This is a genomic window from Zestomonas carbonaria (assembly GCF_904061905.1).
Classification (GTDB): Bacteria; Pseudomonadota; Gammaproteobacteria; order Pseudomonadales; family Pseudomonadaceae; genus Aquipseudomonas; species Aquipseudomonas carbonaria.
Window position 1 is genome coordinate 1 of record NZ_CAJFCI010000072.1, and the last position, 44398, is coordinate 44398.

A 44398-nucleotide genomic window follows, 5' to 3' on the forward strand; every position below is an offset into this window, starting at 1 on the left:
GATGCTGCCCTTCTGGGCCGTGCTCTTCCCCTACAACCTTTTCGCCGCCCTGTGCTGGTGGGCCACTTGCCGGCTGTTCAACGTGCGCCCCGCCGAAGCACCGCCGAAGCACCGCCGGAAGCGCTGGAAGGGGAAGCCGTGCCCCTGGTCACGGCGGAGATGGCCATACGTGGGATAAGGCCATAGCCTTCGCGAGTGTCCAGCTTCCTTACCCTGACACGATGAGGCCCCGGAGCGCTGGTTCCAGAAACCCGTCGCTCCGAGGCCCGTGGCTTTTTCGCTGTGCCGGCAGCCGCCGGGCAGCGCGGCGGCAACCGTTTTTCCTTACTGTTGTTGCAGCCCGATCTTCCTGGAGGTCTTCAGGCTCCGGTAGGACTGGCGCAGGTCGACGGCCCAGCCATCCAGCACGGCCTTCACGTCGTCGATCGTCAACTGCTGTGCGCGGTTCTCCAGGGTTTCGCCGCTGCCCTTGCGCACGACCTGGGCGAGTTCGATTTGTCTGTCGGAGTCGATGAAGGCGGCTTCCGTGGCGATCTCCGTGTCTTCGTCGCGGATGCCCGAGGCGGTGCTGACGGCGGCGGCAACCAGCGCGATGGGGATGACTTCGTACGGGCGCAAGCCTTGAATGTGGCTGGAGACCGCCGTGATGGCCGGGCGGATGATGATCGTATCCGGTCCCGGGCGGTCGGCCACGGGCAGTTCCTTGCCCAGTTCACGCCGAAGCGCCGCATCGTAGTAGCGGGTGATGTCCACCAGGGTTTCCCCGGATACCTTCTCGCTTGGCTCCGGGCGTGGGTGGAACTGGCTGGGTTCGATGTAGAACTGGCGATACCTGTTTATGTCCAGGGCCGGGTCGACCCAACGCAGGACCGGCGCTCCGGAAGGCGATTGCTCCGCCTTCAGCCTGGAATAGTCGCCGAGGAACCCCGAGTACTCTTCCGGCTTCACCTGACCGGTCGAACACCCCAACAGGCCAGCCGTCACAACTCCCACCATCAACAACTGTAGTGCTCTCATCCAGCGCTCCCTACTGACGCTCAACCATGGTGATGGTGATTCTTCTCGAACCCATCCCCCAGGTTCCTTTCATTTCATGACAACCACCAGGCATTTCACGACAACCGCTCGAATGGCGCCCGTCAAAATTGACGACACGATGCGTCAAATGTAAATTGAAGACGCATATCTTCAGATATGAAAAATTCGAAAGTAAATGCAGTTCCTTATTACCAAAAAGCAATCGGTGTTTTCGGCCCCATGGTCACGGGGCACGGCCCCTTGTTGTCCGAATGAAAGGCAAAGCTTGATAAGTGGTGAATCGTCATGAGCAGCATAAGAATAATGTTGGTCGAACCTCGCCCCTTCCAGTTGATAGAAGCTCACATAACCATCAACCGGCTTGGTTTCTATGACGTCTATCCGGCCATCGACAGGGAAGAGGCCATTGCGATGATGACCACCACGAACAGGAAATACGACCTCCTGATCTGCAGCAGCAACCTGGGCAAGTTCGAGTTGCTCAAGCTGATCGACCAGTCGGGAAACATGCGGCTCGCCGAGAACATCATGATAATCGGTCACACGGATGAATCATGGCTGACCCATACCATTATTCCGATCAAGGAAATCAGTTCCTTCTGCATCATGAAAAGGCCTTTGGACCTGATACTTCTGAAGAAAAGAATCTCGACCCTGGCCTGTTGATAGTCAATCCGGAAATCATCCAGCAATAAAATGAATATCGCACTACTGGGCAGGAACATCCGCCAATCTGGCCATCCGCTCTTGGAGACCTTCGGGCTCGATGACGGGAAAAGGTGCAATTTTCACACCTTCGGCAATGGCTCGGAGCTACTCATGGCGATCAGGCACAAGGAGTTCGACCTGATCATCCTGGACTGGAACACCCACGAAAAGGAGGGGGAGCTCATTACATCGTGGATAATGAAGAACATCACGCCGCAACCCTTCATCGTGGCGGCGTTCAATCGTGGCTCGGAGAACGAGGCGATAAAGTTCCTGGCAACGGACGCCATTACCCAGAGAACCATCCCTTTCGAATTCCTCAAGTTGCTGGTAAAGGCCGCCACGGCCGATAAGGCAAGCGAAGACGATCCGGGAAGCATCAATGTCTTCGAGGGGATTCATTTCGACCCGATAGTGAAGGTGGTCTATCTCGAAGGATCACCTGTCACTCTGACCCAACGCGAATATGACCTGGCCTATCTGCTATTCTGCAACAGGGGGCAGTCGCTTTCCAGAAGCCATATATACGAGAAACTCTGGCGGAGAAGTGAAGATCATATTTCGAGAACGCTGGACACCCATATATGCCGACTTCGGAACAAGTTGAAACTTACCCCGGATCACGGATGGAAACTAACGACCATTTACGGATACGGCTATCGCCTGGACAGACTTAGCAAAAGCCAATACTCCAACCCGCAGAAGCTCCACCGCGGACATTGAAAAGGGGCCAATGGCCCCTTCTTTTTCACTCTCTTGCGTCAAGAGTCCTGAATTCGAGTTCGACGCGTCTATTCAGATCCCGTCCCTCCGAGGTGGCGTTATCGGCAACGGGATGGGATTCTCCGTAGCCGATGGCGGTCACTCTCTCCTTTTCGATCCCGTATCGCTTGACCAATACGTCGCTCACGGCCGCCGCCCGGCGTTCGGAGAGTTTTCTGTTGTAGGCCTCGGCTCCTCGATCGTCGGTATATCCCTTGAGGATCACTGCGACATCCGGCCGAGCCTTAAGCCGGGATGCCAGGCGCTCTATCTCCGGATAGTCCTCGGAGCGGACCGACGTGCTGTCGTTCGCGAAGTGGACTTCGAGGCGATTCCGCCCCACACCCTTGGCCGCCAGGCCCGGTTCGGGACAGCCGAAGGTATCGACGACAAGGTTGGCCGGCGTGAGCGGACAGCGATCCGCTGTATCGCAAACCCCATCATTATCGCCGTCCACACAGATCCTGGGAGGCTCGCCGGAAGGTTTGTCTCCCTGGCCGGCGCAGCCCGACAGGGCCAGAAGCAGAATCGACAGGCTGCCGATGCACGAATGGCGGGATATCTTCATTGGGAAGCTCCTCCCCTGCTTTTCGAGCCAATGGGCTGGTCCAGAAGCGAAATGCGTCCCTGGTTGATCAATCGAGGCACGCCGGCATCCTCTCCTGGCGAGTAGATGTAGACCCACGGAGGAAGGCTGCGCGAGTAGCCCACCAGTTCGTCCAGGCTCTCCGCTTCCTTGTTCGCCCCCGCTCCCCAGAGCAGGGGGTAGCCGTCCTCCACGGCTATCGACTCCAGCGCGGAGCGCATATCCGCATAGCGCGTGCCCAGCACGATGGTCTCGGCCGGCTCCTGCTGGGCGAGCCGAGGACCGTCCATTGCCGTGTCGAGCAGACGAACCGCGTCCTCCTGCCCCGAGGCGACCGACGCGGGTATCCAGGCGAATACCTGCAGGCGCGCCTGGGGCGAGGCGTCGAGGAACGCGATCAGCCCATCGAGGCTGGCGAACGAATAGGTTGTCGGCATCGACTTGCCAACCCCGGGGGGGCTGCTATCCGGTCCCCCGCCGCCGTCGCTGGACCAGGCACCGATGGACATCAGTCCGGCCATGCCCAGTACCGCGGCTCGCAAGCCATTACGCAGATGGGTCGAAGTTGATCTGGAGCGTTTCATCGGCTTTCTCCCTCTAGCCAATAACAATCTGTTGATGAGCCAGCAGGGTTGCCAGGTCGGTCTGGACGCCGGACAGAGTGGCCAGGGTGACATCCGTAAAGGTGCCTCCGGAGCCATCGCGGTCCAGATGGATTTCCGTGTCGTTCCCCACGACCACGGTCTTCAGGAAGTCATTGATGCTCGGCTCGGTGATCGTGGCCACGCCATTGACCCACTTGGCCGGCTCGCTGCTGCCGGTGTAGAAGCCCGACAGCAGTTCGCTGACATCGATCCGGTCGGCATTCGGCGTGGCCAGGTAGCTGCCCACGGTGAAGCCGCTGATGGTGTCGCTGCCATTGCCGCCATCGCTGGTGTTGCTCAGCAGCTTGTAGAGCAGCGTGTCGTTGCCGCCACGGGTGAGGTTGATGATGTCGTTGCCGCCACGTCCTTCGATCACGTCGCTGTTGCGCGAGTCGGTGATGGTGTCGGCCTGGTTGGTGCCGGCCACTCCTTCGATGTTGATGAAGGTGGCGGTGTTGAAGCCGGTCGCCTGCGGGCCGCTCAGGCTCAGGTCCACCGTGATTCCGACGCTGGACAGCTTGAAGTCGACGATGTCGTGCCCGCCGGTGGCGCTCCACTTGCCATCGTTCGCGCCACCGACTGTCCAGCCGCCGGAGCCGTTGTAGACATCGGTACCGGCCGTGGCGAACAGGGTGTCGTTGTAGCCCGTACCGACGATGGTGGCGTCGTTGCTGTCGAGCGGTCTTTCCGCCGTCAGGACATAGGCATGGTTGTTGGCGCCGGTCTTCAGGGCGGTCCAGGTGGCGTTGACCTCATCTCCGGGAACCAGGCCCGCATCACCGGTGATCGAGCCATAGCCGCCGTTGATGGTGCCGACGCCGACCTTGAGCAGCTTGACGGTGTAGGTCTCGCCGGGGTCGAGGTTGTAGAAGTCGACGATGCCGGTGCTGTCGTTGGTGCCGAAGCCGTAGTTGGGGTTGAGGACCCGGGTCGCCACCAGTTGCCCATTGCTGTCGAAAAGCTGGACCGTCTGCGAAACGAAGGTGTTCAGGCCCGCCTGGTTGAGTATCTTCAGGTGCAGGCTGGTGCCCTCCTCCAGCGCGTTGGTGTTGCGCATGAACACATCGGCGCCGTTCGTGCTGATAATCAGGTCGCGCCTGCCGTCCCAGTCGAAATCCGCCGCGACCGCCGATATGTTGGAGGTGGCCGTGGAGATGCTCGCGAGGCTGATGCTGCTGCCGGCGAAGGTCGGTGCGGCCCCCGTCGAAGCAGTGGTGTTTTCCCAGTACTGGAACGAGTTCTTGAGGCGCAGGGTGTCCGAGTTCCCGTTGCCACCGGTAGGCGCGGTGTTGTCGTTGAACTCGAACACGTCGATCTTGCCGTCCATGTTCCAGTCCACCGGCAGGGACGCGCCGCCGAACAAGGTGTCGCTCAGTACGGTGGAAGCGCTGAACTGACCCGAGCCGTCGTTGACGAACAGGCGGCTGTTGCCGGCCGCCGCGCCCGAAGCCAGGTTGGTCTGGCCCAGGAACAGGTCCAGCGTGCCGTCGCCGTTGTAGTCGGCCACCGCCAGGGACTGCACGCCGCTGGTGAAGGCGTTCAGCCCACCGCCACTGACATGACGCATGGCATTGGCGATCGTCTGGTCGGGTGCCCCGGCGAGGGCGGAGGCTCCATCCGGCTTGGTGAGACGGATGACCAGGCTGTGCAACGGACTCGGGCTACCCAGCAAGAGATCGACCCGACCATCGCCGTTGAGGTCGAAGGCGCCGACTTCCGCAGCGAAGTTGTAGTTGACGCTCCCCGAGGCAGGGTCCGAGCCGGCATTCGCATCGTAGGCCTGGAAACCAGTGGGAGTATTCAGCCAATACTGCCCGGTGTCCCGGTCCTGGTCGCCATAGACGATATCGAGACGACCATCGTTGTTCAGGTCCAGGATGGCCATGCCGCCATGCCAGTTCCCGGTATCGACCACAGGGGGGTTGACCTGGGTGAACGCCAGCAGTCCATCCACGGTGTCGTTACGGAAGTAGCTGTCGCCGTCGGAATACCCGCTCTCGTTCAGCATCACGTTCTGACGACCGTCGCCATTGAAGTCGACGAATGCCGCGGAATCCGCCCGGTTCACGCCAGAGGCCGCATTCGATGGCGTATACAGCACCAGGCCGTTGAAGGTGGTGAAGTTGCGCTCCGAGGTCGCCGCCTGGGTGTAGACCGCATTGCCGCCGTAGTAGTCGAGCAGGCCGTCACCATTGAGGTCGCCCACCGTCATGCCGGCGGAGATGATGTTGGCACTCTCGCCCTGCACCGTGCGTAGGGAAGCGGCCTCGGCCTCGATCACCAGTTCCCGCTGGCTGTAGTCCTGCAGCACGTAGTTGCCGTTCACCTTGGCCATGGCGGCAACCTCGTAGGTGCCCGGCGGCAGTGCGCCCGCCTCCGGGATGCGCAGGGCCCAGGTCTTGTTCGGCAGGTCCAGTTGCACCTCGCCGCTGGCCGAGCTGTAGAGCTTGCCGTTGACCGAAATGACGATTTCCGAGCCGGTCGGCAGCACATACGGCAAGGTACCGTGCAGGATCGGCGTCGAATCCTGGGTGATCTGGCTCTCGATCGTGACGCCCAGCCTGGAGTTGAGCCAGAGCTGGTCGTTGGCCAGCAGGGTCGGCAGGTCGGTCTGCACGCCGTTCAGGGTCAGCAGCGTCGTCCATTCGCCCTGGCCGCTCGGATCGACCTGGATCTGCGTATCGCCACCCGCCACGATCACGCGCAGGAATTGCTCCAGCCCCCTGGACGACACATCCAGCTTGTAGCGGCCGTCGGTGCTGTCGTAGTGGACCGTGGCCGGCCCGGTGTACAGGGCCAGCAGGTCGCTCAGGTCGAGAATGTCGGCGCTGGCCACGCTGCCTATCTTGCCGACCACGAAATCGGTCACGGTGTCGCGACCGTTGCCACCGGTGCCGTCGGCGCCCCGCTCCCCGGGCTCGCCCTGCTGACGGAACACCAGGATGTCGTTGCCGCCACCCAGCGTATAGGTGTCGTTCCCGCCCCTGCCTTCGAACAGGTTGTCGTCCGTATTGCCGATGAAAGTGTCGGCCGCGCTGCCGCCCCGCGCGCCCTCGATGTTGGCCAGGGTGTCGCTGGCCCAGCCGCTGACGGTACCGGCGGCCAGGTTGACGGTGACGGTCGTGGAGGCGGCACGGTAGTCGATGATGTCCATCCCGCCCGTGGCGCTCCAGGCCGAAGCGCCGCCAGGGGTGACAACCATGCTCCAGCCGCCGCTGCCGTCGTAGGCATGCGCCCCTTCCGTGGCGATGAAGGTGTCGCTGTAGCCGGTGCCGACGATGGTCGTGGCCGCGGCCGCGGCAGCAGCGGAGGGTGCGCTCAGCACATAGGCGCCGTTGCCCTGTGCCTCCACCGTCCAGGAAACATGGCTCGCGCTGCCGTTCACGTTGCGCAGCAGCGTGACGGTGTACTGCTCTCCCGCGCTCAGCCCGTAGAAATGGACCAACGCGCTGCTGTCGTTGAAGCCGACGCCGGACTGTGGGTTGATCACTTGCGTGGCGACCAGCACACCTGCGGAATTGCGCAACTGCACGGTATTGCCATAGAAGACGTTGCCGCCCTTGTCGTCCAGGATGCGCAGGTGCAACGCGCTCCCCTCCTTGACCGCGTTGGTGTTGCGGATCGTGGTGATCGCGCCTGCCGCGTTCATGAAGGCGACGTCGACCGCACCGTCCCAGTCATAGTCCAGGGCCATCGCGCCAGTGATGGTGGACGCCCCCGTTCCCTGCCACAGGGTGCTGGTGGTCCAGGTCACGCCATTACCGCTCGTGTTGGCATAGAGCTTGACGTAGTTGTTGGCGGCATTGTTGCCGTTACGCGGGAACTCGATCACGTCCATACGGCCGTCGTGATCCCAGTCGATGGCGATCGACGCGCTGCCTGTCAGGGAGGTGCCCGGATTGTTGATGTCCTCCAGGTAGGTCGGTAGCGTCTCCAGCCTGCCATTGTTGTTGAAATGGATGCGGCTGACACCGGTCTCGCCGCTGCCCGAGGCGTTCCGGCCATGGTTCAGATACAGGTCCAGCAGGCCATCGCCGTTGAAATCCGCCCAGGTCATCGACTGGGTCGTGTTCGTGGCGGTGCTGGCAATCGGCACGTTCATGATGCTCTGAACAGCCGTCAGACCTCCCGAACCATTGTTGCCGAGAACGGCCAGGAAGTAGCCCTCGGTCGCCCCGGCCTGGGCACGCCCCCAGGCATGGATGACGAGATCCACATCCCCGTCGTTGTCGATATCGATGCCGGAGCCTTCACGCATCGAGTCCAGCTCGCTATAGATTCCGCCCCTGCCATTGTTGGGCGCGATGGACAGCGTCCCGGCATTGTTGTTGATGAGCGTCATGGAGTTGCCTTGGTAATCGCCAAGGTAGAAATCCAGATAGCCGTCACCATCCTTGTCGTAGGCGAGAATGGACCCATAGGTGCTGACTTCCGCTGTCGGCAGCACGGGACTGATCGGGGTATAGCCACCGCTTCCACCCATCCAGATGGCAACGGTGAGGGAGGTGTCGCGCGACCCCAGCAGATCGGCATGGCCATCGCGGTTGTAGTCCGCAAAGGTGACGTTCATCACCGTGTTGTAAGCACTGTGTACCAGCGCGGAACTGGTGAAGGTGCCCGGTGTGGCGCCTTGGTTGTAGATGCCGTTGTCGCCGTAGAAGCTCCAGAGGCCGTTACGCCCCAGCATGGCGGTAATGCCCTGCGTCGTCTGGTTGGTGCCCGTCGTCGTGGTACTTCCGATGATCAGGTCGATTCCGCTGAGCACGTTATCGGCGGGCACGATATCCACCTGGCTGGTGGCGCTCAGGCGCGAGCGGTTGCCCGCCGCATCCCACTGCATCAGTCCCAGTTGGTAGCTGCCCGCCGCCAGGGTGCCCGAACCCAGTCCTGACCAGGTGCCGTCGGCCCCCGCCGTGACGGTGCCGAGCACCTTGTCCACGCCCTCGTCGAACTGGCCGTTGCCGTTGACGTCCCAGACCAGCGCCACCGTGGCGTTGGCTTCCGCCTTCAGGCTGTCGGCGCTGCTGAAGCTCAGGCTGGTGGCCGTGGTGATTCCGTCGCCGATGACCCCGCTGTCCTGCCCCGCCGCCAGCTTGGGCGGCAGCAGCAACTGCTGGGGCGCGGTCAGGTCGACCGTGACGCGCTGGGTCATCTCGGCGCCGATATTGCCCGCCGCATCCCTGACATGCAGCCGGTAGTCCACCAGCGTGTCGTGATCGAAGGCTTCCGGGTGGATGAAGGACCAGCCCGTGCCGCCGCTGGCCGGCGTCACATCGCTCCAGGCGCTCCAGGTGAGACCGCCGTCGGTGCTGTAGCTGATCTCCAGCACGTCGGTATCGTCCAGGGCCGCCGTCAGGTTGCCGGTCAGCACCAGGCTTTCGTCGCGCGTGATGAAGTCGGCGTTACTGGTCTCGTTGACCGTGGCGACGCCCGCCGTGACCGCTGCCGCGGTGTCGGTGGTCAGCGCGAAGTCGGTGCCCTGCGTCGGCGCCGTGCGGTCGATGACCAACGGTCGTGGCGTGGACAGCGAGGAGACGTTGCCCGCCGTGTCGATGATCCGCGAGACCAGGGAGTAGGTTCCCTCGGCCCGGATGCCATCCACTCCCGCTCCGGCCACGCCGGCGCTGTCGGTATGGCTCCAGGCGGTGCCGCCGCTGCCCGGCTGGGTGCTGGCATCCACCCAGGTGCTGCCGCCGTCGAAGCTGATCTGGATGCGCTCGTCGTCCCGCAACGCCACGGTGGTGCCGCTGTAGGTCAGCGGCTGGACGGTGTCGTCCGCGCTGTTATCCGGCGTGGCGGGGTCGTTCAGGTCGACCTGGGCGTTGGTGATGAAGTCGTCCGACGACGCCCCGCTGTCGATGCTCAGCTCGGTGATCAGCGGCGCCGCCGAGGTGACCGAGGTGTCGATGCGCAGCGCCTGCGATGCGCTCGAACCGATGTTGCCGGCCGTGTCCACCACTCGCACCTCGATGGTGTAGCTGCCATCGGCCAGGCTGTGGGACTGGGCGTCGAACGTCCAGTCGGTGCCCGCGACCAAGGCATCGCTCCAGTCCAGTCCTGCCACCGGCGTGCCCGTGCCGTCGAGCAGGCGGAACTGCACGCGTTCGTCCGCTGCCAGCGCCACGGTGGTGCCGGAGAAGACCAAGCTGGTGTCGTTGCTGAGGAAGTCGCTGTCGGTGCCCGGCGTCGCCACGCTGCCGCTGGTCGCGTCCACCGAGTCCAGCGAGATTGCCGTGATGGCCGGAGCCTCGGCCACCGTCGTGTCATGGACGAAGGTGGCGATACGCTGGGCGTTGGTGGCGCCGTTGCCCGCCACGTCCGTGACCGCAGCGGTAACGGTGATGGTGCCGTCGTTCAGGCCGCTGATATCCAGGCCTGCCGCGCTCCAGTCGCCATTGACGTCGATCGTGACCTCGACGGTGACGTCCGGGGTCGCGGAATCGCCATCGCCGAGGGTGAGCGTGAGGGTGCGGCCGGCGGCGTTGGTGGAGCTGCCGCTGATGGTCAGGCCGCCCTGCTCCACGCCGTTGACCAGGTCGTCGCCGGAAATCGGCGTGGCGATGGTCACGGTCGGGCGCAGCAGGTCGACCGCCACTTCGATCGTAGTGACCGGCGAGAGGTTGCCCGACAGGTCGCTCACCTGGGCGCTGAGGCTCAGCGTGCCCTCGCCGCCCGCCACCGCGCTCAGGGCATCGCGCAGGGTGGTGCTGCCATCGCTCGCGAGCGCCGTCGCCGGCAGGTTCCAGACACCGGCGGTCACCGATGCGGTGAAGGTCAGGTCGCCGATGACGAGGGTCACCGTCCGGCCATTCTCGACGCCGCTGGTGGTGCCGCTCAGGCCTGTCAGGGTCGCCATCTCGTCGATGTTGATGACGCCATCCGCGCCGCCGATCGGCAGGTCGAAGGCGACACCCGGCAAGGCGCTGTCCTTGGTTGCCGTGACCGACGCCGGCGTTGCCGGGTTGCCCGCGGCATCGCTGACATTCGCGGTGATCATCAGCTCCCCGTCGGCCAGGCCACCCAGGTCGAGGGCGGTGGTCGACCAGGTGCCGTCGCTGCCCACCAGGGCGCTGGCGAGTACCTGGTCGATGCCATCGCTGATCAGCAGCTCGACGGTCTGGCCGGGCTCGGCGTCGCTGGTCCCGCTCAGCACCACGCCGCCCTGCTCGGTGGCGTTGATGCGCCCGTCGCCAGCGATTGGCGTGGAGATCGCGATGGTCGGAGCGGTCAGGTCCAGGTCGAAGGTGGTACCGCTCACGTCGACGCGGTTGCCGGCCGCGTCGAGCACCCAGGCGTCGATGGTGTTGGTTTCGCCTTCGAGCAGCAGCGCCTTGATCGCGTCGTTCAGCGGCAGCGACCAGCTTCCCTCGCCATCGCCGTCGGGATCGCTGACCGTGGCGGTATAGGTGGCCGCCGCCCCATTGATCCGCACGAACACCGTGCGGCCGTGCTCCACCCCGGTGGTGGTGCCGGTCAGCGGCGCCACGGACTCGTACTCGACCTCGTTGATGACCGCATCGCCCCAGGGCGAGATGGTCAGTTCCGGAGCCAGGCTGTCGACCGTCACGCCGGCGGTGGCGTTGCCGACGTTGCCAGCCAGGTCGCTGACGGACAGGCCGATGCTGGTCTGCGCCCGGGTGATCGGGGTGTTGTCCTGGCCACCGGTGAGCACGCTCTTGATTTCCGGGGTGAGGGTCAGCGACCAGGTGCCGTTGCCGTCGCCATCCATGTCATCGACGGTCGCCGTGTAGGTATTGCCGCCGATGGTGACGGCAACGTTCCGGCCATGCTCGACGCCCACGGTGGTGCCGGTCAGGGCGCTCAGCGCGGTGAACTCGTCCAGGTTGAAGACGTTGTCGGCACCCGCCAGGTTGTCGAGGGCGACCGTCGGTGCCAGGGTGTCCTTGACCGGGTTGGCCACGGCCTGCGCCGCCGGGTTGCCGGCGACGTCGCGGACGTTGGCGGTGACGCTCAGCGTGCCGTCGGGCAGGCCCGAGAGGTCCTGCGGCGAGGTGCTCCAGGTGCCGCTGGCGCCAACGATGGCGGTGGCGGTCACGCTCTGCGCGCCACTGCCGATGACCACCGTGACCACCTGCCCCGCTTCCGCGTTGCTGGTGCCGCTGATGACCACCGCCCCCTTCTCGGCATCGTTGATCAGGTCGTTGCCGGCGATGCCGGCATCGATGGCCAGGGTCGGCGCGACAGTATCCACGCCGACCAGCAGGCTGGCCGGGGCCAGCGGGCTGTTGCCCGCCACGTCGCGGACCGTCGCCGAGAGCGTATTGTCACCCTGCACGAAGGCGGCCTTGACCGCTGCCGTGGCGGCCAGGCTCCACGCGCCGCCGTTGGCGACCGTGGTGAACTCGCTGCCGTTGATGGTCACGGTGACGGTCTGGCCGTTCTCCGCGTCGGTGCTGCCCCGGATCTCGCCGAGGTCGGCCAGCTCGGCGGCATTGATCAGGTTGTTGCCGTCTCCGCTGCCATCCAGCGGCGAGGTGATGGAGATCGTCGGTGCCTGGGTATCCAGTTGGACGGGACGGACGGCCTGGGCCGCCGGGTTGCCCGCCAGGTCGCGGACATCCGCACGGATCAGGTTCTCGCCCTGGTTCAGGGCGGCCTTGAGGCCGCTGGTGCTCGCCGAGGACAGGCTCCACACGCCATTGCTGACCGCCGTGGTGAAGGTGCTGCCACCGATGGTGACCGTCACGACCTGGCCATTCTCAGCCCCGGCGGCGGTCCCGCCGATGGTCAGCACGCCGGCGTATTCAAGACCATTGATGCGATCATCGCCGGCCACAGTGTCGATGGTGATGACCGGCGGCGTGCCGTCGACCAGCACCTCCCGGGTGGCGCTGGCCAGGTTGCCGGCGGCATCGCGCACGCTGGCCTGGAGCACATGGGGCCCACCCTCGCCGAGGGCCACCAGCAGCAGCGGATTGTCCGCGGCCGCCAGCGTCCAGGTGTTGGTCGCGCTGTCGACCTGGGCGATGAACTCATAGGTGCCGATGCTGACCGTCACCTCCTGCGCCTCTGCCCCCAGGCTGCTGCCCCTGATGACTAGGCTCGGGTTGCCGTTGACGTCGTACATCTCGGCCCGGTTGAGGATGCCGTCGCCCTGGGTGAAGTCGTCGATGGCGATGCTCGGCCGCAACAGGTCCACGGTCACGCTGCCGGTGACGCTCGCCTGGTTGCCGGCCTCGTCGCGGGTGCTGGCCAGGATGCTGTGCGTGCCGTTGCCGAGCAGGCTCTTCAGGGTGGTCACGCCATCGCTGGCCAGGGCACTGGCGGCCAGGGTCCAGCCCCCGGCGCTGACGCTGGCGACGAACACATGGCCGGCGATGCTGACCTGTACCACCGGGCTGCCGCCCGCGTTGGCCACCGTCCCGCGCAGACCGCTGAAGCTCTCCAGTTCGGCGATGTTGAGGATGTTGTCGCCATTGCCGCCGTTGGCCGCATTGTCGACCGGCGTATCCAGGCTGATGACCGGCGAGACCGTGTCGACCACCACGCTGGTGCTGGCCGTGGTGCCGTTGCCGGCCGCATCGCTGACGCTGGCGGACAGCAGGTGGCTGCCCTGGCTGGCTTGCAGCGCGGCCTTCAGACCGGCGTTGGCCGGATCGCCGAGATCGATGCTCCAGGTCCCGTCGCCCGCGACCACGGCGGTGTAGCTGCCGGCACCGTCGACACTGACGGTGACCACGCGGCCGACGGCGCCGGAGGACGTGCCGGTGATCAGGGCGAGCGAGCTCATCTCACCGTTGTTGATCACGTTGTCGCCAGCGATGGCGTCGAACGACAGGGTCGGATGGAGCGTGTCCACCTGCACCGGCTTGGTCGCCGGTACGGCCGGATTGCCAGCGGCGTCGCTGACGCTGGCGGACAGGACGATCGGCCCCTGGTTCAGGCCCAGCGCGTTGCGTACCGCCGTATCGACCGCCAGGCTCCAGACGCCACTGCTGACCATGGTGGTGAAGCTCTGGCCGTTGATCTGCACGGTCACCGTGCGGCCGTTCGCGCCACTGGCGGTACCGCTGATGCTGGCCAGGGTCGCCAGTTCGGCGGCGTTGAGCACGTTGTCACCGGCGATGTCGTCGATGCTCAGGGCCGGCGCCTGGGTATCCAGGCTCAGCACGGCACTGGTGCTGGCCGGATTGCCGGCGCGGTCGCTGACGCTGGCGACCAGGTCGTTGACGCCCTGGGCGAGCAGCGCCTTCAGCTCATCGGGAGCGGCCAGGCTCCAGCTTCCATCGCCCTGGACCTGCGTCGAGAAGGTTGTGGAGCCGCCGTTGACGCTGATCGTCACGGCCTGCCCCGCCTCGGCGGTGCTATGGCCGCGCAGCGTCAGGCTGGCGAACTCGCCGGCGTTGACCACGCCATCGCCGTTGGCGTCGCCGCCATGCGGCGTGTCTATGGTGATCGACGGGGCACTGTTGTCCAGGCTGAAGCTGCCGCTGCTGCTGGCGCCGTTGCCGGCCAGGTCGGTCACACTGGCGGTCACCTGGTTGGCGCCCTGGGCGAGTGCCGCCTTCATCGTGTCGTTCAGCGTCAGGCTCCAGCTATCGCCGGTGACGTTGGCCGCGTAGCTGCTGCTGCCGATGGTCACGGTCACCGGCCGACCGGTCGCGCCGCTGGTGGTACCGCCGAGGGTCAGCACGCCGGCGTACTCGCTGCCGTTCACCACGCCGTCGCCATTGCTGTCGCCGCCGATCGGCAGGGTGATGCTGACCGTCGGTGCCGAGGTGTCCACCGTCACCGCCTGGGTGGCGGTCGCGCTGTTGCCGGCCGCGTCGCTGACGCTGGCGACGACGTTGTAGCTGCCGCCGTTGGCCAGGACGTTGGCGACGCTGATGGTGCCGGTGCTGTCCAGGGTGCCGAGGGCCAGCGTCCAGGTGTTGCCGTTGACGCTGGCGCTGAACTCATGGCCGCCGATGGTGACCTTCACCGGCAGGCCGGAGGCCTCGGTGGTGGTCCCGCCGAGTTCTACCAGGGCGGCCTTCTCCAGGCTGTTGAGCAGCCCGTCGCCGCCGGTGAAATCGTTGATGGCGATACCCGGCGCGGTGCTGTCGACGTACAGGCTGAGCTCGTTGCTGGTCGCCTGGTTGCCCGCCGCATCGGAGACCATCGCCACCACCGTGTGGCTGCCGTCGCTGAACACCTGGCCCTTGATGGTGCTGATGTCCAGCGTCCAGCTATTGCCCGTGACCACCGCGCCGGTATAGGCCACGCCGTCGATGATGACGGTCACCGGACGCCCATCGGCGCCGCTGGTGGTGCCGCTGATGCTGTTCAGGTTGAGGAACTCGGTGGCATTGATGATCGCGTCGCCGTTGGCATCGGCCGCCAGCGGCGAGGTGATGGCGATGCTCGGTGCCAGGGTGTCGATCGTCAGGGAGCGGTTGGCGGTCGCGGTATTGCCGATGCCGTCGTCCACCGTGGCCACGATGGGCTTGGCGCCCTGGGTAAGCAGGTAATTGCGGATGTCGCTGTTCACTTCCAGGGTCCAGCTATCGCCGCTGACCTGGGCGTCGTAGACCACGCCGTTGATGGTGACCTTCACCGGCTTGCCGGTCGCGCCGCTGGTGGTCCCGCTGATCTCGGTCAGGTTGCCCATTTCCACGGCGTTGACCACATCGTCCCCGCCGACGGGATTGATGGCGATCGCCGGCAAGGCGGTGTTCACCAGCACGCTGGTGCTGGCGCTGGCCGGGTTGCCCGCCGCGTCGTGCACGGTGGCGGTCAGGGTATAGCCGCCATTGGCGGAGAGCAGCGCCTTGATCTCCGGCGTCAGCGCCAGCACCCAGGTGTTGCCGCTGACCACCGCATCGAAGCTCGACACGCCGAGGGTGACGGTGACCGGACGCCCGTCGGCGCCGCTGGTGGTGCCCCGGACTTCGTTCCACAGGGCCAGTTCGCCGGCGTTGATCACGCCGTCGCCGCCGGTGAAGTCGCTGATGGTGATAATCGGTTGCTGGGTATCGATCTGCAGGCTGCTGCTGGCGCTCATGGTGTTGCCGGCAACGTCGCTGACCGTGGCGATGATGCCGTGGCTGCCCTGGGCCAGGGTTTCCTTGAGCGCCGACACGTCCAGTGTCCAGGTGTTGCCGGCCACGACGGCGTTATGGTCCACGCCGTCGATGGAAACGACGACTGGCCGGTCCGGCGCCCCCGTCGTGGTGCCACTGATCAGACTCCAGGAAGCCATCTCGACGATGTTGACCACATTGTCGCCGGCGATGGTGTCGATGGAGATGGTTGGCGCGACGCTGTCCAGTACGACGCTGCGATTGGCACTGGCCGCATTTCCGGCCGAATCGCTGACCGTGGCGGTGACGCTGTTCGGGCCCTCGACCAGGGCCACCTTCACCTCGGCGGTCACGTCCAGGCTCCAGTTGCCCCCCTCGACGGTGGCGCTGAAGGTCTGGCCATTGATCGTCACGCTGACCGGCCGACCATCGCTGCCGCTGGTAGTGCCGGTAATCCGGTTCAGTTCCGCCAGTTCGGTGCCACTGAGGTAGCCATCGCCGTTGCTGAAGTCGTCGATGGCGATGACGGGCACCTCCTGATCCACCACGAAGCCACGGCTATCCGTGGCCCGGTTGCCCGCCGAGTCGGACACGGAGGCGATGACTTCCTGCATGCCATTGCCAAGGCTGGCCTTGATCTGCGGCGTCAGCGCCAGGCTCCAGGTATTGCCCGCCACCGTCGCGGCATAGTCCTGCCCCGCGATGGTCACCGTCACCGGCAAGCCCGCCGCACCGCTGGTGGTACCGCCGATGCTGGTCAGGTTGGCCAGCTCGTTGGCGTTGAGCACGCTATCGCCGCCGCTGAAATCGTTGATGGCGATGGTCGGGGCGCTGGCGTCGACGCTGATGTCCTTGCTCGCCGACACGCCGTTGCCGGCCAGGTCGCTGACCCGTGCCACGATGCTGTGACTGCCGTCGGTCAGCGCCGCCTTCATCGCCGCGTCCAGCGCCAGGGTCCAGGTGTTGCCCTCGACCGTCGCCGCGTAGTCGATTCCGTCGATGCTCACCGTCACCGGCCGGCCCGCCGCACCCGTGGTGGTGCCGCTCAGGCTGCCCAGGGCCGACAGCTCGGCGGCGTTGACCACGTTGTCGCCGGCCACGTCGTTGATGCCGATGGTCGGTGCGCTCAGGTCCACCGTCACCTCGCGCGAGGCGCTGGCCGGGTTGCCGGCCGCGTCACTGACGCTGGCCTGGACGCTGCGCCCCCCCTCCACGCCCAGCGCCGCCTTCAACTCGCTGGTCAAAGCCAGGGTCCAGGTGTTGCCGCTGACCACGGCGCTGGCCGTGATCCCACCGATGGTCACCGTCACCGGCTGGCCGGACGCACCGGTGGTCACCCCGCTGATGCTCTCCAACGCCGCCAATTCGGCAGCGCCCAGCAGGCCATCGCTGCCACTGAAGTCGTTGATGGCGATGGTCGGCGCGACGCTGTCCAGCGTCATGGCGAGCGAAGTGCTGGCGCTGTTGCCCGCCGGGTCGCTGACCAGGGCGGAGACCAGGTTCTCGCCCTGTTGCAGGGCCGCCTTGATCTCCGGCGTCAGGATCAGGCTCCAGCTATCGCCGTTGACGCTGGCCGCGTAGCTGTTGCCACCGATGGTCACGGTCACCGGCTGGCCGCTGGCGCCCGTGGTGGTGCCGCCGAGGACGCTCAGGGTCGCCAGCTCGTTGGCGTTGACCACGTTGTCGCCGGCGATCGGGCCGAGGATGGCGATGGTCGGCAGGCCGGTGTCCAGCAGCACCGGCAGGCTGCCGGATGCGCCGTTGCCGGCGCTGTCGGTCACCGAGGCGAGGATGGTGTTGCCACCCTGCACGAAGGCGCTGCGCACTTCGTCGCTGACCGCCAGGCTCCAGGTGTCGCCGTTCACCGAGGCGGTGAAGTTCTGGCCGTTGATGGTCACGATCACCGGCCGCCCGCTGGCGCCCGTGGTGCTGCCGCCGAGGCTGGTCAGCGCGACCAGTTCCGCCGCGTTGATCACGTTGTCGCCGGCGACCGGGCCATCGATGGCGATGGTCGGCACGCTGGTGTCCACCGTCACGCTGGCCACGCTGCTCGCCGGGTTGCCCGCGCGGTCGCTGACGCTGGCCAGGATCTCGTTGACGCCCTGCGCCAGCGCCGCCTTGACCGTCGGCGTCATGGCCAGCGTCCAGGTGTCGCCCGTCACCGTGGCGGCGAAGACCTGGCCGTTGATGGTCACGCCCACCGGCCGGCCGGTCGCGCCACTGGTGGTGCCGCTCAGGCTGCCCAGCGCGGCCAGCTCCACCGCGTTGATCACGTTGTCGCCGGCGACCGGGCCATCGATGGCGATGGCCGGTGCCTGGCCGTCCACTTCCAGCATGGTCTGCGCGCTGGCGCTGTTGCCCGCCCGGTCGCTCACCGTGGCGGTGATGTCGTGGCTGCCGTTGCCCAGGGCCGCCTTCAGCGCCGCGCTGGCCGCCAGGGTCCAGATGCCGCCGGCTTCCACCTGGGTGGTGAAATTGCTGCCGCCGACGCTGACGGTGACGGTCTGCCCCGCTTCCGCCGTGGTGGTGCCGCCGATGCCGCCCAGGGAGTCCAGTTCGTCGGCGTTGAGGATGTTGTCCCCGCCGATGGCGTCGATGGTGATACCCGGCGCCTGGCTATCGAGGGTGGCCGATACCGAGGCATTGGCCGGATTGCCCGCCGCGTCGCTGACCTGCGCCATGACCGTGTTGGCGCCCTCGGCGAAGGCCGCCCGCACCGCCGGCGTCACGGCCAGGCTCCAGGTGTCGCCGGTCACCGTGGCCGCGAAGCCCTGGCCATTGACGGTCACCGTCACTGGCTGCCCGGTGGCACCCGTGGTGCTGCCGCCCAGGCTGGCCAGGGCGGCCAGCTCGTCGGCGTTGAGCACGCCGTCGCCGCCGCTGAAATCGCTGATGGCGATGGTCGGTGCGCTGGTGTCGACGCTCACCGGACGCGAGGTCACCGCGACGTTGCCCGCCACATCGGACACCTCGGCGCTGATGGACTGCACGCCTTGCGCGCCCAGCAGAGCACGGATGGCATCGGTGACCTCCAGCGTCCAGGTGCCGCCGCTGACCACCGCATCGAAGCTCTGCCCGGCGACCGTGACGCTGACCGGCCGGCCAGTGGCCCCGCTGGTGGTGCCGGTGATGGCGGTCAGGCTGGCCAGTTCGGCCGCGTTGATGACGTCGTCGCCCGCCACCACATCGATGGAGATGCCCGGCAGCACACTGTCCAGGGCGATGTCGCGATTCGCATTGGCGACATTGCCGGCGGCATCCGACACGGAGGCCCTGACGGTATTCCCGCCTTGCTGAAGCGCCGCCTTCATCTCGGCGCTCAGCAGGAGCGACCAGCTATCGCCGGTCACACTGGCGTTGTACTGCACGCCATTGATGCTGACGACGACGGGCCGGCCGGTGGCGCCGCTGGTATGCCCCGACAGGGCGGTCAGCGAAGCCAGCTCCATGGCGCTGATCAGGTCGTCGCCGGCCACCGGGTCGATCGAGATGCCCGGCAGCGTCGAGTCCAGCACCAGCAGGCTGCTGGTGCTGGCCGGGTTGCCCGCATGGTCGGAGACCGTCGCGCTGACCGTGTTATCGCCCTGCTGCAGCGCGTTCTTGATGGCCGTGGTGACCGTCAGGCTCCAGTTGTCGCCATTCACCACGGCGCTGTGGTTCTGGCCACCGATGTTGACGATGACCGGCCGGTTGTTGGCACCGACGGTCGTGCCGCTGATGGTGGTCAGCATCGACAGCTCTTCCGCGTTCAGCACGTTGTCGCCGCCGATGGTATCGATGCCGATTTCCGGCAGGCTGCCGCCCTGCCCCGCATGCACCAGGATGCTGGCGCTGCTCGATGCCAGGTTGCCGGCCGCGTCGCGCACACTGGCGACGATCATGTGGCTGCCGTCATTCAGCAGTTGCTTGGCCGCCTCGCTGAGCGTGAGGCTCCAGGTGTCGCCGGTCACCACCGCGGTGAACGTGGTGCCACCGATATTGACCAGCACCTGCCGATCCGTCGCCCCGGAGGTCGAACCCGTCAGCACGAAGAGGCCGGCCAGCTCCTGAGCGTTGACGATGTTGTCGCCGGCAATCGGCGTGTCGATGCGGATGCTGGGAGCGATGCTGTCGACCAGCACGGAACGCTCGGCGCTCGCCTCGTTGCCGGCCGGGTCCTTCACGCTCGCCGTGACCCGGTGCGCCCCATTGGTGAGCGTCGCGCGGATCTCGGGAGTCAGGGTCAGGCTCCAGCTCTGGCCCTCGACCCTGGCCTGGTATGCCGTGCCGTCGATCCGTACCGTCACCGGCTGCCCATCGGCCCCCGACACCGTGCCGACGATTGCGGCAAGGCCGGCGAGCTCTTCGGCATTGATCACATCGTCGCCGGCGATGCTGTCGATGCCGATCGACGGCGCGGCGGTATCGACATCGAACACCCGGCTGGCGACCGCCTCGCCGCCCATCGAGTTGCTGACGCGGGCAGTGACGGTGTTCGCACCCTCGCGGATGCCGGCCTTGATCTGCGACGTGAGCGCCAGCGCCCAGATGTCGCCGGTCACCACCGCGTCGTGGTCGACGCCATTGATGGACACCACGACCGGCTGGTCGGTGGCCTCGGTCGTCCAACCCGTCAGCTCGCTCAGGGCGGCCAGTTCGGCGCCATTGACGACGTCGTCGCCCGCCACCGCATCGATGACGATGGTCGGGTTCAGCTCGCTCGCCAACACGTACTGGAATGGCCGGGAGGCCTGGGCCTGGTTGCCCGCGCCATCCGCGACACGGGCCTCGATGCTGTTCGGCCCCGGCTGCAGCGCGGCCCTCACCGCGTCGTCCACCCCGAGCGTCCAGCCACGGCTGTTGATCGTGGCAGCAAAGGAGGTGCCATTGATGATCACGGTCACCGGCTGCCCCACCGCACCGCTGACCGTCCCGCTCAGCATGGCCAGGGTTTCGAGCTCATCGCCCTGGATCACATCGTCACCCGCGATGGCGTCGATGCCGATGGTCGGCATCGTGAGGTCCACCTTCAGGGTGGTCCTGGCCTCGGCGGTGTTGCCCTGGCGATCCTTTACCGTCGCGACCAGCGCCTGGTCGCCATCCGTGAGCGCCGACAGATCCGTGGCCGGCAGGTCGACCGACCAGCCACCATTCGCGACCTTGGCGGAATAGAAGTGTCCCGCCAGGGCCAGGGTGACGGTCTGGCCGTCCTCCACGTTCAGGACGCGGCCGGAGACCGTGACGCCAGCAGCGCTTTCCGCCGCGTTGAGCACGCCGTCCCCGGCAATGGGGTTCAGGATGGTGATCTGCGGCAGGCCGGTGTCGATGGTCAGGGTGATGCTCGCCGGCTCGCTGACATTGCCCAGGACGTCGGTCTGGGTGACCCGGTATTGATGCTCGCCGGTGCTCTGCACCGGCAGCGTGGCCGTCCAGCGGCCATCGGCAGTGGCCACCGCCACCGCCAGCTGGCCGCCCGAAGCGTCCCTGATCTCCACCTTGGCCCCTGGCTCCGCGGTGCCGGTGAAGGTCGGCGTGGTGTCGTCCGTGACGGCCCCATCGGCCAGGACGCCCTGGTAGGCACCGACATCATCGGTGACCTGGAAGGTCGGCTTCTCGGCAACGGCATCCACGATACCCTGCGCCGGAGAGGACTCCTTGCCGTCGGAATTGACGACCGTCGCGCTCAGCCGGGTACCGTCCGCAAGGGGGGTATCGGGCGCGACGCTCCAACGCCCGTCGCCGCCGACCACGGTCGTGTAGTCGACGCTGCCATCGCCATTGACGTCCAGCCGCAGGGTGGTGCCGGGCTGGCCCAGGCCTTCGACGATCTTGCCGTTGGACGGAAGAATCGTCGGGGGCGGCGGCGTGAGCGGTGTGGGCGGCGTAGGCGGTGCCGGCCGATCGTTGTCGTCATCGTCGTCGGCGAGCGCCACCGCCGCCGCGCCAGCGCCCAGGGCGGCAAGCGGTATCCACCAGGGGAATCCGCTGTCCGCCAGGATCAGGAAAGGGTCGATGCTGGAGATGCCCGTGTACAGCGGCTCCAGCGGCACCACGTTGTCGGCGGGCAACGCGGGTGCGGGGAGATCCATCCGGAACAACGCCCCCGTCGGATCCTCGAGCACCAGAACGTTCTCGAGGCCATCCTGGACCTTGAAGAAATTCTGATAACGGACGACGGTCCCGTCTTCGAAATACAGCAGCAGGTCGTCGCCCACGCGGTCCATCCGCTCGAGCGAGGACTTCTCCGCTTGCAGGACGACCACGGTGGGCTGCAGCAACTCTATCGTCAGGTTCTTATCGCTTACTTCTACGTTGTGCTTCTCACCGCCGACACGGGATACCAACTGAAAAGAGATGGACATAAAGACTCCTTGACGATAGAGATTCGATCCACACGAAGCAGGCAGCATCCACCGCCTCTTGAAGCCATGAAGATTTCGAATACGAACGCCCCCAACCGACTCATGGAAAGAGGGGCATCAACAGGTTTAAATTTTTGTACGAAACCGCTTGAATACTTCGTACAAACAAATTCTCGAAGCCGGCAGGCAGTCACTTTCAACTATCATCGCCAGCAAAGAACGAGGAGCCATGCAAAGAGAATCATGAACCTGCACCGGTCTTCTCCAGATGGATACCGGAAACGTCTCAATCACTCACTTTACGGCTTTCGCGCAGAGTTTCCCCTGCCCGGGAATCTACAAGCCTCCTCGCAGGAAAAACAGCACCAACAGGCGCCCCGCCAGCATATTTAACAATTGTTCAGCTTCCTGCCGATAAAAATTAACATGGATCCCTCAATACAACCTTGAACAACTTTTGAACGCATATTCTCTCAGCGCTCGCGCAACGCCTCACGCGCCTTGTTCAGCGGCTTCACCAGGTATGAGAGAACCGTTTTCTCGCCGGTATGGATATCCACGGTCGCGATCATGCCGGGAACGATGGGCATTTCCTTTCCACTCTTGTCCTTGAGCTTGTCGCTATCCGTGCGCAGATAGACCCGATAGTAATAGACGTCACGATGAACTTCGTCCTGAATCGTATCCGGAGAAATCAACGTGACCTTTCCAGGAAGTCCGCCATAGATCGAATAATCGTAAGCGGTGATCTTTATCGTGGCGGCCTGCTCCGGATGTATATAGGCAATATCCTTCGGAGATATCCTGGCCTCGATCTGCAACTGATCGTCCACCGGCACGATTTTCATGAGTTGCCCGTTGGGGGGAATCACTCCGCCTATCGTGGTGATCGGAATATCCTTGATCACCCCTTTCACGGGCGAAACGAAAGTAAGCCGATTGAGAGAATCGCTACGCCCCCGGGTAATGGATAACTGTGAATGGATCTGCTCATTGACCTTGGCGAGTTCTTCCCGGGCCTTGACGACATATTGTGTTCTGGCGTCGGTGTGCCGGATCTTCAGATCGTTCAACTGGCGCCTCAGCCGCAACACTTCCACATCGCTGGCGGCTCCCCGCTTCACCAGCGGGATGGTCATGTCCAGCTCGCGGCGGATCAGACTCATGGCCTCCTCCAGTCCCGCGAGGGTCTTGGCGAGACTTTCCCGGCGCGAGGTGTACAAGGCCGTTTCCGCCCTGATCAGTTCGACGTCGTCTGCGATCTCCTCGGGGAACTCCAGCGGCGTGTCGTTCAGTTCGGCGGTCAAGCGTGCCGCAGTCGCCTGAGCCGCCCTGGCCCTCGACGCACTCTCCTCCACGGAGGCCTCCACCCGGGTCTTGTCGAGCAGCGCCAGGACTTGTCCCTTCTGGACCATGTCGCCCTCTTTCACTTCCAGGCTGGCGAGCACCCCGCCGTCCAGAGACTGGATCACCTGCTCCCTGGACGAGGCGATGACCTTTCCCGTGCCCGTGGAGACTTCGTCCAGCACGGCGAAATTGGCCCAGACCAGAAAGCTGGCGAACAACGCGGCGACCAACCAGATCAACCTGCTCGAACTGGAAAAGTCCTGCGCGGACGACACTTGCCACTCAGAAGAGAACACGCTCATTTCACTACCCGCCATGCCGACCGGACGAGGCCGGAAGGTCAACTCTGCAACTTCCCGAGAACGGCATCCTTGCTGCCATCCATCACGACCTTTCCATCGGCCAGAACGATGATTCGCTGGACCAACCGAAGAACCGGCAAGCGATGCGTGGCGACGACCAGCGTCTTGTTTCCGATCCACCCATCCAGGGCTTCGATGACGTTGTGCTCGGTCACATCGTCCAGCCAGGCGGTGGGCTCATCCAGCAAGAGTGCGTTGGGCTGGCAGATGATCGTACGCGCCAGCAACAGGGTCTGCCGCTGGCCGCCGGACAGCCCCTGGCCGCCCTCCAGGATCATGTAATCCAGCCCCGCCGGCTGAGAACGGACGAAGGCGATCGCGCCGGAGATCTCCAGCGCCTGGATGATTTCATCGTCGGTCGCCAGGGGCCGGCCAAGGGTCAGGTTGTCCCGGACCGTACCGAAGAAAAGCCGCGAATCCTGCGCCAGGAGACCGACGTCCCTGCGCACGTCATAGGGGTCGATCATGGTGATGTTCAGGCCATCCAGGGAAACGATGCCCTGCTGGGGAGAACGCATGCCGGCCAGCAGTTGCAGAAGCGTCGACTTGCCGGAACCAATCCGTCCCAATATGGCGACACGCTCTCCTGCGTTGATTTTCAGATTCTGAATACCCAGTGCAGGCTTCCTGGCCTCTTCGTCGTACTGGAACTGGACGTTCTCCAGGGAATAGTTGCCCGCCAGGCACGGGCGATACAGCAACACACCGTGCTCGGGCTGGTCGGTCGGCTTCTTCACGATCTCGTCCAACCCCTTCCGGGCGACCTTCGCCTGCTGCCAGCGCACGAACACACCGGACAATTGCGCCAGCGGAGCCATCATCCTGGAGGCGAGGATGGAGGAACCGACCAGGGCCCCCGTGGTCATCTCGCCCTTCATGACCAGGTAGCACCCCACCATGAGCACGGAGGCATAGAGGATGCCTTGCAGCTCCTGGGTCCAGGTCAGCAGCCCGTTGGTGATCCGCCGCTGCCGCATGGCGATGTCGGCGGAAACCGAATGCAACTGGTTCCACTGGTTCTGGAAACGATGCTCGGCTCTCAGCCTCTTGATGTCCTCGACACCCTCGACCGCCTCGACCAGCATCGCGTTGCGAATGGCGGACTCCCTCATACCCTCGTTGGATAGGCGGGCCAGGGTCTTCTGCGCCAGCAGCCCGGGGATGATGAGGAACGGCAGCGCGGCCAGCGCGACATAGACCAGCGGGCCGCCGGTCATGTACAGGATGAACAGGAAAAGAATCACGAAAGGCAGGTCGGCCACGGTATTCAGCGTGGTCGAGGTGATCAGCTCGCGGACCTGCTCCAGCTCCCGGACCTGGGCGATGAAACTGCCCGTGGATTTCGGCCTGGCATCATTCCTGATCCTCAGCGCCCGGCCGAAGATGAAGTCGCTCATCTTGAGGTCGGCCCGCTTCCCCAGGAGATCCGACACCCTGGCCCGCGCGATCCGCAGGAAGAACTCGAAGAAGACCGCCAGGAGCACGCCGAAGAACAGTACCCAGAGCGTCGGCTCGGATTGCGCCGGGATGACCCGGTCATACACCTGCATGGAGAAGATCACCCCGGCCAGGGCCAGGACGTTCGCCATCAAGGAAGCCAGGACGATGTCCCCGTAGCGCATCTTGTCCTTGAGGACGATCTCCCAGAACCAGTTCCGCCGATACGGCTTTATGTATTCGTCGACGCGGGCATCCGGCACCGACGTCGCCGGCCTGACGAGCGCGACTCGCGAACAGAGATTCTTCAGTTGCTCGAGACTGAAAGCCGTGGACAGTCCATGATCCCCGCTGACCAGGACACTCGCATTGCCCTTGCCATCGGTCTTCTCGATCAACCCGACCCGGCCGTCCTTGAACTCGACGGCCAATGGCTGCCGCCAGGGGTCGACGGCCGCATCTGACACATGTTCGAAACGTACCTTCAGGCCGAGCTGGTCGGAAACCTCCCGGATACTGGTATCGACATCGCCCTTGCGGTGGGAGGCGGAAACACGGACGTTCTCTTCCGAAACGGCAAGCCGGTAGTGCTTGGCGATACCGAGCAGAACATCTACCCACGAATCGTGACTTTTCTCGATGATCATCTCTGCACTTCCACACCATGAATGGTCTTGCCGTTCAACGCATAGGCTTCCCTGCTCCTTCCCGACGCCGCGATGTAATTCACGACTCCCATCCACAGAGAGTGGCGGCTGTCCTCCTTGTCGGCAGTGGCGAGATAGACCTCCTGCTCCGCGTTCAGGAGATCCAGGACCGAGCGGCTGCCCAGGGTGTACTGCTCCTTGTACAGCTCCCGCGTCTCGAGCATGCTTTTCTGCCGCTGGACCAGGACGGCCAGGCGTTTCTTCGCGCCGCGAATCTGTTCCCTCGCCTTCGCGATCCTTTCCTCGGCATTCAGCTTGGCCTCCGCCATCAGGGATTCGGCGGCGGCCATGCCGGCATTGGCCGCCCGTATCTGCGCGGAGATGGCCCCGCCCTGGTACAGGAAAGAAGACCCCGTCAGCATGATGGTGTTGAAGCTTCCCTGGTCCTCCCCGTTATTGGGATTGACGCCACTGAGCGCCTGGTTCGAAGACGCCTCCACCGCGAACGTCGGATATCTCTGCGCCTTGGCGGACTCGAGCTCGGACTGCGCCGCTTGCCATTCCGAATTGGCAGCGATGACCTCGGGGAGCGCGTTGTAGTCGACGGGCACGTCCAGTTTCGCGACGAACTCCAGATTTTCGGGTATCGGCGCGACCCACTGCTCGGAAGGTCCGTTGGTCAGCAGCCGCAAGCGCTCCCGCCACTCGGAAAGCGAGGTCTCGATTTCGAAAAGATTGGCCCGTGCGCTATCGACCCGGGTCCTGGCCTGGACGGGGTCCGATTGCGAGGCGAGCCCCGAGCCGGCGCGCGATTCGGCCATCTCATGTACTTTCCGGACGGCCGCTATCTGCTCCTTGGCGATGACCTGGAGTACCTGGTAGCGGTGCACCATGATGGCGGCCTCGGCGGCCTGCAGAGCAACGCTGTCCACCTGGCTGAGCACCAGGGCCTTCTGCTTTCTCGCCAGCCCTTCGGCCTGTCCGACGCGCCCGCGCACCTTACCGAAGTCGTAGAGCATCTGGGACAGCGACAACGTGGCGACCTGGGACGTCCCATGCGAGCTCAGCCGACCGGAATTGAACCCCGCCGAGAGCTGGGGGTAGTAGCCGGAGCGGGCCACATCGACCAGGCCCTCCTGCCGCAGGACATTCCCGATGGACGACTCGATGGAGGGATGGCTGCCAACCGCCATCGAGACGATGTCGAACAGACCGACGCTTGAAGAGGTGTTGCCGCCCTGTCCCGCCAAGGAACGTGAAGCCGGCTCCCGGTGAACCGATGCCAAATAGTTGCCGGCATCCATGCCGGCCCCATCGAACACGTCAGCGTAATAGCTGAGCGAAGAAATACCCGCTTCATCGGCATGGACGTCCCAACCTCCTGCCAGGGCAACAGCTCCCCAGAAGACGCCACACTGCATCGCATTTCTTTTCATGTACAAGGACCACATGCGAAACATATGAACGCAACGCCTCTCGGAAACTTGACCGCCACACTTGAAACAGCACTTCGAACTCATCACGAACTCACGAGAGCGGGGAACCTTTCCAGAACCATTCCATTCAAGCGCTCCAATTCCTCATACTTATCGACAAAGCCCAATATCATCCCGCCCAACGCATTTATTGCGTTGTACAGATCCAGCACGTTGGACTCTCTTCCCGCCGAGACGAGCAGCAGGACCTTATGTATCCTTTTCAGGCCTTGCGTCCTGGAAAACAGCCTTGCGTACTCGGCACCACCAAGCTCTTCGCTGTAGACCAGAACATCGAAAGGCAAGCTCATATTGTCGATTGCAAAGATCGCCTCATCACAATCCTGCGCCGGATAGATCTCACAGAGCCCGACCGCCAGAAACCCTGCAACAATCTCAGACAAGCACCTGACATCCTGCTCTATTATTAGAATCCGAGGCATAAGAGTCCCACTGCCAATCAAGCTGATGCCCGAATGGCTATTTCGCCCGCAAGTTTATTTCAACGACCAGGAACCCATCGAGCGGACAGTTACGACCCTACAGGGCAAAAAAAGCCCACGACAGTCATAACTGCCAATCAATCATTCAAGGCTACGTTATCTATTTCTCTTGACTATGCTTGGTGCATGCTTCTCTTGGAGTGGTTGTTTTCAACCGTAACCGCGATTATCCAGATGATAAAAATACCCAGCACGCCTGACCGACGTCTGTCCGACAATCTTTCGTACAGGCCAGGGCAAATCCCTGAATCTGACTAACCTCGTCGTCAATCTATATCTGAAGACGCCCGTCGTCAACACTAGAAACAACCATCTGTCGTCCGCTCATCGCTCTGGACACGCAAGGGAAAAATCTTCGGGGGCTGCTTCAAGAGCACGCTTGGCGTATCGGATAGATGTGGTCATCCGGGGCCTTGACCCCGTCAACCACGGCCATTCTGGCCGACCACCCCTATCCACGGGAACGAAAGGGGGCCAGCAGAGAAGTTCCTAGGCTCTATCAGAACCCAATATCCGCCATAGAGGGATAGGCAAAGAGGACAAAAAACTCATAGAAGAGGACAACTTGCCACCAAGCGAGTACTAGCGCATATAAAGTCGACTAGCCTTATGCTTAAGGGGCACATCTACCCGACAAGTAGAGAGGGAGTTGGGAAGGCAGGGAAATTCGATCGTTCAGGGAACCGGCAGGAGACGGAGTTTCCTCCCGCCGGGTGGATCCAGCAGCTCGAAACTAGTTCTTACCGGCTACTTCCTCATACGCTCGAAGCGTCCCGGCGAACACGCGGGCAACACCGCTGATCATTACCGACCTCTTGGCCTTGTAGCCTGACAGGTACCAGTACTTAACACTTTCGCTGGCAGCGCCCACTATTGCCAAGCAAGATGCATTGAGCTCTTCCTCATCGAGGCGCCATCGTGGGTGCGCCATTTTCAGGACGGTCGCAAGAAGAATGGAGAAATCAAGGATGACCTTCGTATAGGCTTTGTTTATCTCTTCACTCACTCCTAGAACCTCGAGCCAGCAAACACGGGCAACCAGTGGGTCCTGTGCGTAGGAAAAGAAGGTCGATAAACCATCATGAATGTAATCCCTCAAGTCCGACCCCGGCTTTACGGAACGGAGATTCTCCATGACTCTTTTCGTCAACTCGTCTGTGCATTCCTTATAAACCCCCAGCAGCAGGTTCTCTATGCTGCCGAAAGACTCATAGAAATAGCGATCCGTAAGACCAGCCTGGCGACAAATACCCCTGACGGTTGCAGCCCTGAAACCGACACCACCGAAAATCTCCAGACCGGCACGGAGGAATTTCTTGCGCCTTGCGGCAACCCTCTCCTCCTGGCTGATACCGCCATATATACGACTAGATGCTTTCTGGATCTTCACATCACAACCTATGAGCAAGGCCAATAAAACCACTTGGGCTACTTGGAAAAATCGTCATTCCTTACGACTCGCACGATGCTCCTTGATATCGATTCCTTATCCCTGGAGCACGGCAACTGGGCAGAATAGCATGGCTCGACAGACCAACGCTCCACTCCCCTCACCCATCCATTCGGGCCAGTCCTGCGCCGCCATGAGCATCGCGCATGACCTTGCCGGCGCTCTATCGCCGGCAGACACCGCTTCCTGAGACCAACACCTGGCCCCGTATTTTTTCGCAGCCCGACCAACCCTTCTTGGGCCACGCCACAGGAGAGCCGTTCGACGAGCCTGGACAAAAAACAGAAAAGCGAGAACTCCATCACGTCACCCGCCGGCGGCATACCCAGACCGAACAGCACAAGAAGAAGGGTTCACCCGAACCTACACTGAGATAGATGCGCGCAAAAAGCCGGTCTATCCATGCAACCGGCAACTTTTCAAACAAACCTCTCAGGTTGGCGAGCAGCATGCGCAAATCAGAAACGATCACCCCGCCGCCCCGACAACCGGCCCAGCGTTTTCATCGCGGGCCACTCGGACAAATGCTGGAGCGTTTCCTGGGCATCCGGAAAAGCAAGGTCACTACCGACTACAGCCTCACCGAGCTGGAACTGTTGTGGCTGGAGGCAGCCCAAAAGGACCCGGCGATCGGATTGCACATATTCCAGCAATTCACGCCTCAAGACTGGCACGTGCTGCTCTATCTGGCCCTTTACTGCCCGGATGTCCTGGGAGCCATTCAAAACTGGGTACGCTACGCTCCGCTGGCCACGGATAGCGATACCGTGGCCATGGCCGAGGACAGGTACGGCATCGCCATGGAGATTCGCACCGAAGGCCCTCCCGCACTGTCGCGCTATCTGGCCGAACACTACGGCGTCATGGCGATGACCATGCTCCGGCGGGGAACCGGCGAGGATATCCGCCCCACGCTCACGCACTTCACCCATGCCCGTCCGTCCTACCATTCGGAGTACACGCAATGGTTCGGCGACAAGATCGAGTTCTGCTGCTCCCATACCCGCTTCTACTTCGACACCAAGACACTCGGGACTCCGATGCGGATGCGTCACACGGGCATGGTGGAACTGCTTACCCGGGAACTGGACAGGCGCATCGCGCGGCATCAGCAACTGAGCGGTTGCGCCGCCAAGGTGGCGAAGAACGTCCGCGAGATGCTCTCCAGGGGAGAACTCCCCACCCTGGAAAACCAGGCCGAGATACTCCACCAGAGCCCCCGGACCCTGCGGCGGCGCCTGGAAGATCAGGACCTGACCTTCCGCCAGTTGCTCGATCTGGTTCGCCAGGAGCTCGAGCAGCACCTCGAACTCCAGGGCAAAAGCCGCGCGGAGATCGCCAGCAAGCTCGGCTACAACAGCCTGGCCGCCTACCAATATGCACGCAAGCGATGGAAGCAAGAATGATCCGGTGCCTGTTCCCGGAAACGCTCGCCCGGATGGCCAGCCGCTCAGAAGCGCCAGATCACCCCGCCACCGAGGATGTGCAACGCGCTGTTGGAATACTCGCCGGAAACCCGCTTGCCGGATACGCGCTTCTGCTGGTCGACCTCCATGTCGCCGAGCCAGACCAGGGCGTAGCTGACGTTGAGATCCAGTCCTTCATCGAGCCGATAGTTGAAGCCGGTGGCCAGGCGCCAGGTCTCGGCCATGGGGTTGTCGACCGTACGATCCTCGTCATCGACGGCCGAGCTGTCATAGGCCAGACCCATGTTCCAGCGCAGGCGCGGGCTCAGATGGCGCTGGGCGCCCAGGGACAGGTGCCAGGTGTCCTTGTAGCGGCGGTCGGCGGTCAGCCCCTGGGGATTCTGTCCATCTATATCGATGCTCATCTTTCCGAACTCGGACCAATCCTGCCAACCAGCGCTGGCCAGCAGCGTCCACTCCGGGTTGAGCTCATGGTAGAGGCTGGCGATGACCGACTGCGGCACGCGCATGTCAATGCTCAACTGGTCGGCGGCCAGGCGACGCAGGGAGACCTCCAGGATCGGGTTGTCTATGCCGTCCAGCGAGGGCCGGTCCTCGAACTGCAGGTCGATCTTGCTGGTATACGCCAGGCCCAGGCGCGTACCGGGGCTCAGGCTGTAGAGCAGACCGGCGTTCACCCCCGCCCCCCAATCATGGGAGCGGTATTCGAGCTGCCCGTCGGGCTGATCGCCGAAGCCCAGCGGGTTGTTGTCGATCGCCATCTCGCTGCGGAACACGCCATACATCAGGCGCGGTCCGATGCCGACGGCGAGGTCGTCGGTGAAGCGATAGGCGAAGGTAGGCTGGAAGGAAATGCCCAGCAAGGCGGTGTCCTGCACGAAGTAGCGCCCCGCCCAGTCGTCGTCATAGTTCAACGCCAGACCGAAGTTGCCATACATGCCGAAACCGATGGTGGCCCTGTCGTCCAGTTGGTGACTGATAAAGAAACTGCTGCCGGGCAACGCATCCAGGGCATTGCCTCCCTCATTGCCGGACGTGGTGTTATCGCCATCACGATCGAAACGCAGGTGCCCGAGCACCAACTGACCGGCAAGGTTGATCTGGGTCCCTTCGAGATTGGCGATCCCGGCCGGGTTGCTCATCAGCACGCTGGGGTCCTGGGCGCGCGCCGCGGCCCCCGCGTTGGCGAGCCCCATGTCCTCCTGGCCGACCTCGTAGAGCGATACGCCCCCCGCTTGCACGCCAGCGGCGATCCCCAGCAGAGGCAAGGCGATGAGGGTCGAAAATGGTTTCATAGGCGTCCTCTCACAGGCAGCCGATCCCGGTATGGAGACGTTCGCCAGCCGCGCCAATGGCGTACCCCGCATCGCTCATCGCGACTCGTCTCTTCGACGATAGCCGGGAATCCGCGCCATGGATCGTCATGCGGCAACCCATGTCTTGAAGTACCTCCATCGGAGGCGGGACTGTCGCCGGCATGCGACGGAAAGCGAGCACCGAGCTGCCAGGTCCTGGGAATCGGCATCCGGCAAACGACATATTCGACACAGTATGCCGGGAACAGGCTTCCCGGAATCATGCATCTCACGACAGAGGAATGGCATCTGATGCCAAGACGCGAGCGCCTTGGCGATGTCGGCCGGCTGGCCGCCATGCGCCGCGCATCGAGCAGGCCATTTCATGTCGCACGGCAGTAACAGGACGAGGAAGACAGTCATGGACAGTGTTCGCGGTACCGCCCTCCTGCAATTCGGAGAACTGGTCGGCCAGTACGGCGCCTCGGCGCGCGACTACCTGGCGCCGCACCACATTCCCATGGATGTGATCGGTGACTACGAGAAGAAGCTCTCCTACAAGCGCATGGTGCAGATGTTCGAAGGCGTCGCTCACGCCATGAACATGCCCGGCTTCGGGCTGGAGTTGGCGACCCGTCAGGGTTCCCGACTGCTCGGCCCACTGCACCACCTGGCGCGCTCGTCCGCCACCGTGGGTGATGGACTGGATGCGGTGATTCGCTACATGCGCGTCTACAGCCCGTCGATCCACGCCACGCTGGAGCACGAGAAGCCCTCCCGGCGCACTCTGCTGCGCTTCGAGAACAACCTGCCGAACAGCCTGGAGATTCCCCAGATCATCGAAAAATCCGTACTTCAGGGTTGCCTGCTGGTCTCCGAACTGCTCGGAGCGCCCTATCGTCCCCAGGTGGTGTTGTTCCGCCACAATCCGCTGGCGAGCCTCGCCCAATACTGGCGCTATTTCGCCTGCCCGGTTCTCTTCGGGCAGGACTTCAACGCCGTGGCGATGGCTCCCGAAGACCTGGACAAGCCCTGCGCCCACCACGACCCCATACTCCATTCGGTCGTGCGCTTCTACCTCGACGCCCACCTCGACAGCACACCCAACCTGGCCGCCGAAGTGGACCGGCAGATCCGTGCATTCCTGCCGCTACAGCGCGCGAACCTGGAACAGGTCGCCCAGGCGCTCGGCATGAACTCCCGGACCCTGCAACGCCGCCTGGCGGATGCCGGCCTGGACTTCGGGCAGCAACTGGACCGGATGCGCCGGCACCTGGCCCAGCAACTGCTGGCCGGCTCCGCGTTGACCATCTCGCAGATCGCCAAGGAGCTGGGCTACCGCTGCGCTACCTCCTTCTGCCGCGCCCACCAACGCTGGTTCGACATGACGCCGCAGGAGCACAGACTGCGCAGCCGGACGTGAAGCCGCCCGGCTGCGCCCCGATCAGCCGCGCCAGTACGGCTCGCGCAGGTCGCGCTTGAGGATCTTGCCGGCCGCGGAGAGCGGCAGCGTCTCGCGGAACTCCACGGTCTTCGGGCACTTGTAGCCGGCGATGAAGGTACGGCAGTGGGCGCGCAGCTCCTCCTCGCTGGCCGTGGCGCCGGGCATGAGGGTGACCACCGCGTGCACCGCCTCGCCCCAGGTGTCGTGGGGAATGCCGATCACCGCGCAGAGCGCGACCGCCGGATGCTTGGCCAGGACGTTCTCGACCTCGGCGGAATACACGTTCTCGCCACCGGTGATGATCATGTCCTTGACCCGGTCGACGATGAACAGGTAGCCCTCCTCGTCCATGTAGGCGGCATCGCCGGTGTACAGCCAGCCGTCCTCGAGCGCCTTGGCGGTCTCTTCCGGCTTGTTCCAGTAACCCTGCATCACGCACGGCCCCTGGACCACCACCTCGCCGACGGTACGCCGAGGCACTTCGGCGCCGCTCCCGTCGATGACCTTGACCCACTGCCCGAGGATCGGCCTGCCCGCCGAGCGGTACAGGCCACTGTCGCGTCCCACGGGGCCGTGGTTTTCCGGGTGGTTGACCGAGATCAGCCCGGCATTCTCGGTCAGGCCGTAGACGTGCACGAAACCGGCGTCCGGCAAGGCGTCCATGGCCCGCTCCAGCAGCGCGGCGTTGATCGGCGAGGCGCCGTAGAGGATGCGCTGGAGGCAGGAAAGGTCGAACTCGGCGAAGCGCGGGTGATCGAGGACGGCCTGCAGCATGGTCGGCACCAGCAGGGTCTCGTTGACCCGCTCGCGGCGGACGGTCTCCAGCAGCTCCAGCGCATCGAAGGTGGGGATGTAGACGTTGGTGGAGCCGTTCACCACCCGCGCGCAGGCCGCCGCCAGGCCGGCGATGTGGAACATCGGCGCGACGTTCAGGCCGATCATGTCCGGCACCGGGGCCAGGTCGGCCATGCGCAGCAGGATGCTGAGCCACAGGTTGCGGTGCGACAGCATCACCCCCTTGGGCCGGCCGGTGGTGCCGCCGGTGTACATGATCACCGCCAGGTCCTCGCCGCCGGCCCGACTGTCGTCCATCGGCTCGGCGTCGGCGAGCAGTCGCTCGAAGGCGTGCATGCCGGCCGGCGTCTCGCCCTCACCGGCATGGATCAGCAGCGGCGCGCGACTGGCGGCTCCGACGATGTCCTCGACCAGCGGCAGGTGATGATCATCGACGATCAGGACCGAGGTGTCGCAGTCATCCAGCGAGTAGGCGATCTCCGCAGCGCTCCAGCGGATGTTCACCGGGTTCAGCACCGCCCCGGCCCACCAGCAGGCGAGCGCGGACTCCTGGTAACGGTCGGAATTCAGCGCCAGCACGGCGACCCGGTCGCCCTTGGCCACGCCCAGCCCGCGAATACCGGCGGCGAGCCGGGCGACGCGCTCGCCGGACTCACGATAGCTGCGGGTGCGGCCGCGATAGATGGTCGCGGGACGCTCGGGGGCCATCTGCATGGCGATGTGCAAACCTTGGGTGAGGTGCATGGGCTTGAACCTGTGTCTTGTTGTCGTAGCCGCTTGCGCTGGCTGGCAAGCGGCGCTTGGATTGCCACCGGGCGGCTATCAAGGGGTGACGATGCCGAACCGGAACTCGTAGGTGTCGAGCAGCCCCATGAGCTCGCCGAAAACCTCCTTGCGGCCCTCGATCTTCAGCTTGCCGTCGGCGAGTTGCTGTTCGAGGCCGGCTCCGTCGAGCACCCGGCGGCCTCAGGCCTGGGCGACCCATTCGGCCGCACGCTCGCCGATCATGATCGACGCCGCGTTGGTGTTGCCGCCGACCAGGGTCGGCATGATCGAGGCGTCCACCACGCGCAGGCCTTCGATGCCGCGCACACGCAGCCGGCTATCGACCACGGCGTGCTCGTCGTGGCCCATCTTGCAGGTGCCGACCGGGTGGTAGATCGAGTCGGCACGCCGGCGCAGCAGCTCGATCAGTTGTTCATCGCGATACAGGCCGTCGCTGTACATGTCCTTCAGGCCGAAACGGGCCATGGGGGCCTGCTCGACGATCTCCTGGGCCATGCGGTAGCCCTTGAGCAGCGTATTCACGTCATCGTCGTGGCCGAGGAAGTTGGGATCGATGCGCGGTGCGGCAACCGGATCGGCCGACCGCAGGCCGACGCTGCCGATGCTCTTCGGCCGCAGTACGCAGACGTGGCAACTGAAGCCGTGCCCCCAGTGCAGCGTGCGGTTGTGGTCGTCGATGATGCTGAACACCGAGTGCAACTGGACGTCGGGCCGGGGAAGCACCGCACAGGTCTTCAGGAACGCCCCGCCCTCGGCGAAGTTGCTGGCCAGGGGACCGCGCCGGCTCGCCAGGTAGCGGGTCAGGGCCGCGCCCATCTTCAGGCTGCCGCCCAGGGAGTAGCCCATCAGCGAAGTGTCATGGCTCTTGTAGCAGAGCACCACGTCCGGGTGGTCCTGCAGGTTCTGGCCGACACCCGGCAGTTCGTGCCGTACGGCGATGCCGTGGGGCTTCAGTTCGGCTTCCGGGCCGATGCCGGAAAGCATCAGCAGTTGCGGGCTGCCGAAGGCGCCGGCGCTGAGCAGCACCTCCTTGCGCGCCCGCAGTTCCAGGCGCCGGCCCTTGACCTGCGCCTGCACGCCGGTCGCCTGCTTGCCACTCAGCAGCACGCGCTCGGCATGGGCGCCGGTGAGCACGGTAAGGTTCGGGCGCTGGCGGACCGGCTTGAGAAACGCGGTGGCGGTGCTCCAGCGCCGGCCGTCGCGGATAGTCACGTCGTACTGGCCGACGCCTTCCTGGTCCACGCCGTTGAAGTCGGTGTTGTAGCGGTAGCCGGCCTGCCTGCCGGCTTCGATGAAGGCGTGGGTGGCGGCATGCGCCTCGACCTGGCCGACGAACAGTTCACCGCTGCCGCCGTGGAAATCGCAGGCGCCACGGTGGTTCATCTCGCTCCGGCGGAAGTACGGCAGCACGTCGGCGAACGACCAGCCCTCGTTGCCCAGGGCCGCCCAGTCGTCGAAGTCGCTGCGATGACCACGGATGTAGATCATGCCGTTGATCGAGCTGCTGCCGCCGAGGGTCTTGCCGCGCGGCTGGTAGCCGATGCGCCCGCCCAGCCCCGCTTGCGGCACGGTGTCGAAGGCCCAGTTGACGTGCCGGCTCGGCAGGATGGCGGCGATGCCGGCCGGCGCGTGGATCAGCGGGGAACGGTCTTCCGGCCCGGCCTCGAGCAGGCACACGGAAACATCCGGGTTGGCGCTGAGGCGGTTGGCCAGGACGCAGCCGGCAGAGCCGGCGCCGACAATGATGTAATCGAATTCCATGGGGTGCTCCGGGATGAGGGAGGTGCCGTGGAATTCTTCGCCGGGCGGGCCAGGCAGTTATTGATCTTTGATGACGGATACTTGATCTTTGATGACATGGACCCTTTTATCCGAACCACCTCCTTTGCCGGCTTCCGCGAGCTGGTCGACAGCCTGGGCGGGGACCACGCCCTCCTCCTCGAACGCTTTCGCATCAAGCCGGAACTGATCGACGAGGAAGACGCCCGGGTTCCGTTGCGCTCGCTGGTCGGCCTGCTGGAGTCCGCGGCGCAGGAGCTGGACTGCCCCGACTTCGGCCTGCGCATGGCCGAATACCAGAACCTGCAGGTGCTCGGCCCGATCGCCGTGATCGCGCGCAACGCGGTCACGGCCGGGCATGCGCTGGCGGAGATCGTCCGCTTCATCGGCTACCACAGCTCCGGCGTCCAGCTCGATCTCGACCGTAGCGAACCGCAGGCGCCGCGACTGCTGATCGGCCTGCGCCTGCCCGGGCTGATGCAGCAGCGGCAGATGGTGGAACTGGCCATGGGCGTGGCGCACAACACCATGAAGCTGCTGTACGGCACCAGCTTCAAGGCCCACTCGGTGCTGCTGGCTGGCGTGAGCCCGCTGCCGTTGGCGCGCTATCGCCGCTACTTCCAGACCGAGGTGTACACCGGGCAGGCCTGCAACGCGCTGATCCTGACCAACCAGCAACTGGACCAGCGCATCGAACAGCAGGACCCGACGCTGCACCGCACGCTGGTGCGGTACCTCAGCCAGTTCAACCTGCAGGCGTCCTCGGACGTGGTGGAGCAGGTCCAGCGCCTGGTGCTGCGCATGCTGCCGACGCAGCAATGCCGCCTGCCGTTGATCGCCGAGCAGCTCGGCCTGCACGTGCGCATGCTGCAACGGCGGCTGGAAGAACAGGGATGCAAGTTCGAGGAACTCGTCGAGGCCATCCGCCGCGACCGGGCCGACGCCTACCTGGCCGAGCGCGACATTCCGCTGGCGCAGATCGCCGGCATGCTCGGCTACAGCGAACAGAGCGTGTTCAACCGCGCCTGCCGCCGCTGGTTCGCGATGACGCCCAACGAGCGGCGTCGCCTGTTGCGGGAGCAGCGCGCCAAGGAACGCTAGCTGGTCAACCCCAGCTCCTTGGCCCGAACGACCGCCTGCGTGCGCCGCTCGACCCCGAGCTTGAAGTTGATGCGTTGCGCGTGGGTCTTGACCGTGTGCAGGGAGATGAACAGCATCTCGGCGATCTGCTGGTTGGAAAAACCCTGCGCGATCAGCTTGAGCACATCGAGCTCGCGCCGGCTCAACAGGGCCGCGTGCGCGCTTTCTCCCGTGTTGCCGGCACTCTTGCTCGCCCACTGCCTCATCGCCGGGTTGCGCAGGGCAAAGGCCCGTTCGAGGCTGGCCAGGCCCATCTGCCGGGCCAACGCCAGGGCGTCCAGCAGCGCCTGCTTGGCCTGCGCCTGCCGGCTGCCGGCATGCAGGGCCTCGGCTAGGCTGAAACCGATCTCGCAGGCCAGCGGGCGCCTGCCCTCTTCCAGGGCCCGGGCGTGCATGGACCTGAGGCTGTCCAATGCCTCGCCCACTTCGCCGGCGGCCAGCCGCGCCTGGGTCAGCAGCAGATGCAGGCGCACGTTCAGCTCGGGCGCCCCGAATGGCGGTAACTGGGTGCCTCCGGCCAACTGGCCACGCACCGCCTTCTCGACCTGTGCATGGCGGCCCTGGCCCAGCCACAGGCGCGCCTTGGTCAGCAACAGCAGCCCCTGGTAGAGCTGCACGCTGATGTGGTTGTACTGCATCGCTCGCTCGGCATCGCTGACCCGTGTGAAGGCGCCGGCGACGTCGCCGTGCAGCGCACTCAACTCGGCCAGCCCCAGGTGGCCCCAGACGGCGGCCGGGTCGGCACAGGCCTGGCATTCCCGCAGCCCCGACTCGAAGGCGGCCTCGGCTTCCGGGTAGCAGCCGCGTTGCAGCAGCAGGCCGGCACGCAGCAGTTGGGTGCGGCCGCGCATGGGACTGGGCTCGGCGCCCCAGGCGCCGGCCAGTTCCGAGTACAGGCGGTTGAGCAGGGTTTCCGCGCGCAGCAGTTCGCCGCGGATTTCCAGCAGCTTGACGTGCTCCAGCGCCATCAGGCTCTCGAACGCCAGGCTGGCATGCTCGCGGGCCTGCTTGATGGCCACCCGGTTGAGTTCCTGGGCATGGTCGAAGTCGCCTTCGATCAGCGCCTGCTCGATCTGCATCAGGTAGCACACCAGGCGCTGGCTCCAGGCCCGCTCGGGCAGCTCGGCGACGGCCTCGGCCAGCAGCGCCCGCGCCTGCTCGGCAGCCCCCCGATGAAACGCCAGCTTGCCCGCCAGGGTCTTCCACTGGGCGATCAGCTCCCATTGCTGGCGGGCGTCGGGCTGCGGCAGGAAACGTTCCAGCGCCACGACGTACTCCTCGCCCTCGTCGAGCCGGCCACCGAGCAGCAGGGCCCAGGCGTTGAGCAAGGCCAGGCGCGGGGTACTGCCGCGCAGCTCGGTCGGCAGCTCGCGGCACCACTCCAGCAACAGCGCCAAACCATGGCCCTGCAGCAGGCGATCCTGGGTGTAGCGCTCCATCAGGCTGGCCGCCACATCCGGCTGCTCGGCCTTGAAGGCGTATTCCAGCGCGGGGCCTATCTGCTCCCGGCTCACGTACCACTGGCAGGCCTTGCGGTACAACGCCTTGGCCATGCTGGCGGGCAGTTGAGCGGCCAGCAGCGACGCGAGCGCCGGCTGGACCCGCAGCAGCCTGCCCTCCTGGTCGACGGGCTCGATGAACAGGCCGCACTCCTGCAGATGCGTGAGCAGTTGCACGCCCTCGCCCACGCCCAGCGACTGCTCGCACAGCTCCCGATCGAAATGCGGGAAATGGGCCAGGCTATAGAGCGCCTGTTGCCAGTCGCCGGGCAACTCGTCGAGCACTTCGCGCTTCAGGTATTCCAGCACCAACGCATTGCCGGCCTCGACCGAGATCCGCTGGCCGGGCTTGAGCCCGAGCAGGCACAGGCACAACCCCGCGCACCACCCCTGCGACTGCTCCATCAGCCCGAGGATCGCGGAACGCGACCAATGGTGCCCGGCCCTTTGCAGCAGTTCGCCCAGCTCGTTTTCGCGGAAGGCCAGTTCGTGGCTGCCCAGCTCGAACAGCTCGCCATCCAGCAGCAGGCGGGTCAGTTGCAGTTGCGGCCGGCGCCGGCTGGCGACCCACCAGCGGACACGGTGCGGCGAACAGAGGATCAGCTCGTTCAGCGCGTGGTCCAGCTCCGCATCGGGAAAGCGCGGGTAGTCGTCGAGCAGCAGCCAGAGCGGGCGGCTCTCGTCGTCGAGGTGCCGCTCGATGCCTGCCAGGTCCGTGGCTGGCAGGCCGAGCGCGGTCGCCAGGCGCTGCACGAAAGCCTCGGCGCCGAGGGGCTGGCCGCGCAGGTCGAGGTGGACCAGCCGGGTTTCGGCCGGGCAATGCCGCATGCACTCCCCGAGGAGGACGCTCTTGCCGCTGCCGACAGGCGCGCACAGCAGGCGCAGGCGACAATCGGCCTCCAGCAGGGCGTCGCGCAGGCGCGGTCGGGGAACGTGGCGAGGGGGAAGCCGAGGCAGGTCGGGATGGAGTGGCGTATGAGCCATGGACGCACTCGATTCTTGTTCGGTAGGGAAACATCCTTGCAGAGCCCAGGGGTGCTGCGCAAATGGGCTGGCCAAGAAAAAGCGGCCCAGGGGGCCGCCAAGGACGGGGCAGCGAAACGTCCCGGATCAGCGCACGCCGGCCTGGCGCAGGGCAGCCGGGGTGTAGGCGGACGCGGTGGACTTCGCACCAAACTCGATGCTCTGTTTTTCCTCGTTCTTCAGACCGAGCACGGAGTAGCGGCCGGAGACCAGGTCGTACAGGGTCTCGGCGGTATAGCCGGGCACCTGCTTGTGGTAGTACTGCTGGATGTGGCCTTCGCCGACACGCCACAGTTGACCACGGCCGTCGTAATGATCGACCAGGGCCAGTTGCCAACTGTCTTCGTCGAAGTACATGTGGCGGGTGGCGTAGATGTGGCGCTCGCCCGACTTGAGCTTGGCCACCACTTCCCAGACACGGTGCAGCTCGTAGCGGGTCAGGTCCTGGTTGATGTGGCCGGCCTGGATGATGTCGGCGTACTTCAGGCTCGGCGAGTCCAGCTTGTAGGCGTTGTAGGGGATGAACAGCTCCTTCTTGCCGACCAGCTCCCAGGTGTAGCGATCCGGGGCGCCGTTGAACATGTCGTAGTTGTCCGACGTGGCCAGGCCATCGGCGGCGGTCGCCGGGCCATCGTAGGCCACCTGCGGGGCGCGGCGGACGCGGCGCTGGCCGGCGTTGTAGAGCCACGCCATGCGCGGCTCCTTCACCTGGTCGATGGTCTCGTGCACCAGCAGCACGTTGCCGGCCAGGCGCGCCGGCGCGGTCACCCGCTGGATGAAGTAGAACAGGATGTTGTCCGCCTTGCCCTTGTCCAGGTCGGGAAGATCACTGGGGTAGGACACCTCGTCGGTGAACTGGACCATGCTGAAGGAACCGTTGGCCTGCGGCTGCACGCGGGTCATGTAGCGCTTGATATTACCGCCGCGGTAACGGGTGCTGTGGTTCCACACCACTTCGACGCCGTTCTGCGGGATCGGGAAGGCGTAGTAGCGGCTGTCGCTGAAGCCCTTCAGGCCGTTGCCGCCATCGATGCCCTCGGTGTTCAGCGCGCTGGTCTTGATCCTGGCGTAGATGCTGTCCGGCAGCGCCGCGGTCCGGTGGGTCGGGTAGACCGGGATCTTGTAAGTGTCGGGATAGCGCTTGAACATCGCCAGTTGGCCGGCCGACAGCTTGTCCTTGTACTGCTCGGCGTTCTGCGCGGTGATGGTGAACAGCGGTTGCTCGCTGGCGAAGGGGTCCGCGAGGAAGCCTTTGCCGTCCACCGCGCCGGCGCTGGTGGGCAGGCCGCCGGTCCACTCGGGGATGCTGCCGTCGGCGTTGCCGGCCTTCTCGGCGCCGATCGGAGTCAGGCTGGTGCCCAGCCTGGCGGCCTCCTCCGGGGATACCTTGGCCATGACGCTGGTCGCCAGCAGGCTCAGCGCCAGGGCGCCGGTCTGCATCAGGGTTCTGTGCTTGATCATCTGTCTTTCGTCCTTTGCGTCTTGTTCCGCGCTTAGAAGCTCATCCCGACGCTGAGCGCGAGGAAGTCGCGGTCGATCGAGGTGTTGTACTTGCCACCGAAGAAGTCGGTGTAGGAAATGCTCGCGGTGTAGGTGTTCTGGTAGTCGGCATCCAGGCCGAGGCTGACGGCCCTGCGGCCTTCCTCGAAGTTGGCGCCGGGGCCGGGCGAGTAGCCGTCGACGTCATGGGCCCAGGCGACGCTCGGGCGCAGGTTCACGCCGGCGAACACGTCCGGGTACTCCCAGACGGCGCGAACGCGGTAGCCCCAGGAGTCGGCCGTGGTGAAGCCGTCGTTCTCGCAGTTGCGGCTGACGTTCTTCAGGGAGCCGCCGCCCCCGGTCAACGTGCCCTGGTTCAGCCCTTCGCAGCGGCCGGCCGTCGGCAGTTGGCCCGGACCGAAGATCGGGTCGCGGCCATAGCGGGCCTTGTTGGAGCTTTCCAGGCCGCCGACGTGGGTCCAGCCGATTTCTCCGACCAGGGACAGACGGGAAGCCCCCATCACCTGGTCGAAGAAGTGGACGAAGGTGGTCTGCAACTGGGTGATTTCCTTGCGGCGGTAGCCGTGGATATCGGTACCCGGCGTCGCCTGGATCAGCGATACGCTGGGGTCCAGCGGGGTCAGGCCGCCGAACAGGATGTCGGTGGTGTTGAGCTGCACCGGCGCGTTGGGACGGTAGCTGATCTCGCCGCTCCACGCGGTGCCGGTGGGTAGCGTGGTGGAGAAGCTCAGGCCGTACAGCTTGATGTCTTCCGGGTACTCGATGAAGTAGTTGGAGTTGCCCGCCACCAGCAGCGGCGCAAGGGCGGCGAAGGCCGGCGGCAGGCTGCCGGCCAGGTCGAAGATGCCCTGGGGAGCCGCGGAGCCGCTGAAGATCGGGAGGCGGCTGTGGTAGTTCATGTAGTAGGCACCGAACTCGGTGTCCAGCGGCTCGAACAGGTAGCGGAAGGCCAGGCCCCACTGGCCGCTGTCGCGGGCATCGCGGTCAGGGCCACGGCGCACCAGGATGCCTTCCTCGTTGACATCCACGCCGAGCGGCGCCGCCAGCTCCGGTACGCCCGGCGGCAGGCTCGAACGGCTACGCAGCACCCGCAGGTTGTCGGTACAGCCATCGGCCACCACGTCCGGCTGGGAGAAGAAGGTGCCGCAGTTGTCGATGACCGTCTGGTCCCACTCGATCTGGTAGAAGGCCTCGGCGGACAGGTTCTCGGTCAGGCTCTGCGACAGGTAGAACATGTTGACCGGAATCAGGCCTTCCTTGATCTCCGCGCCAGGGCGACGGAAGGCGGCCACGTCCACCGGGTTGATGGCGTTGATGCCGTTCTGGATGAAGGTACTTTCACCCCAGCTCACCACCTGCTTGCCGAGGCGCACGGAGCCCGGCTGATCGGCGAGGGCGTAGTTGTAGTAGACGAAGGCATCGAGCAGCTCGGCGCCGGACGACTTGGCGCCTTCCTTGCGGTTGTGGTCGCTGATGTCCTTGAACGGACGGCTCTCGTCCTTCAGCTCGAAGTCGTACCAGTACTTGCCACGGGTGAAGAGACCGAAGTCGCCATAGCGCAGTTCGAGGTCGTGGATGCCCTTGAAGATCTTCGAGAAGGTCTCGCCGCGCTTGAAGTTGAGGCGGCTGTCGTCGGAGGTCTGCGACAGGCCGCGACCGCCGTTGTTCACGCCGATCAGGTCCCTGTCGGCCTTGGCGGTCGACCAACTGGCGCCGATCGACAGCGAGGAATCGAACTGGCCTTCGATCTCGCCGATGTTGAAGTTAACCGCCTGAGCACCGCCGGAAAGTCCCAGCGCGACAGCAGCAGCCAGCGCCTGGGGACGGAAGAATACGTGCCCTGTTCTTGTCATTGTTCGGTCACCTTGTGACGTTCTTGTTGGCGACCAAAACTTAATCAATCCGTCCGGTTCGGGTAACGGATGAAGTAGTGATATTCAAAGTCATCCCTAGTAGTGACTTTCCCACTGCCAGATACCCTCGACAGGCCTCCGTGGCTGGGCTGGCCGACCGACTGTGGCATTAGGTATCACCGGCCCGCCGGGAGCTGGTGGGCGGACCGACCCGCATCGTGTCCGGCGAGTCCGCACATGCGGAACGCGGCTGCACTCGTTGGGGTCCGCATGGGAAAGCCGGGCATCAACCCGGGGCTTGGGCATCGGGCGCCGTGGAGAGCGAGGCAAGGATGCCCGCCGCGTGGACCTCGCCTCTTCGGCAACGATCCGCACGCCATGAATGGACGTGGACGTCCTGGCTGGGGGCAGTGGGTTCCACCGGAATGAAAAAAGGGTTCTTCGCGGACTCAGGGGAAAGAGCGAGTTGACAGTCAGGGAAATGGGTAAATTGGCAGTCGCCAAACGAACCAACCCCCACCCCCTGCTGCCGCT

23 protein-coding genes are annotated in these 44398 nt (G+C 64.7%); 6 read left to right on the plus strand and 17 right to left on the minus strand.

Annotation, left to right across the window (positions count from 1 at the left end; genetic code table 11):
• Nucleotides 1-324 precede the first annotated feature (324 nt).
• Nucleotides 325-1017 carry a DUF3313 domain-containing protein gene (locus PSEWESI4_RS17890; protein WP_187672580.1) on the minus strand — a complete coding sequence of 231 codons (693 nt, stop codon included), beginning with the start codon at nt 1015-1017 and terminating at the stop codon, nt 325-327.
• A 171-nt stretch (nt 1018-1188) separates the two neighbouring features.
• Entirely contained in the window at nt 1189-1581 is a 393-nt protein-coding gene (locus PSEWESI4_RS17895; protein ID WP_187672581.1) for a hypothetical protein, read from the minus strand.
• An 11-nt stretch (nt 1582-1592) separates the two neighbouring features.
• Here PSEWESI4_RS17895 and PSEWESI4_RS17900 point away from each other — a divergent pair, with 11 nt between their 5' ends.
• Both PSEWESI4_RS17900 and PSEWESI4_RS17905 read left to right on the plus strand, forming a co-directional pair.
• A complete protein-coding gene (locus PSEWESI4_RS17900; RefSeq protein ID WP_187672582.1) occupies nt 1593-1733 on the plus strand; it encodes a hypothetical protein in 141 nt (46 codons plus the stop codon).
• Nucleotide 1734: 1 nt separating this feature from the next.
• The gene (locus PSEWESI4_RS17905; protein WP_187672583.1) at nt 1735-2469 is read left to right on the plus strand and encodes a response regulator transcription factor; all 735 of its coding nucleotides are present in this window, start codon (nt 1735-1737) and stop codon (nt 2467-2469) included.
• A 25-nt stretch (nt 2470-2494) separates the two neighbouring features.
• Here PSEWESI4_RS17905 and PSEWESI4_RS17910 read toward each other — a convergent pair whose 3' ends face one another.
• The 8 genes from PSEWESI4_RS17910 to PSEWESI4_RS17945 all read right to left on the minus strand — a co-directional run bounded on the left by PSEWESI4_RS17910 (nt 2495) and on the right by PSEWESI4_RS17945 (nt 29263).
• On the minus strand, nt 2495-3076 hold the full coding sequence (locus PSEWESI4_RS17910; protein ID WP_187672584.1) for an OmpA family protein: 582 nt from the start codon (nt 3074-3076) through the stop codon (nt 2495-2497).
• Nucleotides 3073-3678, minus strand: coding sequence for a hypothetical protein (locus PSEWESI4_RS17915; protein WP_187672585.1), 606 nt, complete (start codon nt 3676-3678; stop codon nt 3073-3075). Before PSEWESI4_RS17915 ends, PSEWESI4_RS17910 begins: the two co-directional genes overlap by 4 nt.
• Before the next feature lie 13 nt (nt 3679-3691).
• The gene (locus tag PSEWESI4_RS17920) at nt 3692-22102 is read right to left on the minus strand and encodes an Ig-like domain-containing protein (RefSeq protein ID WP_187672586.1); all 18411 of its coding nucleotides are present in this window, start codon (nt 22100-22102) and stop codon (nt 3692-3694) included.
• 473 nt (nt 22103-22575) lie between these two features.
• The gene (locus PSEWESI4_RS17925; protein ID WP_328821933.1) at nt 22576-23793 is read right to left on the minus strand and encodes an HlyD family efflux transporter periplasmic adaptor subunit; all 1218 of its coding nucleotides are present in this window, start codon (nt 23791-23793) and stop codon (nt 22576-22578) included.
• Nucleotides 23790-25895, minus strand: a complete 2106-nt coding sequence (locus tag PSEWESI4_RS17930; RefSeq protein ID WP_187672587.1) for a type I secretion system permease/ATPase — start codon at nt 25893-25895, stop codon at nt 23790-23792. Before PSEWESI4_RS17930 ends, PSEWESI4_RS17925 begins: the two co-directional genes overlap by 4 nt.
• Entirely contained in the window at nt 25892-27331 is a 1440-nt protein-coding gene (locus PSEWESI4_RS17935; protein WP_235978961.1) for a TolC family outer membrane protein, read from the minus strand. Before PSEWESI4_RS17935 ends, PSEWESI4_RS17930 begins: the two co-directional genes overlap by 4 nt.
• 83 nt (nt 27332-27414) lie before the next feature.
• Complete coding sequence (locus PSEWESI4_RS17940) at nt 27415-27774, minus strand: hypothetical protein (RefSeq protein ID WP_187672588.1); 360 nt, start codon at nt 27772-27774, stop codon at nt 27415-27417.
• Nucleotides 27775-28606: 832 nt separating this feature from the next.
• Nucleotides 28607-29263: a TetR/AcrR family transcriptional regulator gene (locus tag PSEWESI4_RS17945; protein WP_187672589.1), complete on the minus strand. Its 657-nt coding sequence runs from the start codon at nt 29261-29263 to the stop codon at nt 28607-28609.
• Between the two features lie 206 nt (nt 29264-29469).
• Here PSEWESI4_RS17945 and PSEWESI4_RS17950 point away from each other — a divergent pair, with 206 nt between their 5' ends.
• Both PSEWESI4_RS17950 and PSEWESI4_RS17955 read left to right on the plus strand, forming a co-directional pair.
• A complete protein-coding gene (locus PSEWESI4_RS17950; RefSeq protein WP_187672590.1) occupies nt 29470-29700 on the plus strand; it encodes a hypothetical protein in 231 nt (76 codons plus the stop codon).
• 72 nt (nt 29701-29772) lie between these two features.
• On the plus strand, nt 29773-30729 hold the full coding sequence (locus PSEWESI4_RS17955) for an AraC family transcriptional regulator ligand-binding domain-containing protein (protein ID WP_187672591.1): 957 nt from the start codon (nt 29773-29775) through the stop codon (nt 30727-30729).
• Nucleotides 30730-30773: 44 nt separating this feature from the next.
• Here the strand turns inward: PSEWESI4_RS17955 and PSEWESI4_RS17960 are convergent, their stop codons facing one another.
• Nucleotides 30774-32045, minus strand: a complete 1272-nt coding sequence (locus PSEWESI4_RS17960; RefSeq protein ID WP_187672592.1) for an OmpP1/FadL family transporter — start codon at nt 32043-32045, stop codon at nt 30774-30776.
• A 421-nt stretch (nt 32046-32466) separates the two neighbouring features.
• Between PSEWESI4_RS17960 and PSEWESI4_RS17965 the strand changes: the two genes are divergently transcribed.
• Complete coding sequence (locus tag PSEWESI4_RS17965; protein WP_187672593.1) at nt 32467-33468, plus strand: AraC family transcriptional regulator; 1002 nt, start codon at nt 32467-32469, stop codon at nt 33466-33468.
• A gap of 21 nt (nt 33469-33489) precedes the next feature.
• On the opposite strand, the gene PSEWESI4_RS17970 is transcribed toward PSEWESI4_RS17965, so the two are convergent.
• The 3 genes from PSEWESI4_RS17970 to PSEWESI4_RS17980 all read right to left on the minus strand — a co-directional run bounded on the left by PSEWESI4_RS17970 (nt 33490) and on the right by PSEWESI4_RS17980 (nt 36831).
• On the minus strand, nt 33490-35028 hold the full coding sequence (locus PSEWESI4_RS17970) for a long-chain-fatty-acid--CoA ligase (protein ID WP_187672594.1): 1539 nt from the start codon (nt 35026-35028) through the stop codon (nt 33490-33492).
• A 78-nt stretch (nt 35029-35106) separates the two neighbouring features.
• Complete coding sequence (locus PSEWESI4_RS17975) at nt 35107-35241, minus strand: alkyl sulfatase C-terminal domain-containing protein (RefSeq protein WP_187672595.1); 135 nt, start codon at nt 35239-35241, stop codon at nt 35107-35109.
• A 9-nt stretch (nt 35242-35250) separates the two neighbouring features.
• Nucleotides 35251-36831, minus strand: a complete 1581-nt coding sequence (locus PSEWESI4_RS17980) for a GMC family oxidoreductase (RefSeq protein WP_187672596.1) — start codon at nt 36829-36831, stop codon at nt 35251-35253.
• A gap of 96 nt (nt 36832-36927) precedes the next feature.
• Between PSEWESI4_RS17980 and PSEWESI4_RS17985 the strand changes: the two genes are divergently transcribed.
• Nucleotides 36928-37950 (plus strand): AraC family transcriptional regulator, encoded by a 1023-nt coding sequence (locus PSEWESI4_RS17985; protein ID WP_187672597.1) that lies wholly within the window; start codon nt 36928-36930, stop codon nt 37948-37950.
• Here the strand turns inward: PSEWESI4_RS17985 and PSEWESI4_RS17990 are convergent.
• From PSEWESI4_RS17990 to PSEWESI4_RS18000, 3 genes are all read right to left on the minus strand, one after another.
• Entirely contained in the window at nt 37947-40472 is a 2526-nt protein-coding gene (locus PSEWESI4_RS17990; RefSeq protein ID WP_187672598.1) for a helix-turn-helix transcriptional regulator, read from the minus strand. The genes PSEWESI4_RS17985 and PSEWESI4_RS17990 overlap by 4 nt on opposite strands.
• Nucleotides 40473-40598: 126 nt before the next feature.
• The gene (locus PSEWESI4_RS17995) at nt 40599-41972 is read right to left on the minus strand and encodes a DUF1329 domain-containing protein (RefSeq protein WP_187672599.1); all 1374 of its coding nucleotides are present in this window, start codon (nt 41970-41972) and stop codon (nt 40599-40601) included.
• A 32-nt stretch (nt 41973-42004) separates the two neighbouring features.
• A complete protein-coding gene (locus PSEWESI4_RS18000) occupies nt 42005-43864 on the minus strand; it encodes a DUF1302 domain-containing protein (protein ID WP_187672600.1) in 1860 nt (619 codons plus the stop codon).
• Nucleotides 43865-44398: the final 534 nt, after the last annotated feature.

Bases quoted from the DNA above. Each gene is read 5' to 3' on its own strand.
- PSEWESI4_RS17890 (WP_187672580.1), bottom strand. From the start codon at position 1,017: ATGAGAGCACTACAGTTGTTGATGGTGGGAGTTGTGACGGCTGGCCTG.
- PSEWESI4_RS17900 (WP_187672582.1), top strand. From the start codon at position 1,593: ATGGCTGACCCATACCATTATTCCGATCAAGGAAATCAGTTCCTTCTG.
- PSEWESI4_RS17905 (WP_187672583.1), top strand. From the start codon at position 1,735: ATGAATATCGCACTACTGGGCAGGAACATCCGCCAATCTGGCCATCCG.
- PSEWESI4_RS17910 (WP_187672584.1), bottom strand. From the start codon at position 3,076: ATGAAGATATCCCGCCATTCGTGCATCGGCAGCCTGTCGATTCTGCTT.
- PSEWESI4_RS17915 (WP_187672585.1), bottom strand. From the start codon at position 3,678: ATGAAACGCTCCAGATCAACTTCGACCCATCTGCGTAATGGCTTGCGA.
- PSEWESI4_RS17920 (WP_187672586.1), bottom strand. From the start codon at position 22,102: ATGTCCATCTCTTTTCAGTTGGTATCCCGTGTCGGCGGTGAGAAGCAC.
- PSEWESI4_RS17930 (WP_187672587.1), bottom strand. From the start codon at position 25,895: ATGATCATCGAGAAAAGTCACGATTCGTGGGTAGATGTTCTGCTCGGT.
- PSEWESI4_RS17935 (WP_235978961.1), bottom strand. From the start codon at position 27,331: ATGAAAAGAAATGCGATGCAGTGTGGCGTCTTCTGGGGAGCTGTTGCC.
- PSEWESI4_RS17950 (WP_187672590.1), top strand. From the start codon at position 29,470: ATGACCTTGCCGGCGCTCTATCGCCGGCAGACACCGCTTCCTGAGACC.
- PSEWESI4_RS17955 (WP_187672591.1), top strand. From the start codon at position 29,773: ATGCGCAAATCAGAAACGATCACCCCGCCGCCCCGACAACCGGCCCAG.
- PSEWESI4_RS17960 (WP_187672592.1), bottom strand. From the start codon at position 32,045: ATGAAACCATTTTCGACCCTCATCGCCTTGCCTCTGCTGGGGATCGCC.
- PSEWESI4_RS17965 (WP_187672593.1), top strand. From the start codon at position 32,467: ATGGACAGTGTTCGCGGTACCGCCCTCCTGCAATTCGGAGAACTGGTC.
- PSEWESI4_RS17970 (WP_187672594.1), bottom strand. From the start codon at position 35,028: ATGCACCTCACCCAAGGTTTGCACATCGCCATGCAGATGGCCCCCGAG.
- PSEWESI4_RS17980 (WP_187672596.1), bottom strand. From the start codon at position 36,831: ATGGAATTCGATTACATCATTGTCGGCGCCGGCTCTGCCGGCTGCGTC.
- PSEWESI4_RS17985 (WP_187672597.1), top strand. From the start codon at position 36,928: ATGGACCCTTTTATCCGAACCACCTCCTTTGCCGGCTTCCGCGAGCTG.
- PSEWESI4_RS17990 (WP_187672598.1), bottom strand. From the start codon at position 40,472: ATGGCTCATACGCCACTCCATCCCGACCTGCCTCGGCTTCCCCCTCGC.
- PSEWESI4_RS17995 (WP_187672599.1), bottom strand. From the start codon at position 41,972: ATGATCAAGCACAGAACCCTGATGCAGACCGGCGCCCTGGCGCTGAGC.
- PSEWESI4_RS18000 (WP_187672600.1), bottom strand. From the start codon at position 43,864: ATGACAAGAACAGGGCACGTATTCTTCCGTCCCCAGGCGCTGGCTGCT.